The sequence below is a fragment of the Rhizomicrobium sp. genome (assembly GCA_037200985.1).
Taxonomy (GTDB): Bacteria; Pseudomonadota; Alphaproteobacteria; order Micropepsales; family Micropepsaceae; genus Rhizomicrobium.
Window position 1 is genome coordinate 4,382,902 of sequence record JBBCGJ010000001.1, and the last position, 57,023, is coordinate 4,439,924.

At 66.6% G+C, this 57,023-nt stretch carries 50 protein-coding genes (2 of these 50 only partly in view); 35 read left to right on the forward strand and 15 right to left on the reverse strand.

From position 1 onward, the window contains the following. The 5 genes from WDN01_21520 to WDN01_21540 all read left to right on the forward strand — a co-directional run. Window positions 1–173 carry the 3' end of an LLM class flavin-dependent oxidoreductase gene (locus tag WDN01_21520; GenBank protein MEJ0028612.1) on the forward strand. Its footprint begins 1,009 nt before the window's first position, so 173 of the gene's 1,182 nt are visible here — the last part of the coding sequence; its start codon lies beyond the left edge, outside the window; the stop codon is at window positions 171–173. 247 nt (window positions 174–420) lie between these two features. Then, entirely contained in the window at window positions 421–1,641 is a 1,221-nt protein-coding gene (locus tag WDN01_21525) for a thiolase family protein (GenBank protein ID MEJ0028613.1), read from the forward strand. Between the two features lie 21 nt (window positions 1,642–1,662). Next, window positions 1,663–3,081, forward strand: a complete 1,419-nt coding sequence (locus tag WDN01_21530) for an aldehyde dehydrogenase family protein (GenBank protein ID MEJ0028614.1) — start codon at window positions 1,663–1,665, stop codon at window positions 3,079–3,081. 302 nt (window positions 3,082–3,383) lie between these two features. Further along, a complete protein-coding gene (locus WDN01_21535) occupies window positions 3,384–3,845 on the forward strand; it encodes a MarR family transcriptional regulator (protein MEJ0028615.1) in 462 nt (153 codons plus the stop codon). A 26-nt stretch (window positions 3,846–3,871) separates the two neighbouring features. Continuing rightward, entirely contained in the window at window positions 3,872–4,273 is a 402-nt protein-coding gene (locus WDN01_21540; GenBank protein ID MEJ0028616.1) for a DUF1398 family protein, read from the forward strand. A 79-nt stretch (window positions 4,274–4,352) separates the two neighbouring features. On the opposite strand, the gene WDN01_21545 is transcribed toward WDN01_21540, so the two are convergent. Continuing rightward, window positions 4,353–6,827 (reverse strand): TonB-dependent receptor, encoded by a 2,475-nt coding sequence (locus WDN01_21545; GenBank protein ID MEJ0028617.1) that lies wholly within the window; start codon window positions 6,825–6,827, stop codon window positions 4,353–4,355. Window positions 6,828–7,099: 272 nt separating this feature from the next. On the opposite strand from WDN01_21545, the gene WDN01_21550 reads away from it, so the two are divergent. Then, entirely contained in the window at window positions 7,100–7,978 is an 879-nt protein-coding gene (locus tag WDN01_21550; GenBank protein ID MEJ0028618.1) for an alpha/beta hydrolase, read from the forward strand. Here the strand turns inward: WDN01_21550 and WDN01_21555 are convergent. From WDN01_21555 to WDN01_21565, 3 genes are read right to left on the reverse strand one after another with little or no spacing between them, the layout of a single operon-like run. After that, window positions 7,970–8,833 (reverse strand): HAD hydrolase-like protein, encoded by an 864-nt coding sequence (locus tag WDN01_21555; GenBank protein MEJ0028619.1) that lies wholly within the window; start codon window positions 8,831–8,833, stop codon window positions 7,970–7,972. The genes WDN01_21550 and WDN01_21555 overlap by 9 nt on opposite strands. Then, window positions 8,826–10,310 (reverse strand): hypothetical protein, encoded by a 1,485-nt coding sequence (locus WDN01_21560; protein ID MEJ0028620.1) that lies wholly within the window; start codon window positions 10,308–10,310, stop codon window positions 8,826–8,828. Before WDN01_21560 ends, WDN01_21555 begins: the two co-directional genes overlap by 8 nt. Window positions 10,311–10,314: 4 nt before the next feature. Next, the gene (locus WDN01_21565; protein MEJ0028621.1) at window positions 10,315–12,132 is read right to left on the reverse strand and encodes a PEP-utilizing enzyme; all 1,818 of its coding nucleotides are present in this window, start codon (window positions 12,130–12,132) and stop codon (window positions 10,315–10,317) included. A gap of 161 nt (window positions 12,133–12,293) precedes the next feature. On the opposite strand from WDN01_21565, the gene WDN01_21570 reads away from it, so the two are divergent. Together WDN01_21570 and WDN01_21575 are read left to right on the forward strand one after the other, a co-directional pair. Next, on the forward strand, window positions 12,294–13,184 hold the full coding sequence (locus tag WDN01_21570; protein ID MEJ0028622.1) for a helix-turn-helix transcriptional regulator: 891 nt from the start codon (window positions 12,294–12,296) through the stop codon (window positions 13,182–13,184). Then, window positions 13,185–14,102 (forward strand): CmcJ/NvfI family oxidoreductase, encoded by a 918-nt coding sequence (locus tag WDN01_21575; GenBank protein ID MEJ0028623.1) that lies wholly within the window; start codon window positions 13,185–13,187, stop codon window positions 14,100–14,102. A gap of 119 nt (window positions 14,103–14,221) precedes the next feature. On the opposite strand, the gene WDN01_21580 is transcribed toward WDN01_21575, so the two are convergent. Together WDN01_21580 and WDN01_21585 are read right to left on the reverse strand one after the other, a co-directional pair. Beyond that, window positions 14,222–14,581 (reverse strand): hypothetical protein, encoded by a 360-nt coding sequence (locus WDN01_21580; GenBank protein ID MEJ0028624.1) that lies wholly within the window; start codon window positions 14,579–14,581, stop codon window positions 14,222–14,224. Continuing rightward, on the reverse strand, window positions 14,578–15,420 hold the full coding sequence (locus WDN01_21585) for a gallate dioxygenase (GenBank protein MEJ0028625.1): 843 nt from the start codon (window positions 15,418–15,420) through the stop codon (window positions 14,578–14,580). Before WDN01_21585 ends, WDN01_21580 begins: the two co-directional genes overlap by 4 nt. Before the next feature lie 137 nt (window positions 15,421–15,557). Between WDN01_21585 and WDN01_21590 the strand changes: the two genes are divergently transcribed. Both WDN01_21590 and WDN01_21595 read left to right on the forward strand, forming a co-directional pair. Further along, window positions 15,558–16,253: an alpha/beta fold hydrolase gene (locus WDN01_21590; GenBank protein ID MEJ0028626.1), complete on the forward strand. Its 696-nt coding sequence runs from the start codon at window positions 15,558–15,560 to the stop codon at window positions 16,251–16,253. A gap of 4 nt (window positions 16,254–16,257) precedes the next feature. Next, window positions 16,258–16,716 (forward strand): nuclear transport factor 2 family protein, encoded by a 459-nt coding sequence (locus WDN01_21595; protein MEJ0028627.1) that lies wholly within the window; start codon window positions 16,258–16,260, stop codon window positions 16,714–16,716. Window positions 16,717–16,860: 144 nt separating this feature from the next. On the opposite strand, the gene WDN01_21600 is transcribed toward WDN01_21595, so the two are convergent. Beyond that, window positions 16,861–18,006, reverse strand: coding sequence for a cobalamin-independent methionine synthase II family protein (locus WDN01_21600; GenBank protein MEJ0028628.1), 1,146 nt, complete (start codon window positions 18,004–18,006; stop codon window positions 16,861–16,863). 183 nt (window positions 18,007–18,189) lie between these two features. Here WDN01_21600 and WDN01_21605 point away from each other — a divergent pair, with 183 nt between their 5' ends. The 4 genes from WDN01_21605 to WDN01_21620 all read left to right on the forward strand — a co-directional run bounded on the left by WDN01_21605 (window position 18,190) and on the right by WDN01_21620 (window position 23,107). Beyond that, a complete protein-coding gene (locus WDN01_21605; protein ID MEJ0028629.1) occupies window positions 18,190–19,062 on the forward strand; it encodes a 3-keto-5-aminohexanoate cleavage protein in 873 nt (290 codons plus the stop codon). 49 nt (window positions 19,063–19,111) lie between these two features. After that, entirely contained in the window at window positions 19,112–19,855 is a 744-nt protein-coding gene (locus tag WDN01_21610; GenBank protein MEJ0028630.1) for a beta-etherase, read from the forward strand. 25 nt (window positions 19,856–19,880) lie between these two features. Beyond that, on the forward strand, window positions 19,881–21,278 hold the full coding sequence (locus WDN01_21615) for a hypothetical protein (GenBank protein ID MEJ0028631.1): 1,398 nt from the start codon (window positions 19,881–19,883) through the stop codon (window positions 21,276–21,278). 170 nt (window positions 21,279–21,448) lie between these two features. After that, window positions 21,449–23,107: a GMC family oxidoreductase N-terminal domain-containing protein gene (locus WDN01_21620; protein ID MEJ0028632.1), complete on the forward strand. Its 1,659-nt coding sequence runs from the start codon at window positions 21,449–21,451 to the stop codon at window positions 23,105–23,107. Window positions 23,108–23,167: 60 nt separating this feature from the next. Here the strand turns inward: WDN01_21620 and WDN01_21625 are convergent, their stop codons facing one another. Then, window positions 23,168–24,523, reverse strand: coding sequence for an MFS transporter (locus tag WDN01_21625; protein MEJ0028633.1), 1,356 nt, complete (start codon window positions 24,521–24,523; stop codon window positions 23,168–23,170). A 215-nt stretch (window positions 24,524–24,738) separates the two neighbouring features. Here WDN01_21625 and WDN01_21630 point away from each other — a divergent pair, with 215 nt between their 5' ends. The 11 genes from WDN01_21630 (at window position 24,739) to WDN01_21680 (ending at window position 37,106) form a co-directional block, all read left to right on the forward strand. Continuing rightward, on the forward strand, window positions 24,739–26,130 hold the full coding sequence (locus WDN01_21630) for an MFS transporter (protein MEJ0028634.1): 1,392 nt from the start codon (window positions 24,739–24,741) through the stop codon (window positions 26,128–26,130). Window positions 26,131–26,206: 76 nt separating this feature from the next. Beyond that, the gene (locus WDN01_21635; protein ID MEJ0028635.1) at window positions 26,207–26,812 is read left to right on the forward strand and encodes an NAD(P)-dependent oxidoreductase; all 606 of its coding nucleotides are present in this window, start codon (window positions 26,207–26,209) and stop codon (window positions 26,810–26,812) included. A 312-nt stretch (window positions 26,813–27,124) separates the two neighbouring features. Next, window positions 27,125–28,021: a hypothetical protein gene (locus WDN01_21640; protein MEJ0028636.1), complete on the forward strand. Its 897-nt coding sequence runs from the start codon at window positions 27,125–27,127 to the stop codon at window positions 28,019–28,021. 125 nt (window positions 28,022–28,146) lie between these two features. After that, on the forward strand, window positions 28,147–29,118 hold the full coding sequence (locus WDN01_21645) for a lysylphosphatidylglycerol synthase domain-containing protein (GenBank protein ID MEJ0028637.1): 972 nt from the start codon (window positions 28,147–28,149) through the stop codon (window positions 29,116–29,118). Then, complete coding sequence (gene hpnA / locus WDN01_21650) at window positions 29,118–30,107, forward strand: hopanoid-associated sugar epimerase (GenBank protein ID MEJ0028638.1); 990 nt, start codon at window positions 29,118–29,120, stop codon at window positions 30,105–30,107. Before WDN01_21645 ends, hpnA begins: the two co-directional genes overlap by 1 nt. Further along, on the forward strand, window positions 30,104–31,249 hold the full coding sequence (locus tag WDN01_21655) for a glycosyltransferase (GenBank protein MEJ0028639.1): 1,146 nt from the start codon (window positions 30,104–30,106) through the stop codon (window positions 31,247–31,249). Before hpnA ends, WDN01_21655 begins: the two co-directional genes overlap by 4 nt. Further along, entirely contained in the window at window positions 31,246–32,121 is an 876-nt protein-coding gene (gene hpnC / locus WDN01_21660; protein MEJ0028640.1) for a squalene synthase HpnC, read from the forward strand. The genes WDN01_21655 and hpnC overlap by 4 nt, the downstream gene beginning before the upstream one ends. Continuing rightward, window positions 32,118–32,960: a presqualene diphosphate synthase HpnD gene (hpnD, locus tag WDN01_21665; protein ID MEJ0028641.1), complete on the forward strand. Its 843-nt coding sequence runs from the start codon at window positions 32,118–32,120 to the stop codon at window positions 32,958–32,960. Before hpnC ends, hpnD begins: the two co-directional genes overlap by 4 nt. Beyond that, a complete protein-coding gene (hpnE, locus tag WDN01_21670; GenBank protein MEJ0028642.1) occupies window positions 32,957–34,207 on the forward strand; it encodes a hydroxysqualene dehydroxylase HpnE in 1,251 nt (416 codons plus the stop codon). The genes hpnD and hpnE overlap by 4 nt, the downstream gene beginning before the upstream one ends. 133 nt (window positions 34,208–34,340) lie before the next feature. Next, window positions 34,341–36,296 (forward strand): squalene--hopene cyclase, encoded by a 1,956-nt coding sequence (gene shc, locus WDN01_21675; protein MEJ0028643.1) that lies wholly within the window; start codon window positions 34,341–34,343, stop codon window positions 36,294–36,296. Window positions 36,297–36,434: 138 nt separating this feature from the next. Next, the gene (locus tag WDN01_21680; protein MEJ0028644.1) at window positions 36,435–37,106 is read left to right on the forward strand and encodes a hypothetical protein; all 672 of its coding nucleotides are present in this window, start codon (window positions 36,435–36,437) and stop codon (window positions 37,104–37,106) included. Here the strand turns inward: WDN01_21680 and hpnH are convergent. Both hpnH and ispH read right to left on the reverse strand, forming a co-directional pair. Beyond that, entirely contained in the window at window positions 37,050–38,198 is a 1,149-nt protein-coding gene (gene hpnH / locus WDN01_21685; protein ID MEJ0028645.1) for an adenosyl-hopene transferase HpnH, read from the reverse strand. The genes WDN01_21680 and hpnH overlap by 57 nt on opposite strands. A gap of 45 nt (window positions 38,199–38,243) precedes the next feature. Next, complete coding sequence (gene ispH / locus WDN01_21690; GenBank protein MEJ0028646.1) at window positions 38,244–39,185, reverse strand: 4-hydroxy-3-methylbut-2-enyl diphosphate reductase; 942 nt, start codon at window positions 39,183–39,185, stop codon at window positions 38,244–38,246. Between the two features lie 198 nt (window positions 39,186–39,383). Between ispH and WDN01_21695 the strand changes: the two genes are divergently transcribed. The 3 genes from WDN01_21695 to WDN01_21705 all read left to right on the forward strand — a co-directional run bounded on the left by WDN01_21695 (window position 39,384) and on the right by WDN01_21705 (window position 42,974). Next, window positions 39,384–40,310: a polyprenyl synthetase family protein gene (locus WDN01_21695; protein MEJ0028647.1), complete on the forward strand. Its 927-nt coding sequence runs from the start codon at window positions 39,384–39,386 to the stop codon at window positions 40,308–40,310. After that, a complete protein-coding gene (dxs, locus tag WDN01_21700; GenBank protein MEJ0028648.1) occupies window positions 40,310–42,118 on the forward strand; it encodes a 1-deoxy-D-xylulose-5-phosphate synthase in 1,809 nt (602 codons plus the stop codon). Before WDN01_21695 ends, dxs begins: the two co-directional genes overlap by 1 nt. 238 nt (window positions 42,119–42,356) lie before the next feature. Continuing rightward, window positions 42,357–42,974 carry an ABC transporter substrate-binding protein gene (locus WDN01_21705; GenBank protein MEJ0028649.1) on the forward strand — a complete coding sequence of 206 codons (618 nt, stop codon included), beginning with the start codon at window positions 42,357–42,359 and terminating at the stop codon, window positions 42,972–42,974. Window positions 42,975–43,117: 143 nt separating this feature from the next. Here the strand turns inward: WDN01_21705 and WDN01_21710 are convergent, their stop codons facing one another. The 3 genes from WDN01_21710 to WDN01_21720 form a co-directional block, all read right to left on the reverse strand. Next, window positions 43,118–45,697: an MMPL family transporter gene (locus WDN01_21710; protein ID MEJ0028650.1), complete on the reverse strand. Its 2,580-nt coding sequence runs from the start codon at window positions 45,695–45,697 to the stop codon at window positions 43,118–43,120. A 22-nt stretch (window positions 45,698–45,719) separates the two neighbouring features. Beyond that, entirely contained in the window at window positions 45,720–46,418 is a 699-nt protein-coding gene (locus WDN01_21715) for a VacJ family lipoprotein (GenBank protein ID MEJ0028651.1), read from the reverse strand. A 140-nt stretch (window positions 46,419–46,558) separates the two neighbouring features. Beyond that, entirely contained in the window at window positions 46,559–48,085 is a 1,527-nt protein-coding gene (locus WDN01_21720) for an altronate dehydratase family protein (protein MEJ0028652.1), read from the reverse strand. A 105-nt stretch (window positions 48,086–48,190) separates the two neighbouring features. Between WDN01_21720 and WDN01_21725 the strand changes: the two genes are divergently transcribed. From WDN01_21725 to WDN01_21755, 7 genes are all read left to right on the forward strand, one after another. Further along, window positions 48,191–48,625 carry an RbsD/FucU domain-containing protein gene (locus tag WDN01_21725; protein ID MEJ0028653.1) on the forward strand — a complete coding sequence of 145 codons (435 nt, stop codon included), beginning with the start codon at window positions 48,191–48,193 and terminating at the stop codon, window positions 48,623–48,625. After that, window positions 48,622–49,446: an amidohydrolase family protein gene (locus WDN01_21730; GenBank protein MEJ0028654.1), complete on the forward strand. Its 825-nt coding sequence runs from the start codon at window positions 48,622–48,624 to the stop codon at window positions 49,444–49,446. The genes WDN01_21725 and WDN01_21730 overlap by 4 nt, the downstream gene beginning before the upstream one ends. Window positions 49,447–49,671: 225 nt before the next feature. Next, window positions 49,672–50,781, forward strand: a complete 1,110-nt coding sequence (locus WDN01_21735; protein MEJ0028655.1) for a glycoside hydrolase family 172 protein — start codon at window positions 49,672–49,674, stop codon at window positions 50,779–50,781. A 4-nt stretch (window positions 50,782–50,785) separates the two neighbouring features. After that, window positions 50,786–52,267: an MFS transporter gene (locus WDN01_21740; protein ID MEJ0028656.1), complete on the forward strand. Its 1,482-nt coding sequence runs from the start codon at window positions 50,786–50,788 to the stop codon at window positions 52,265–52,267. After that, complete coding sequence (locus tag WDN01_21745) at window positions 52,264–53,202, forward strand: nitronate monooxygenase (GenBank protein ID MEJ0028657.1); 939 nt, start codon at window positions 52,264–52,266, stop codon at window positions 53,200–53,202. Before WDN01_21740 ends, WDN01_21745 begins: the two co-directional genes overlap by 4 nt. 101 nt (window positions 53,203–53,303) lie before the next feature. Then, complete coding sequence (locus WDN01_21750; protein ID MEJ0028658.1) at window positions 53,304–53,543, forward strand: hypothetical protein; 240 nt, start codon at window positions 53,304–53,306, stop codon at window positions 53,541–53,543. A gap of 109 nt (window positions 53,544–53,652) precedes the next feature. After that, complete coding sequence (locus tag WDN01_21755) at window positions 53,653–54,537, forward strand: Ku protein (GenBank protein ID MEJ0028659.1); 885 nt, start codon at window positions 53,653–53,655, stop codon at window positions 54,535–54,537. Window positions 54,538–54,564: 27 nt separating this feature from the next. On the opposite strand, the gene ligD is transcribed toward WDN01_21755, so the two are convergent. Together ligD and WDN01_21765 are read right to left on the reverse strand one after the other, a co-directional pair. Continuing rightward, the gene (gene ligD / locus WDN01_21760) at window positions 54,565–56,445 is read right to left on the reverse strand and encodes a DNA ligase D (protein MEJ0028660.1); all 1,881 of its coding nucleotides are present in this window, start codon (window positions 56,443–56,445) and stop codon (window positions 54,565–54,567) included. Window positions 56,446–56,450: 5 nt separating this feature from the next. Further along, window positions 56,451–57,023: the 3' portion of a DNA polymerase ligase N-terminal domain-containing protein gene (locus WDN01_21765; GenBank protein MEJ0028661.1), read on the reverse strand. It continues 129 nt past the right edge of the window; 573 of the gene's 702 nt are visible here — the last part of the coding sequence; its start codon lies off the right edge, out of view — the gene reads right to left on this strand; its stop codon occupies window positions 56,451–56,453.

The following is a 57,023-nucleotide window of genomic DNA, read 5'->3' on the forward strand; positions in this document are numbered from 1 at the left end:
ATGTCATGCCGGCCTTCCAGCCGTCGCAGGGCCGCCTGCTGGCCTCGGAGCGCTATGCGATCAGCCGGCACACCGAGCTCGACGCCGCCAATGGCGCGGCCATCCAGGCCTGGACCGACCAGAACGCCGTCAGTCCGGCCAAGCCCGGCACCGGCCCTTTGGGCGAGCGCTGAGTCCAAAAAAAGCGCCGTCCGGAGTGCTCCGGACGGCGCGGGCCGCTACATGACCCAGGGGAAATCCGCCCCGTTCTTAAACCGCCGGCCTCGGGTTCGTGCTGTGCTCACGCTGAAGGGTGAGTGCGCTAAATCGGAAGATCGGACCGAAGTCCGCGACGCCCCGCCACGATAGTGTGCGAGACATACGAATTGCTCCCGGTATACTGTGTCCCGCCCGCCCGCGATCCGGCGCAAGGAGACCAGGATGAGTTTTGACCGTGTCGAAATCCCCTATGGCGCCTATTGGTCGTCGCCCTTCGCCAAATGGCAGGGTGCGCTGCAGCATCTGCATTCCATGAAATTCGCCGCCCATGTCGCGAAGGCCGAGCTCAAGAAGCGCGACATCGCGCCGGAGGTGTTCGACTTCGGCGTCCTCGGCATGACCCTGCCGCAGTTCCAGTCCTTCTACGGCGCGCCCTGGCCGCTTTACGAGATCGGGCTCAAGCATGTCGTCGGCCCGACCATGACCCAGGTGTGCTCGACCGGGGCGCGCGTCGTCCTGGCCGGCGCGTCCGAGGTCCAGGTCGGCCTTGCGTCGGTCGCGCTGGTGCTCGCCACCGACCGCACCTCGAACGGCGCCCATGTCTACTATCCCGCGCCCAAGGCGCCGGGCGGCACCGGCCAGACCGAAGACCCGATGCTCTACAATTTCTCCAACGACGCCATCGGCGGCCACTCCATGCTGGAGACGGCGGAGAACGTGGCGCAGAAATACCAGATCTCGACCGAGGAGCAGCACGACGTCGTGCTGCGCCGCTACGCGCAATACCAGGACGCGCTGGCCAACGACCGCGCCTTCCACAAGAGGTTCATGACGCTGCCCTTCGCCGTGCCGAAACCGAACTTCAAGGGCGAGGACGCGGTGATGGAAGGCGACGAGGGCATCTTCCCGACCTCGGCTGAAGGTCTTGCCAAGCTCAAGCCGTCGACGCCGGGCGGCACCGTGACCTTCGGCGGCCAGACCCATCCGGCCGACGGCACCTGCGCCATGATCGTCACCTCGGCCGACAAGGCGCAGGAGTTCAGCAAGGACCCCAATATCCGCATCCGCTTCGCCGGCTTCGGCCAGGGGCGGGTGGACATGACCTGGATGCCGCTGGCGCCGGTCGCCGCGACCAAGCAGGTACTCAAGAACGCCGATCTCAAGATCGCCGACATGAAGGCGGTGAAATCGCACAATCCCTTCGCGGTCAACGACATCGCCTTCGCGCGGGAGACGGGGTACGACCTCGCCAAGATGAACAATTACGGCTGCTCGCTGATCTGGGGCCATCCCCAGGGCGCCACCGCGATGCGGCTCATCATCGAGCTGATCGAGGAGCTGGTGGAGAAGGGCGGCGGCTATGGGCTGTTCCAAGGCTGCGCCGCGGGCGATTCCTCGCTCGCCACCATCATCGAAGTATCGGATCGCAAACGCGCCGCATAGGCGGACAAGGGAGGAACGGACATGGCGGACACGTACACGCACACCATCGACGGCAAGGCCGAGAGCAGCGAGCAGAGCTTCGACGTCATCAATCCGGCGACCGGCGAGCCTTTCGCCAAATGCCCCGATGCGTCGCGCGAACAGCTCGACCGCGCCGTCGCCTCCGCCCGCACGGCGTTCGGCCCGTGGGCAGCCAAAAGCTTCGCCGAGCGGCGCGAGGCGATCGCGGCTTTCGCGCACGGGCTCGCGGCGCGGATCGACGAGATCGGCCCCGTCCTGACGCGCGAGCAGGGCAAGCCGCTCGGCCAGGCAAAATGGGAGATCGGCGGCGCCGCCCATGAGCTCGAAGCGATGTGCAAGCTCGAGATCAAGCCCGAGATCATCCGCAACGACGGCAAGCACCGGGTCGAGCTGGTCTATCACCCGCTCGGCGTCGTCGCGGCGATCACGCCGTGGAATTTCCCGATCATCCTGGCGGCGCACAAGATCGCGCACGGCCTCTATGCCGGCAACACGATGGTCCTGAAGCCCTCGCCCTACACGCCGCTGGCGACCCTTCTGATGGGCGAGGTGGCGCGCACCACCCTGCCGCCCGGCGTGCTCAACACGGTGGCCGGCGGCAATGCGCTGGGCGGCTGGATGACGGAGCATCCCGGCGTCGACCGCGTCTCCTTCACCGGCTCGGTCGCGACCGGCAAGCGGGTGATGGCGAGCGCCTCCGGCACGCTGAAGCGCGTCACGCTGGAGCTCGGCGGCAACGATCCGGCGATCGTGCTGGACGACGCCAATATCGAGGAGATCACGCCCAACCTGTTCCGCGGCGCCTTCCTCAACGCCGGCCAGATCTGCATGGCGGTCAAGCGCATCTACGCGCCCGACCATCTGTACGAGCCGCTGGTCGAGGGCATCACAAGGCTCGCCCGCGCCCACCGGGTCGGCGACGGCATGGACCCGGAGTCCGAGATGGGCCCGCTGCAGAACAAGATGCAGTTCGACAAGGTGATGGACGTCATCGAGGACACGCGGCGCGACAAGCGCGCCCGCATCACCACCGGCGGCCATCAGCTCAACCGTCCCGGCTATTTCATCGCGCCGACCGTGGTCGCCGACGCGACCGACGACATGCGGATCGTGGCCGAGGAGCAGTTCGGCCCCGTCCTGCCGATCCTGAAATACAGCGACGTGGACGACGCGGTGCGCCGCGCCAACGACACGCGCTTCGGCCTGGCCGCCTCGGTCTGGACCAGCGACTATGAGCGCGGCGCGCAGATCGCCCGGCGCATCGAGGCCGGCACGGTCTGGATCAACCACCATGTCGGCAGCGAGGCGGACATGCCCTTCGGCGGCTTCAAGGAATCGGGCCTCGGCCGCGAGATCGGCACGCTGGGCCTCGCCTCCTACATGGAGCCGCAGGTCATCAAGGTCCCGCTGCGGGCCTGACCGTTCTTCGGCTTTGCGAAAGCCTCCGCCCGGTCGAAGGGCGGGGGCTTTTTCATGAATCGTTTGATTGTCATGCCCGCGCAGGCGGACATCCAGGGGACCGGGCGCGGTGCCGCTTGCCCTGGATTCCCGCTTGCGCGGAAATGACAGTCTGGAAGCCGGCGATTCAAACCCAGCCGATTTTGCCCAGCCGATTTTGTCCAACCGGTTTTGCTCCGGCCGCTCCAGGGTCAGCCGCGAGCGAAAATAGTTGACAAGGAAACTGATGCCCCTTACTTTCCTAGGAAACCAATGGAGCCGCCATGGCGCGCGGAACGCGGATCAGCCTGCTCGATACCCATCTGGGCTATTGGCTGCGGATGGTGTCCAACCATGTCTCCCACGCCTTCGGCCAGAAAGTGGCGGCGGCGGACGTCACGGTGGCCGAATGGGTCGTGCTGCGCACGCTCTATCCGGCGGACAGCGCCACGCCCAGCCGCGTCGCCGACGAGCTCAAGATGACGCGGGGCGCCATCTCCAAGCTGGTGGACCGCCTCGTCGCCAAGGATCTCGTCTCGCGGACCGTCGCCAGGCAGGACCGCCGCTGGCAGGACGTCGCGCTCACGCCGAAGGGGCGTGCCTTGGTCCCACGCCTCGCCGCGCTGGCGGACGAGAACGACGGCGAATTCTTCGGCGCGCTCTCGCCCGCGGAGCGCGCCACGCTCGAACGCATCCTCAGGAAGATCGTTCGGCAGCGCGAGATCGAAAGCGTGCCGGTCGACTGACCGGCCAAACATGGAAGGAGACTGCAATGGACGGCGAAATCGCACGGCTGGTCGAGGACTGCACCGAAATGTCTCGGGGCGCGACGGGCAAGTTTCCCGAGATCGTCGGACGCCTGACGGACGCCGGCATCGAGCGCTACCGTGCCGACCTCAGGCGGGGCGAAAAGACCTACTACCTGCCGAACGGCGATTCGCACGTCACGAAAGCGGAGGCGGTGGAAGGACCGTTCGCGGACGCGTTCGATCCGGCGGCGGTGGCCGCCGCGGTGCGGGCGAGCCAGGCCAACAGGATCGACTATGCGCAATTCCTTGCCCGCATCGCGGCCGCGGGGTGCGTCGAATATACCGTCTCCATCGCCGGACGGCGGGCGCTTTACAGCGGCCGCGCGGCCGACCACTACACGGAATACTTTCCGCCGCCGGCGTGACGGCGAAACGCCCGAACAAAAACGCCGGCGGTGCGAACCGCCGGCGTCTTCGTTTGTGCCCTCAAGGAAACGCCCGCTCTTACATCTTGATGTCGAGGCGCGCGTACCACTCCGCCGGCGGGCTGTAGGTGCCGTCCACGAAGCCGGCCGCGTAGTTCACGCTGCCCACCGTGATGTACCGCTTGTCGGTGAGGTTCGTGCCGCCCACCGCGACCGCGTACTTGCCGTCGGCGAAGCTGAACCGCACCGATGCGTCGAGCAGGTCCAGCGACGGACGCTTCAGCAGCGGGGTGTTCAAGCTGTCGTTGAACATCGACGAGGTGTGGGTATAGGAGAGCTGGACCTGGATCGACTGTCCGTTGCCCAGATCGTGATCCCATTCCGGATTGATGTTGATCTTCCACATCGGCGTCTTGGGCAGCTTCGATTGCAGCGTGATGTCGCTGAAGGGATCGGGCGTGGCGGGATGCACGCTCGGATCGAGGTGGTAGTAATAGGCGTCGATATAGCCGACGCCGGCATGGGCGGAGAAGCCGTAGTCGAAGATCGCCTGCGCCTCGAGTTCGCCGCCGAGGATGTTGGCGTCGCCGAGGTTCTTGAGCACCGGCGAGGCGCCGACCTGCTCATTGAGCTGGATGTTCTGATAGTCGGTGTAGAACAACGCGGCGTTGGTCTGCAGCGTCGAATCGAACCATTCCGCCTTGACGCCGAGCTCGTAGGTCTGGGCCTTTTCGGGCTTGAACCGGGCGAGCGCCGGATCGTCGATGGGATCCGACAGACGGGTCGTCCAGCCGCCGGACTTGAAGCCCTTCGACCAGGACGCATAGGCCATCACGTCTTCGTTCACGTGATACTGGATGCCCGCGGTCGGGGTGAACTCGTCGAATTCCTGCTGGTCGCCGCCGGCCGGGAAGTACTTGAACGGATGGGCCGGGTCCGGGAAGCCCAGCACCTGCTGGCAGGTCAGGAAGGCCGGCGCGCCCAGATTGTTGGGCATGTCCGGCGGATAGCAGCCCGACGCCTTGTAGGACAGGCCGTTCAGATCCTGCTGCCCGCCGACGAAATGCTTGTTCTCGATGGAGTAGCGGGCGCCGAAGGTGAGGCCGATCTCGTCGGTGAGCTTGTAGTCCAGGTGGCCGTAGATCGCCTCGCTCGACGTGCGCATGAGATTGAGGCCGCTGTCCTCGACCGCGAGCAGGCCGCCGTCGAACGGCACCCAATCGTGCACGAAGCCGTCCTCGTAGAAGTAATAGAGGCCGGCGACATAGCTCAGCCGCTGGTCGAACGCCGTGCCGACGAGCTGGAGCTCCTGGGTGAACTGCTGCTGCTGCTGCTTGTCGCTGACTTCGAGCAGGTCGCCATGGTCGGCCGAACCGTCGAGGTCTTCGCCGATGTTCCACGTGATGTGGCGATAGCCGGTGATCGACTTCAGCGTCATGTCGTTGCCGAGATCGTAGGCCAGGGTGATGCCGGCGCCCTCGGAATCATATTTCGCGTAGTTGATGCCGTTGGCGTAGGTCGTGTCGATGCTGCCGGTCGCGAGCTGCGCCATCGTCGTTTCCGGATTGATCGGCACCAGGTTCGGCACGGTGTTGAGCGCCGGCAGGCCCGGTCCGGGCGGGAAGCCGTTGGCGCGCGGCAGATTGCAGAGCTGGCCGATCGTGGCGCCGGCAAGGCAGGCCGTGTAGAGGCCGGCGATGCTGCCGGCCGCGTTCGGCGTGAAGGGGAAGACCTGGAGCACGGTGTTCGGGATCGACGACTGGTCCTGATGGGTCCAATCGGCGGTCATCGTCGCGGTGAAGTTCGAATTGATGTCCCATACCACCTTGCCGCGGATGGTCTGGTGGTTCTGGCCGCCGAGACGGTTGTTGAACTCGAAGGGCGTCGCGACGTCCGGCGAGATCGGATCGAAGATGTAATTGTGCACGTTGTTGTAGGGGACCACGCGCTGATAGCCGTCGCGCTGGACCGACTGGAAGGTGATCGAGGTGCGCACGCTGTCCGAGATCGGGATATCCGCCGTCAGCGCGATGTCGCGCCGGTTGAACGAGCCGGTGGTCGCCTGCGCCTGGATCGTGAACTTGTCGCCGGGATCGCGCGTCACGATGGAGATCGCGCCGCCGATCGTGTTTCGGCCGAACAGCGTGCCCTGCGGCCCCTTCAGCACCTCGATGCGCTCCACGTCGAGCAGGTCGACATTGGCGCCGATGGTGCGGGCGAGATAGACGCCGTCGACATAGACGCCGACGCCGGGATCGAGGTTGAACGCGAAATCGTCCTGGCCGATGCCGCGGATCGAGGCCGAGAGGACCGAACTGTCGCCGGAGAACGGCGCGCCCGAGTCGAGGTTGACGTTCGGGGTCAGGTTGGAAAGGCCGTGCAGGTCGCCGATGCCCTTTTCCTGGATGGCGGAGCCGCTGAACGCGGTGATCGCGATGGGCACGTTCTGGACGTTCTCGGACCGCTTCTCGGCGGTCACGATGACGGTTTCGATCTGCTGGGCTTGCGCGGCGTCGGCCCAAAGACCGATTCCGATGACGGCCGACGACAGCAATATGGCTTTCAAACGACGCGTATGACGAAGTGCATGGTGATCAGACATTCGCGAACCCTCCCGCTCGTGTCGCGCCTAAGGTGATGCTTGGCGCGATTTGTATGAATTGCTAACTAATTAGCAGAAATCGCCTGCCGCACACATGCTTTGCTGCGGTGGGCATGAAATGGGACAGGAAGTTTCGCGCCATTGTAGCATCCCTGCCACATCGACCGCCGGCGTTGACCGCTGGTGTTTCTCCTACCTGCCAATTCTGGAATGGCTCCGCTCGCATGACAACACCGACACGCCGGACTGTTCGCTTAAAGAATGGCGATATTTCCTTTTTAGAATGGCAAGCGTCGGCCGGCGCACCGGTTTTGGTTTTCGCACATGCGAACGGATTCAACGCGGCGACTTATATGAGTCTGCTCGAACCGCTCGCCGGCGAATTCCGGGTGATCGCCTTGGATATGCGCGGCCATGGCGAGACGACTCTGCCGAGCGATTCGCGGCTCGCGGCGGGCTGGCGCGTGTTTCGCGACGACCTTCTGGGCTTCCTGGACGCGGCATCGGTCCGGCCCGACGTCCTGGCCGGCCATTCGCTCGGCGCGAGCACGGCTTTGATGGCGGCGGCGGCGCGCAAGGACATCGCCAAGGCGCTCGTTCTTGCCGAACCGGTCATGGCGAGCGACCGGGTCGCGCTCCGCGCGGTGCTGGCGCGGCTTCGGGGCCGGCCCGAGAAGGCCAATCCGCTCTACGCCATGGCCCTCAAGCGCAGGGCGCAATTCAAGTCGCGCGCGGACGCGATCAAGAGTTTCACCGGCCGCGGCGCGTTCCGGACCTGGCCGGCGGAGATGGTGGCCGACTATGTGGCCGGCGGGCTGCTTGCCGAGGGCGATGCGTTCCGCCTTGCCTGCGATCCCAAATGGGAGGCGGCGAGCTACGCGACCTATCCCTTTCGCATCGCGGCGCTCGGAAGCCGGATCGAGAGTCCCGTCACCATCCTGTCGGGCACGGTGGGCTCCGCGACGACGCCATACGTCCTCGAGGAATTCGCGCGCCGCCAGGCCAAGACGCGGGCGGTCGCGATCGAGGGCGCCAGTCATTTCCTGCCGATGGAGCATCCGGACCGGCTGCGCGACGAGATCCGCCGCGCCGTCTCAGCGTGAATGCGCGCGCCACAGATCGAGCACGGCGCCGATATTCTCCGCCACGTGATGGGCGCGCCGGGGCTTCGGCATGGCGGCGTAGTCGGCTTCTTTGGCGACGCCGGTGGTGACGCCGATGGCGAGCGCGCCGTCGCGGGCCGCCATCAAGGTCTCCAGATGGGGATCGTCGCCGATCACGCAGATGTCCTTCGCCGCGGCGCCCAGGCGCTGCGCCGCGGCGCGCATCGCTTCCTTCGCCGGCTTGCCCAGAGCGCGCGTGCGCGAACCGGTGATCTTGTCGATGGCGCCGGCGATGGCGGCGGAGGTGCCGAGCGTGCGTCCCTCGGCCGAGGCGAAATAGGGCACCAGCGAGGCGGCGAACGGTTTGGCGCCGCGCCACACCGCCTCGCAGGCCGCTTCGATATCCGCCATGCCGAACTCGCGGAACCAGCCGGCATAGACCGCGTCGATGTTCTCGCGCTCCGGCGGACGGACGATCTCGAGGCCGGCGTCGGCGAGCGGGCCGCTCACGCCCTCGCCGCCCAGCACCAGGATCCGCTTGTAGCCCTTGGCGAGGAAATACCGCGCCGCCACGGTGGACGGCGTCATGATGCGCGCGGCCGCCACGTCGAAGCCGGCATGCTTCAATTCGCCGACATAGGCGGCGGGCGGCCGCACCGTGCCGTTGGTGAACAGCATATAGGGCGTGCCGCGTGCTTCCAGATGGGCGATGAAATCCACCGCGCCGGGCAGGGCGCGAAGGCCCTTGTTGCGCTTGTCGCCGAGCACCAGCGTGCCGTCCATGTCGAGCACGAAGCCCCTGGTGCGCGTCAGGCGCGCCGCGATCCGCGCGCCATTGCTCTTGCTCTCAGCCATGCGCCGCCACCGGTCTTTGCGCGCGCAGCGATATCTTGAGGCCGGGCTTCTCGACGTCGAGCTCGGAGACGTCGCTTCTGGCGGCGACGTCGCGCAGCAGCTCCATGAGCCCGCGCGTATCGGGATTGTAGCCCAGCTTCGCAGGTCCCCTGGCCAGCATCGCATCGACCTGGTCCTCGGGCATCACGGCGCGCAAGAGCAGCTCCTCGTCCGTCATGCGCGGGCCGAACCGCTTGCGCAACTCCTTCGGGTTGAGCGCCGGCGCCTCGGCCATCAATTCCTTCGCCCGCGGCTTGCTCAGGATCGCGTCGAGGACGTTGGCGTCCACCGGCGCGGTCGGCCGCCCGAACTTGCCGAGCACGTAGCGGATCACCTGGTCGGACACATTGGCATAGCGCCCGGCGCCGATGACGTTGAACAGCGCCTGGGTGCTGACGATCTGCGGGAAGGGCGTCACCATGATCGGATAGCCGAGCTCGGCGCGCACCCGCGGCACCTCTTCGATGACGGCCGCGAGACGGTCCTCCTGGCCCAGCTCCTGGAGCTGGCGCGCGAGCGTGGTGAGCGCCCCGCCCGGCATCTGGTGGCGCAGATAGGCCGCGTCGAATTCCTGCGGCGCGCCCTTGGGCAGGCCCTCGGCGTCCGCGAGGCGCGTGAAATAGCTCTCGACCAGCGCCAGCGAGCGGTCGTCGATGTCGACGCTGTGGCCCATCTCGCGCAGATTGCCCGCCATGCGCGACGCCGAGGGCAGCGAGGTGCCGTTCGCCAGCGCGCCGGCGCCGGTATGCACCGCGTCGACGCCCAGCTCGGCGGCCACCATGTAAGCGAGCGGCGCCAGCCCGATCGTGCAATGCGCGTGGATTTCGAGCGGCTTGTCGCCCATCACCGCCTTGACCGCCGGCACCAGCGTCCGCGCCCGGTCCGGCATCAGGATGCCCGCCGGGTCCTTGATATAGACGCGGTCGACATACGGACACTCCGCCGCCGCGCGCGCGATGCCGGCATAGAACGCGTCGTCATGCACCGCGCTCACCGTATAGGTCAGCGCCGCCATGACGTCGGCGACGCCTTCCTCCTTCGCCATCTGCGCCGAGGTGAGCAGCCCGCCCAGATCGTGCATCGGATCGAGCACGATGACGCGCCCGACCCCGGCCCTGGCGATGGAGCGGTAGACCAGCCGCATGAAATCCGGATCGGCGGTCTCCCAGGAGATGAAGCGGAAGCCCGTCGTGATGTATTGCAGCGGCGTGTTCGGCGCCGCGGCGTGGGTGAGGCGGATGAGGTCCCAGGGGTTCTCCTGCTTGTAGCGGACCGCCATCGCCATATGGGTGGACGAGTTGAAATCGAGGGCGCGGAAGCCGACCCGGTCCATCACCGGCGCGATCTGCACGATCTGCGCGGTGTTCAGCCCGGTGGCGCCCCACAGGCTCTGATTGCCGTCGCGGATCGAGATGTCGACGAGATCGATCTTCGCCATATGTCTAATCCAATATCGTCACGATGCCGCGGTTGCCGTCGACGCGCAGGCGCTGCCCGGTGACGATCCGCTTCGTCGCCCGGCCCGTCCCCACCACGGCGGGCATGCCGTATTCGCGCGCCACGATGGCGGCGTGGCTCATCGTGCCGCCGATATCGGAGACCGCCGCCTTGATCTTGCCGAACACCGGCCCCCAGCTCGGGCTGGTCACCGGACAGACCAGGATGTCGCCCTCGCGCACCTGGCCGATCTCGCCGGCGGTCTTCAGCACCCGCGCGATGCCCTCGACGACGCCCGGCGAGGCCGCGAAGCCGGCGATCTCGTTCTTGCGCTCCTCGTCCACCGGCGCGGACCAGCGTTCCAGGCTTTCGCTGGTGATGCCCCACAGCATCTGCACCGCCGGGTCCTCGACGGAGTCGGGCAGGGGCCCCAGCGCCATCGGCGCGTTCCAGTCCTTGAGCTTCTCGTGGATCGCGCGCCGCCGCTCCACCAGCGGCTTGAAGTGCCGGCCGCCCTGGCATTCGACGCCGGCCGCCCAGGCCAGCATGGCGTCGATCAGCGCCTGTTCCACTTCGGTGTGCTGCAGATGGAAGATGTCCTCGGCTTTCTCCAGCACGTTCGCGCGCACCAAGAGGTCCCCGAACTCGCGCACCTTGTTGTAGAAGGTGACGACGAACCAGTGCTCGCAGAAGAATTTGTGGTCCTCCACATAGGGGAACACGAGGTGGCAGAGCCCGAGCATCTGGTCGAACGTCGCCCGGTCGTCGTCGGTCGCCAGCAGGTCGCGGTAGTCGGCGACGAAACGCTCGCGCTCCTTCTTGAGCTTCTCGATCGGGCGGTCGAGCGATTCGCCTCGCTTGACCATGTCGATATAGCGCGGCAGCGCCGAGAACGGGATCGTCAGATCGTCGTTCCAGCTGCGCTGATGGTGATAGAAGCCGTCGCCGCTCGAGATGTTGAACCAGGGCTCGCGCGCCCGCGCGAAGGCATCGAGCCATTTTCGTCCCGGCTCGCCCATCTGCTCCAGCGACGCCAGGATGTCCTTGTGGTCGGCGTCCTCGACGAATTTTCCGTCGACGCCGAATTCGACCGCTGCCTTCGCGAGTCCCTTCAATTCGTCGTCGGGACGGAACATCAGCACGTCGATGCCGGCCACCATCCGCGCCACGGTCTGGTCGGCGATCTCCGGAAAGGCCTGCTTGCAGTACTGGAAGAACACCAGATAGGCGCCATAGCCGAGCATCAGGAATTCGAAATGGTAGTTCCACATCTTCGAATAGGCCTCGACGGTGCGATGCCAGGCCGCGCGCACATAATGGTTCTCGGCGACGCCGTGCGCCGTCATCACCGTCTCGCGCTTCTCCAGCTCGCCGAGCGCCGGCACCTCGATCGCCTTGCACTCCGCGATCAGGCCCTGAATGCGCGTCTTCCATTCCTCGAACAGCGTCGGCCAGTTCTGGTAGTAGTGCCCTGCGCGCTGCTGGAACTCCTCCAGCCGCGCCTGGATCCTGTCGGGATCGGTAACGGCGTGCGAGGTGATGTAAACCCGCCCGTTCAGGATGCGATATTCGATTCCCAGAACCGTCGGGAAGGCGAAGACCCGGCCGGTCATCGCGCCGAGCGCGGTATACGGTGCCTCCGCGCCGATGCCGTCGAAGGCGGAGATCGGTTCGGGGAAGTGCATGGAGTTGTAGAACCAGAAGAGCTTGTCGTCCTCCGGCCGGAAGCGGGTGTAGTAGGGATAGAGTTCCTGCCACGACCCGCCGAGGTCCGCGATCTGCGACGGCAAGGGGAACGGATTCTTCGCGCCGTTTTCGCCCATGCATCTTCCTCCCAGCCTGATGTTCGGATTAGCTGAGCACAGCCGGCGGCGCAGAAGAACGCAATTTTTCCGCAGGTTACGGCGACTTCCCGCTCGAGCCGGTCTAAATTCGCTGCCGGTGGAGTAGTTCGGCTTCAAGCGATTTCAGGATGGCGTCGACGATGACGAGTCCCACACAGCGTACCCAGTTGGCGGAGTTCCTGCGGAATTGCCGCGCGCGGCTCTCGCCGGGCGCCGTCGGCCTTCCCGCCGTCGGACGGCGGCGCACGCCCGGCCTGCGCCGCGAGGACGTGGCCGCCTTGGCCGGCCTTTCGGCCACCTGGTACACCTGGCTGGAGCAGGGCCGCGACGTACGCGCGTCGGACCGCGTGCTGGAGAATCTCAGCCGCTCGCTCCGGCTGTCGCCGGAGGAGCGCGACTATCTCTTCCTGCTGGCGCAGCACCGGCCGGCGCCGATCCGTCTGGCGGCGGACCAGCTCGTGCCCGACACGGTCAAGCGCACGCTGGACGCGCTGAACGTTCCCGCCCAGGTCATCACGCCGCGCTGGGACGTCCTCTACTGGAACGCGATGTATGCGCGCTGCATTCGCGACTATGCCCTCTTGCCGCCGGAGCGGCGCAACCTGATGCGCATCCTGATCACCGGTCCCGAATATCAGGAAGACCCGGAGGAGTACGAGGTGCTGGCGCGCCGCATCATCGCCAAGCTCAAGGTGGATTACAGCCAGGCGGACGGCGATCCGGCGTTCGACGCGCTGATCGAGGAGATGTCCGAAGCCTCGCCCGTGTTCCGCGAATTGTGGCACAGCGCCGAAGTGCGCGGCCGGTCGGAGGGCGTGCATCTGCTGAAGCATCCCCAGCTCGGCGGCATCACCTTCGAGCACACGTCCTATGTCGTGGAGGGAGAGCCGTCGCTCCGGGTCGTGATCTTCGCGCCGCACGACGCGGACAGCGCGCGCAAGATCGCGGAAATCGCAAAGGACGTCTGCGCGGTCGGGCGCCGCGAGCCGGGCGAAGCGCTGCCCGTGCCGGCGGCGGTGGACGGACGATAGATGTCGGATGGGGCCTCGAAGATTTCCGGCGACGCCATCGAGGACCAGGTCCGCAGCGTGGAGACGCAGATCACCTATGTCGCGCCCGGCTCCTTCGTGAACCGCCGCTTCGTGGCGCCGGGCGTGGAGCACAACACCGGCCGCTACGAGCCGCACGCGGTCAGGGTGCGCGACGGCCGGTCCATCGCGAGCCATTTCACGCTGGACAGGAACGGGTTCCAGCTCTTCGCGCACAAAAGCGCGGTGAAGGACTTTTTCGACAAGGACGCGGTCGACCGCCTCTATCCGGACGAGGTCGCCGATGCGGTGAAGGCGTTCACCGGCGCCAGTTGCGTCGCCACCATGGGCTGGATGGTCCGCACCTCCGGCGACATGTCCCGGTTCAAGCGCGAGGCCGTGGGCTATGCGCATCGCGGCGGGGTTCAGCCGCCGGCGGGCGAGGCGCATGTCGACACCGCGCCCGACCGCGCCGACCGCGTGGCCGCCACGAATTACGCGCGCTGTTTCCCGAACGGCAAGGGCTATTCGCGCTTTATATACGGCAGCTATTGGCGCGCCTTTTCGGAGCCGCCGCAGGACGTGCCGCTCGCGGTGTGCGATGCGCGCAGCGTGCGTCCCGACGAGGGGACGACCAACACGCTCTTCATCGTCGACAAGATTCCCGACGCGGCCGCGATGCTGGGACCGATGGCGAACGAGGACACCGTGCCGGGCGCGTCGATCTTCACCTACAATCCGGCGCATCGCTGGTGGTATTTCTCGAACATGACCCGCGACGAGGCATTGCTGATCAAGTTCCACGATTCCGACCGCAGCCGCGCCTGGCGTACGCCGCACACGGCGTTCCGCGATCCGAGCTTTCCCGACGCCAAGCCGCGCGCCAGCATCGAATTCCGCGTCGTGGCGTATTTCGAATAGGCACCCCAAACACTGTCATGCCCGCGCAAGCGTGCATCCAGTGACAGGGCGGATGGTGGGATGTGGATTCCCGCCTACGCGGGAATGACAATCTGGAATCGGTTCAACAACGCGAAGTATTACCGCGCGTCCGGCACGCGGCGGGTCTTCAGGAAATCCTCGAAGCTCTCGCCGCGCATGATCGCGTAGATCTCCAGATTGGTGATCTTGACCACGCGCGCGATCTTCTCGATCAGGAACAGCGGCACGCCGTATTTGATCATGCCCAGCCAGTCGCGGTTGCGCACCAGATCCCATTCGAAGGGCGACAGCCCGGCGTCCCGGCAGGCGCCGGCCTCGTCGGTCGTGAACCGCGCGCGGTGGTCGGCGAGCCGCAGATTCCACAGGAAGCGGTTCAGCTTGCGCGCCCGATAGCTGCCGCGCACGTCGAACGGATAGGTGCCTTCGAGTTTCTCGATGCCTTCCAGTTGCGGGTTCATGGGCGGATTTCCTCGTACAGGCCGACCGCCATCGCGGTGGAGGTCGCGAGATAATAGCTTTCGTGCAGGGTGCGCAGCCGACCCGGCAGGGCGCCGCGCATCGCCAGCCACATGATGATCTCGACGCTTTCGGCGCCGCCCAGCCGCACGAAATCGGCATGCGTCATGTCGAGCAGCTTTTCGGGCGCGCGCACGAACAGCTCCATGAACTCGCGGTCCCAGTTTTCGTTGTTGAAGCCGGCGCGCTCGCCATGCACCTGATGCGACAGCCCGCCCGTCCCCACGATCACGACCTTCAGGTCCTGCGGAAAGGATTCGACGGCGCGGCGCACCGCCTGGCCGAGCTTGTAGCAGCGCCGCGCCGTCGGCAGCGGATATTGCACGACGTTCACCGACACCGGCACCAGCGCCGCCGGCCAGGCCGGATCGTGCGGCATCAGCAGGGGCAGCGGCGAGAACACGCCGTGGTCCAGCGGCCGGTCGAAGAAGGTCGCGATGTCGAACTCGTCGTTGACCAGTTGCTCCGCCAGGTGGATCGAAAGCTCGAGATTGCCCCTGATCGCCGGCAGCGGCCGCTTGCCGCCGCCTTCGTCCGCCACCTCGAACGCATCGCCGATGCCGATCGCGAAGGTCGGGTAGAGATCGAAGAAGAAGCTGCTCGCATGGTCGTTGAAGAACGTCACCAGCACGTCGGGCTTTTTCTCCGCCAGCCAGTCGGCCACCGGCTTATAGCCCTCGAACATCGGCGCCCAGGCCGGCTCGTTCTGCTTCTTCCTGTCGTAGGCCATGGCGATCGTCGGTACGTGCGACGTCCCGATGCCTCCGATAATGCGTGCCATGCTGTGTTCTCCGGGCCCGTTCGCGGACAAACTATCAAGGCGAAAGTCGGAACGCACGCGGCAAAGAGCGCGCGCCGCGGGATGCATCGACGGCTCGCCATCGCCTATGATAAAGCCGCGGCTTTCGAGGAAGCGGGATGAGGCAGGTAGTATTTCTGCTACCAGGATTGCTGTGCGACAGCGCTGTCTGGCGTGCGCAGGCAACATGGCTGGCCGAACGCCACGACGTCCGCGTGCCGCATTTCTTCGGCTACGATTCCATTCCGGCGATGGCCCGGTCCGTCCTGGCCATGGCGCCGCCGCGCTTCGCCCTGGCCGGCCACTCCATGGGCGCCCGCGTCGCGATCGAGATCGCCCGCCAGGCGCCCGAACGCGTCGAGCGGCTCGCCCTGCTCGACACCGGCGTGCACGACGTGCGTCCCGGCGAGCGGGAAGGGCGGCAGGAACTCGTCGATCTCGCCCATGCGCAAGGGATGGAAGCGCTCGCCGCGCGCTGGATCCCGCCCATGCTGGCGCCCGCCGCCGACCCGGGCCTGATGGCGGAAATCTCCGCCATGGTCTGCCGCGCCACGCCGCTCATCTTCGCGCGCCAGATCCGCGCCCTGCTCACGCGTCCGTCGGCCCAGGCCGTGCTGCCCGGCATCGCCTGTCCCGTCGACGTCATCGTCGGCCGGCAGGATGGCTGGAGTCCGGTATCCCAGCACGAGGAGATCGTGGCGCTGGTGCCCGGCGCGCGGATGACGGTCATCGAGGATTGCGGCCATATGGCGCCGCTGGAACAACCGGCGGCGGTCGGCGATATCTTGGCCGCCTGGCTCAACAGGGAAGGATAGGCAGATGACGACGGGCGAACTCTCGGTGTCGGAGCGCGTGGCAATATCGCAGGACTGCGTCGCGCTTCTCTTTCGTTTCGCGAAATTGAACGACGACCGCGACGCGGACGGGCTGGCGGAGCTGTTCGTGGCCGACGGCGTGTTTCGCCGCCCCACGCTGCCCGACCAGCCTTATGAGGGTCGCGAAGCGATCCGCGCCGGCTTTCGCGCGAAGCCCGCGAACCTGCTCACCCGCCATGTCATCTGCAATCCGTTCGTCACCGTCTTGAGCGCGAACGAGGCGCGGGCCGACAGCTACATCCTGCTCTACACCGCGGCGATCGAGCCGGGCGCGAAACTTCCCGTGCCGGCGAACGCCAAGCAGCTTCTGGGCGCCTTCGAAGACGTGATCGTGCGGGACGGCGACGGGGTGTGGAAGTTCAAGGACCGCAAGGGCTCCCTGGCGATGACGATCGGCGGGTAGGGCGTTCGTCCGATCGAAGCTGCAACAAAAAGGCTGTCATGGCCCGCGACTGCGGGCCACCCAGGTGACGCCTTACGGTGCAGACGTCACCTGGGTCCGCCGCATTCGCGGCGGATGACAATTGATTTTTTTTGACTCGCGACCCTACGCCGCCTTGCGCAGCCGCTTCGACGCGATCTCGGCCCCCTCGCTCAGGGCGCCCAGCTTCTTGTACGCGATAGCGGGATCGAGCTTGCCGTAGCCGGCGAAGGTCCCGAAGCCGCAATCGGTGCCGGCGATCACGCGCTCGCGGCCCACGATGTCGACCCAGCGTTCGATGCGCTGCGCCACCAGCTCGGGATGCTCGACATAGTTGCTGCAGGTATCGATCATGCCGGGCACCAGGATCTTGTCATCCGGGATCGGCGCGTTCCGCCAGGCGGCCCATTCGTGCTCGTGCCGCACATTGGCGCCCTCGAACAGGATCGCCTGGGGCTTGGCCTTGGCGATGGCGCCGAACAGCTTGTCGACCGCGATGTCGTGGTCGTGCGGCCCCTCGTAATTGCCCCAGCAGATGTGCATGCGAACCCGCGACGCATCGATGCCGTCGAGCGCATGGTTCATCGCCTCGACATGCAGTTCGGCGCGCTTGAGGAAGTCCGCCTCGCTCAGGTCCTGGAAGGCGATATGCGCCGCCATCGCGAGATCGGGACAGTCGAGCTGCAGCAGCAGGCCCGAATCCACGATGGTGCGGTATTCCGCCTTCATCGCCTCCGCGATCGCCGCCAGATAGGCCTCGTGCGTCGGATAGAATTGGTTCGGCTGGAACGCGGTGACGAGGCCGGGCGAGGCGGAGTTCATGAACGCCTCGGCCACGCCGTTCTTCTGCGCCGCGGCCTTGAGGTTTTCGATGTCGGTGTGCAGCGGACCCAGGTCTTTCACCGCGACCGGCCCGATGCAGGACGAGCGGCGGAATTCCTGCGTGCCGGTCATCCGCGCCATCTTCTGGCGGAATTCCGGATAGTCCTTGAGGTCGAGCGCCACGCGCCGCTCATTGTCGCCGCCGAAGCCGGTCAGCCGGTCCATCATATAGGTCGAATAGCTGACCTTGCTCTGCTCGCCGTCGCTCGGCACATCGACGCCGGCCTGCTTCTGCCGCGCGACCGCGTCGAACACCGCGTCGCGCACCACGCCGTCGAACGCGGCGTCCGCCTCGCCGCGATCCTTGCGCAGGAGCGCGTCCACCAGCGTCTGCGAACGCGGCAGGCTGCCGACATGGGTGGTCAGGATTTTATCGCCGCTATGACGCATGCAGGTCTCCTCATGGCGCGGATTCACGGTCCTCGCGCGCTGTCAGCAATGGTTGAGTTCACAATTGGCGCATTCACCGGCCGGGGCAAAGTGGTAAGATTTATACCAGAATACATCTGCTTCTGGATGTGCTTGATCCTGCTGATCTAAAGCTATTCCAAGGCTATTCCAACGAGGCGTTTCGTGTCGAACAAGGTCATCATCACCTGCGCCGTCACGGGATCGTCTCCCGTACCCGATCATCCGGATTTCCCCAAGTCCAACGAGCAGGTCGCCAACGCGGCGCTCGAGGCGGGGGAGGCCGGCGCCTCGATCATCCACGTCCATGTCCGCAAGCCGGACGGCTCGCAGTCGGTGGATTTCGAGGACTATGAAGAGGTCTACAACCGCATCCGGCAGAAGAACAACGAGCTGATCATCAATCTCACGACCGGTCCCGGCTGCAACTGGATCCAGTCGGACGAGGACCCGATGATGCCCGGCCCCGGCGCCCAGGTGTTCACCGCCGAGAAGCGGCTGGAGCATATCGAGCGCCTGCGTCCGGAAATGTGCACGCTCGACATCTGCACCATGCAGATCTTCGGCACGGTGGCGATCAACACCAAGAAGATGATGACCAAGATGGGTCACATGATCCGCGACATGGGCGTCAAGCCGGAGATCGAGGTGTTCGACACCGGCGACCTGGTCTTCGCGGACGACCTCATCGCGGACGGCGTGCTCGACGGCCCCGGCGTCTTTTCCGTCGTGATGGGCACCAAATACGGCATCCCCGCCGATCCCGAAGCGATGATCTATTGCAAGAACCGCCTGCCCAAGGGCGCGATCTGGCAGGGCTTCGGCATCTCCAAGCACACCTGGGCGATGGCGGCGCAGTCGGTGATCCTGGGCGGCAATGTCCGCACCGGCTTCGAGGATTCGACCTATCTCGGACCGGGCCGGCAGGCGCGCTCCAACGGCACCATGGTGATGCAGGCCGCCGAGCTGGTGGAGCGCCTCGGCCGCGAGGTCGCGACGCCCCGCGAGGCGCGCAAGCAATTGGGACTGCCTCACTAGAAGGCGGCCCGGGCGGCGGCAGGCGCCGCGCGCCCAAGAGGGACGGAACATGGCCAAGGACAACACGATCACGCTCTTCGATCTTCAGCTCGCGAGCGGCTGCACCATCAGCCCCTTCGTCTGGGCGACGAAATACGCGCTGAAGCACAAGGGCTTCGACATCGACATCGTGCCCGGCGGCTTCACCGGCATCCAGGAGCGCACCAAGGGCTTCGCCGACCGCGTGCCGGTCATCGTCGACGACGGCCATTGGGTGAAGGACAGCTGGGACATCGCCGAATATCTCGACAAGACCTATCCCGACCGGCCGATGCTGATCGAAGGCGACAGCATGAAGGTGCTGACCAAATTCATCGACGCCTGGCTCTGGGCGACCGCCATCCGGCCGTGGTTCTCCTGCTACATCCTCGATTACCACGATCTGTCGCTGCCGCAGGACCATGCCTATGTCCGCGAAAGCCGCGAGACGATGTTCCTGCAGGGCCGCAAGCTGGAAGACGTCCAGGCGGGCCGGGAAGAGCGCCTGCCGCTGGTGCCGCCGGAGCTCGAACCCTTCCGCGTCCTCTTGAAGGACACCAAATGGCTCGGCGGCGACAAGCCGAACTACGCGGATTATCGCGCGCTCGCCGTGTTCCTGTGGACCGCGTCCGTCGCGAAAATCCCGCCGCTTTATGCCGACGATCCGCTCAAGGACTGGATCGACCGCGGCTTCGATCTCTATGGCGGCCTCGGCCGCCATCCCGGCATGCACACTCTTTTCGGCCTTCCCAAGCCAGAGGCCAAGGCCGCCTGAACGATTATCCGGAGAACAAGGACCTATGAGCGAGAAGACCCTCGAAGATCTGATTCAAGCATCGGGCAATGTCGTCGAGATGCTGCGCAATTCGCAGTCCGGCCCGAACGTCTATCCCGGCGTGAAGCCGGAATACACCAACTGGCGCGACGAGCAGAACGCCTGGCAGAAGACCGCCGTGCTGTTCAACCAGTCCTATCACATGGCCGATCTGGCGGTCGAAGGGCCGGACGCGTTCAAGCTGCTGAACTATCTGGCGCCGAACAGCTTCAAGGGCTTCGTGCCGGGCCGCGCCAAGCAGTTCGCGCCCGTCAGCCATGAAGGATACCTCATCGGCGACGTCATCATGTTCTATCTCGCCGAGAACAAGTTCAACCTCGTCGGCCGCGCGCCGGCGCTGGAATGGGTCCAGTTCCATGCCGCCAGCGGCAAGTGGGACGTCAAGGCAGAGCTCGACCAGCGCACCGCGCTGCGCGCCGACGGCAAGCGCAAGGTGTGGCGCTACCAGATCCAGGGCCCCAATGCGATGAAGGTGCTGGAGAAGGCGCTGGGCAAGACGCCGGAGGAGCTCAAGTTCTTCCACATGCGCGACATCGAGATTGCGGGCAAGCCGGTCACCGCGCTGCGCCACGGCATGTCGGGCCAGCCGGGCTGGGAATTGTTCGGACCCTGGGGCGACGCCGAAGCGGTGCACGCGGCGCTGGTCAAGGCCGGCGAGGAATTCGGCCTGCGCCTGGTCGGCGGCCGCGCCTATTCGACCAACGCGCTGGAATCGGGCTGGATTCCGTCGCCGCTGCCCGCCGTCTATTCCGGCGAGACGATGAAGCCCTACCGCCAATGGCTGACGGCCAAGAGCTATGAGGCCGCGGCCTCGCTGGGCGGCAGCCTGATCTCCAACCGGATCGAGGACTATTACCTGACGCCGTGGGACATCGGCTATGGCGGCTTCGTCAAGTTCGACCACGACTTCATCGGCCGCGAGGCGCTGGAGAAGATCGCGCCTGGGCCGCACCGCAAGAAGGTGACGCTGGCGCTGAACAATGACGACGTGACCCGCACGTTCAACACGATGTTCAACAAGGCGGTGCGCGCGAAATATTTCGACTCGCCGTCGGCGGTCTATTGCATGCATCTCTACGACCGCGTGCTGTCGGGCTCGAAGGCCGCGGGCCTGTCGACATGGATCGGCTACAGCAGCAACGAAGGCAAGATGCTGACGCTCGCGATCCTCGACGCCGAATTCGCCGAGCCTGGCAACGAGGTGACGCTGATCTGGGGCGAGCCGAACGGCGGCACGACCAAGCCGACCGTCGAGCCGCATGTGCAGACCGAAATCCGCGCCGTGGTCAGCCCGTCGCCCTATACGGAGGTGGTCCGCCAGGGCTACGCCCCCGGCGGCTGGCGCGGGACGGCGCAGGGCTGAGCGGCCTGCCGATTTAAGTACCTTGTCATGCCCGCGCAGGCGGGCATCCGGGGGACTGGGAAGGTGGCCAAGACTGGATTCCCGCTTTCGCGGGAATGACATCTTGGAAGGGATTCGGTCCGAAGCCATCTTGCCCTAACATAAGAAAAAACCGCTGGGAGGCGATGCACATGGCTGCGGATAATTTCGATTTCATCGTCGTCGGCGCGGGCAGCGCGGGCTGCGTGCTCGCCAACCGGCTGTCGGCCGATCCGAAGAACACGGTCCTGCTTCTGGAGGCGGGCGGCGACGACCGGCCGCTGCACAATCTCAAGCAGTTCTGGTCGAACGTGATGATCCACACGCCCATCGGCTTCGGCAAGACGCTGAACGATCCGAAGGTGAACTGGCTCTACGAGACCGAGATCGACGAGGGCTCGGGCGGGCGCCGGCACAAATGGCCCAAGGGCAAGGTGCTGGGCGGCTCGTCCTCGATCAACGGCCTGCTCTATATCCGCGGCCAGTCGGCGGATTACGACGGCTGGCGCCAGATGGGCTGCGAAGGCTGGTCCTACCAGGACGTGCTGCCCTATTTCCGCCGCGCCGAGCACCAGGAACGCGGCGACGACGATTTCCACGGCACGGGAGGGCCGCTCAACGTCTCCGACATCACCGAGAAGAACGAGATTTCCCGGGCGCTGCTCGACGCGGCCATCGAGGCCGGCATCCCGCGCAACGACGACATCAATGGCGGCGACCAGGAAGGCGCCACCTGGTTCCAGCTCACGGTGAAGAACGGCCGGCGCCATTCCACCGCGGTCGGCTATCTGCATCCCGTGATGGTCCGCAAGAACCTGCGCGTCGAGACCGAGGCGCAGACCACGCGGGTCCTGTTCGAAGGCAAGCGCGCCGTCGGCGTCGAATACGTCCAGCACGGCGAGAAGAAGATCGCCAAATGCCGGCGCGAGGTGATCCTCGCCGCCGGTGCCGTCGCCTCGCCGCAGCTCCTCGAAGTCTCCGGCATCGGCCGCGGCGAGGTGCTGCAGAAGGCGGGCGTGCCGGTGCTGCACGAGCTTCCCGGGGTCGGCGAGAACCTCCAGGATCATTACATGATCGGCTGCCAGTGGCGGCTGAAGCCCGAATGCGCCACGGTCAACGAGCTGTCGCGCGGTCTGCCGCTCTTGAAGGAGATCCTGAAATACGGTTTCCAGCGCAAGGGCCTGCTGACCTTCGCCGTCGCCCATGTCGTGGCGTTCCTGAAATCGCGCGCCGAGCTGGCGCACCCCGACCTGCAATTCCACATGATGGCGGCGTCGATGGATCTGGAGATCCTCGGCAAGACCCAGGCGCTGGTCCTGGAGAAGGAGCCCGGTCTCACCTGCACGCCGTGCCAGGTGCGCCCGGAATCGCGCGGCAGCGTGCACATCAAGTCGGCGGACGCGACGGTCTATCCCGCCATCGTGCCGAACTATCTCGCCGATCCGGCCGACAAGCAGGCGGCGATAGCCGGCCTCGATTGGGCGCGCAAGATCATGGGCCAGCCGGCCATAGCCAAATATCTCGCCGCGCCGGGCGATCCCTTCGGCGACACCGACGAGAGCAAGATCGCCTATGCCAAGCTCGCCGGCGCCACGCTCTATCACGCCGTCGGCACGGCGAAGATGGGGCATGATTCGATGGCGGTGGTCGATCCGCAATTGCGCGTCCACGGGATCGAGGGCCTGCGCGTGGTCGACGCCTCGATCATGCCGCGCATCGCGTCGGGCAACACCAACGCGCCGACCATCATGATCGCGGAGAAGGCGGCGGACATGATCCTGGGCAAGAGCGTGGCCGCGGCGGCGGCTTAAGCGGCCTGCAACATCCAAGGTGTCATGGCCCGCATTCGCGGACCATGACAGTGTTTTGTCCTATGCCCTCTTCACCGGCGCCGCCGCTTGGCCGATGTTCGCGGCGTAGCGGTATTTCGGCATTACCAGCCAGATCAGCGCCACCACAAGATTCAGCACCGTCGTGATCAGGAACACGGTGTTGTAGGAATGCGTGGTGTCGAAGATCCAGCCGAACAGGGGCGCGCTGAACCCGGCGAAGAGGTTGGTCACCATGAACTGCACCGCCACGATCTCGGTGAGCGAGCCCAGCCCGAAGAACCGCGTCGCGAAGTAGTTGCCCATCGGGAACAGCGCGTTGAACGACAGCGAGCCCAGGATCAGGATCGCCGCCAGGAGCGGCACGCCGCCCACGCTCGGCGACACGATTATCGTGAGGAAGGCGCCCAGCGACGCGACCAGGCAGATCGGCACGGCGATCTTGGGCGTCTGGAAGCGGTCCACCGCCCAGCCACCGACGAGGGCGCCGGCGAAGGCGATCACCGTCGAGCTCGACTGCAGCTCCACCACCGTGGTCTGCGAGAAGCCCTTGCCGACCAGCGCCGGCACGATATGCGGGAACATGCCGTTGAAGATGAAGAGGCCGATGAACGCGGCCAGCGTCGACAGCCAGAACACCGGATCGCGCAGCGCCTGCTTGATGGTCATGCCCGGCAGGTCGGGCTTCGGCATCGGCGGCGCGTCCGACGCGGCCGTCTTGGACTTGCGCCAGGAGAATTTGCCGGCCGTGCCGTGCTCGCCCGGCTCCTCGATGGTGAAGAACAGCACCGGCACGCAGAGAAGGATCGCCGCGCCGAACACGATGTACATGGTCTGCCAGCCCTCGTTCAGCAGGAGCCAGTTCACCACGAGCGGGATGCCGGCGCGCGCCAGCGTGGTCTCCGCGGTCAATATCGCCATCGCCTTGCCGCGATGCTGCGTGAACAGCGCCGCGACGACTTTCGTGTAGGTCACGCCCGTCGAGCCGAAGACGCCGAGCAGCGCGTAATAGGCATAGAACTGCCACAGGCTCGCGGTCTGGAACGCCATGCCGAGCGTCACCAGGCCCACCATCAGCGTGCCGCCGAGCAGCACCGGCCTTATGCCGAACTTGTCCGCCAGCCGCCCGATCGGCCACAGGCTTACCGCACCGGCCATGAACAGGAACGTCACCGCCACGGAGAACTGCGCCGCGGTCCAGCCGAACTGGCGCGTCAGCGGCATCAGCATCAGCATCAGCGCGCTATAGGGCAGGATGGAGGTGCCGAAGCTCTGCCCGACGATGATGCCGGCGACGATCTTCAGCTTGCGCGGCGAGAAATCGCCTTCCATCTCCGGCGGCGCGGTGTCGATCTCCTGCGGTCCCTCGATGAGCTCCGCATTGGCGACGTTGACCATGGCTCTGCTCCTCCTCGCGCGCTTCGGACTCTCGGGCGATCCGATGGCGTCGCGCAGTGTTACCCCTATCCGTCCCGTCCGACGAGAGGGATTCTTCAATGAAACGAGGGGTTTCTCCGACTCTCGCCTCCTTGTTCCCCGACAGTGGAGTAGTCGTGCCGCGCGCAATTCCAAGATGGATAAAAATTAGAACCAAACAGGGCAGGGACGCGACGATGACACTCGAGCCGATCGCCGAAGCCTCGCTTCAACTGGTGCCGGAGGCCCCCGCGTCGAGCCTGCCCTGGCCGAGCCCGCGCATCGCGTGGTACGCGGTGTTCGTCTTCTCGCTCACGCTGATGATCAACTTCCTCGACCGGGGAATCATCACGCTCCTGGTGCCGAGCATAAAGGCCGACCTGCAGCTCACCGATTTCCAGATGAGCCTGCTCATGGGCTTCGCGTTCATCCTGTTCTACGTGTTCCTCGGGCTGCCGGTGGCGCGCTATGCCGATGTCGGCATCCGCCGCACGATCATCGGCGTCGGCATCGGGCTGTGGAGCCTGGCCACGGCGCTGTGCGGCCTCACGCATACCTTCTGGCAGTTCTTCGCGGCGCGCGTCGGCACCGGCGTCGGCGAATCGTGCAGCGGGCCGGCGACCTATTCGATGCTGTCGGACCTGTTTCCCCCCGCCAAGCTGCCGCGCGCCATCGCCGTGATGAGCTTCGGCTTCATGGCCGGCACGGGCCTGTCGCTCATCATCGGCGGCGCGATCGTGCATTTCCTCCAGAGCATGCCGCCGGTCACGCTGCCCGTCGTCGGAACGCTGAAGAGCTGGCAGATGGCGTTCCTGCTGGTGGGGATACCCGGCCTGGTCGTCTCGGCGCTTCTGTGGACCATTCCCGAGCCGGTGCGCCGCGGCCGCGCGATCAGCGTCGGCAAGCAGGGCCGCCCCGCCTCCGTGCCGCTGTCGACGGTGGCGAAGTTTCTCTACGACAATCGCTCCGTCTACGGAACGATGCTGCTGGGCCTCGCCTTCTCGACCACGCTTTCGATCGGCACGCTCTCCTGGGGGCCGGCCTTCTACGGCCGCACCTATGGCTGGTCGATGGGGCAGGTCGGTCTCGTCACCGGCTTCGTGATCCTCCTGGTGTGGCCGCCGGGCGCGATGTTCGGAAGCTGGCTGGCCGAGCGCTGGGCGCGGCAGGGCCGGCACGACGCCAATCTGCGCGTCGCGCTCCTGACCATCTGCCTGCTCATTCCCGGACAGATCGCCTTTCCGCTCATGCCGCGGCCGGAATACGCCATCGCGATCAGCGCCGTGAACGGCTTCATCGCGGCCTGGCTGCTCGGGCCGCAAAACGCCGCCATCCAGATCGTGACGCCCAACGAGATGCGCAGCCAGTTCAGCGCGCTCGGCATCTTCATCATCAACGTGCTGGGCTATGGGCTCGGCCCGACCCTGATCGCCGTCCTGACCGAGCATGTCTTCGGCCGCGAAGCCGACCTGCGCTATGCCATGTCGCTGGCGGCCGTGGTCCTGGGTCCGGCGGCCGCCTTCACGATCTGGCGCGGCCTGAGGCCCTACGGCGCGATGGTGGAGCGCGTGAGCAAGCAGTGGAGCTGACGATGGGACGGCGTTCCCTTTCCGCGGCCCGATCCGATAGTCTCCCGGAACCGCAACCCCTGAAGGAAGATCGCACATGAAAGTCGCGCTCATCGGCGCCACCGGCAATATCGGCAGCAAGATCGCCGCCGAACTGCTCTCGCGTGGCCATTCCGTCACCGCCATCGCGCGCAACACCGACAAGGCGCCGGCCGGCACGCAGGCGGTCAGCGCAGACGCCTCCGATCCGGCCGCCCTGGCCGCCGTGCTCAAGGGTCACGATGCCGTGGTCAGTTCCGCGCCCTTCGCGCCCGGCCTGTCGCCGGCGATCATCGAGGGCGTCAAGCGCTCCGGCGTGAAGCGCTACATCATGGTGGGCGGCGCCGGCTCGCTCGAAGTCGCGCCCGGCAAGATGCTGAAGGACACGCTGACGCTGCCTGACGCGGTGCGCGCGATCCTCGACGAGGCGGCCCTGAACCTGAAGCGGCTGCGCGGCGAAACCGGCCTCGACTGGACGTTCTTCTCCCCGGCGGCCGAGATCGGCCCGGGCGAGCGGACGGGCAAGTTCCGCCTCGGCGGCGACCAGCTCATCTCCGACGCGGCGGGCAAGAGCCGGATTTCCTACGACGACTACGCCATCGCCCTGGTCGACGAGCTGGAAAACCCGCGCCACATCCAGAAGCGGTTCACGATCGGCTACTAAATCGTCATTGCCCGGCTCGTCCGGGCAACCCATTTTGGCCGCAAGGGATAAAGATGGGTCGCCCGCATAAAGCGGGCGATGACGATTTTTTTGTTCGGTCCGATTCCGACGGTCCGGTCCCGGCTGCCGACGCCTGCGTGGCTTTGCCCCTGCGGACCAACGCCCGCTGCGCTGCGGCGGGGTTTTGCGAATTCCGCGCTTTTCTGCTATCGCCTCGCCGTTCAACCCCCTCTTATTGCTCGACATTTTTCCGGGGTCTTGGCGGGAGGATCGCCCGCCTTCAAGATCGCCGGCTTCTGACGGATTGCGACGATGACGGCACTCACATTCCCCGAGATCACGCCCACCGGCCCGGCCCTGGGCGCGGGCCCGATCCGCTACGGCTCGGACGAGCACAAGAGGCTGTTCTGCAAGACGCTGCTCGACACCTTCAATCCCTACCGCCCCGCCGTGATCGACTGGCCGAAGCTCGACGACGCCACCAAGGGCCGCATCACCGCCCTGCCGATCTGGGACATCGCGGTGCAGACCGAGAACCGCGCCGGCCTCAATGTCTGCACCTATGCGGAAGGCATCGCCGATCCCCTGCTGCGCAAGGCCGTGGAGCTGAACGGCTTCGAGGAGCGCCGCCACCGCTACGTCCTGTCGAACCTGGTCGAGGCCTATGGCATCAAGCTGGCGCCGGAGCCGGCCTATCCGCGCCCCAAGGACCCGGAATGGGCCTTCCTCGTCACCGGCTACAGCGAGTGCATCGACAGCTTCTTCGCCTTCGGGCTGTTCGAGACCGCCAAATCCTCCGGCTTCTTCCCCGCCGAGCTGGTCGACACCTTCGAGCCGGTGGTCCAGGAGGAAGGCCGCCACATCCTCTTCTTCGTGAACTGGGTCGCCTGGCACCGCCGCAACATGCCGCTGTGGCGCCGCCCCTGGTTCGAGCTCAAGGTCCTCGCGGTTTGGATCTTCCTCGTCTATGAGCGCATCGGCATCGCGTCGGACGTCTCCAACGGCCAGCAGGACAACAACTTCACGGTCAACGGCGCCAGCCAGCTCGGCGGCGACGACATCGACGTGTTCAAGCTGATGGACACCTGCCTCGTCGAGAACGACCGCCGGCTCGGCGGCTACGATCCGCGCCTCAAGCGCCCGCGCTTCGTGCCCTTCATGATCCGCGCCTTCCGCCGTTTCATCGGGCCCAACCGGGCCGCGGCTTGATTCATGCCCGATAATTGTCATGCCCGCGAAGGCGGGCATCCAGAGCCGCCAAGACCGGATTCCCGCTTACGCGGGAATGACAAGCGGTGCAGGGTTGAGGTCTGCGCGGATCGCGGTCCGGCGCCATGAAGATCGGTGTCATCGTCGCCGCGCTGGTCGGGCTCGCGCTGTTCGCCTGGCTCCTGTTCCACATCGGCGTGGTGGAGGTGTTCGACACCGTTATTGCCATCGGCCTCGGCGGCTTCGTGCTCTATTGCGCCGCCGGAACGGCGGTGGTGGCGCTCCTCGGCACCGCCTGGGCCGCGCTGATCCCGCAGGCCCGTCCGCGCGACGCGCTCACCTTCTTCCTCGGCCGCCAGACGCGCGACAGCGCCGGCGACATCCTGCCCTTCAGCCAGCTCGGCGGCATCGTGATCGGCGCCCGCGCGGTGATCCTGCGCGGCGTCTCGCCGCCGCTCGCCTTCGCCTCCGCCATCACCGACGTGACGACCGAGCTGATGGCGCAGATCGTGTTCGTCCTGATCGGTATCGCGCTCTGCATCGCACAATTGCGCGCCTCGGAAGCGACCGCGCCTTACGTCGACGGCCTCATCCTCGGCACGCTGCTGCTGGTGCCCGGCATCGCCGCCTTCGTCTTCCTGCAACAGCGCGGCAGCGCCTTCGCCGAGACGCTGGCCGGCCGCTTCCTGCCGGCCGCGCTCAAGCACACCACCGCCTTCTCCGACCAGATGCGCGCGATGTACGAATCCAAGACGCGGCTCGCCGCCTCCTCCACCATCCATCTGCTCTCCTGGGTCGCGAGCGCCGGCCTGATCTGGCTGAGCGTGCGGCTGATCGGCGCCCGCATCGATTTCTTCTCGTGCATCGCCATCGAGGCGCTGCTGGCGGCGCTGCGCAGCGCCACCGTCTTCATCCCCGCCGCCATCGGCGTGCAGGAGGCGGGCTATGCCGCGCTGATGCCGCTGTTCGGCCTCGGCCCAGAGATCGGCCTCGCCGTCTCGCTCCTGAAACGCGCCCGCGACATCGTGATCGGCGTGCCGGTGCTGCTCGCCTGGCAGGCCTTCGAAGGCCGCCGCGCGCTGGTGAGCGAGAGCTGATGGGCGACAAGGTTCTCGTCACCGGCGCTTCCGGTTTCGTCGGCTCGGCCATCGCCCGCGCGCTGGGGCGCCGCGGCGACGAGGTGCGCGTGCTGATGCGTTCGACCTCGGTCCGCACCAACATCGAAGGCGAGGAATTCGAAGTCGCCGAGGGCGACATGCTCGACCGCCATTCGATGATCGAGGCGATGGACGGCGTGCGTTACGTCTTCCACGTCGCGGCCGATTACCGCCTGTGGGCGCCCGATCCGGACGAGATCGTGCGCAACAACCTGGAAGGCACCCGCGTGGTGATGGACGCGGCCCGCGCCACCGGCGTGGAGCGCATCGTCTACACCTCGTCGGTCGCGGCGCTGAAGCCGGTCGCCGGCATGGCGGTGGACGAGACCTCGCGCCACAGCGAGCAGACCGTCATCGGCGCCTACAAGAAATCCAAGCTCGTCGCCGAGCGGCTGGTGGAGCGCATGGCGGGCGATGGCCTTCCCGCCGTGATCGTCAGCCCCTCGACGCCCATCGGCCCGCGCGACGTCAAGCCGACGCCGACGGGGCGCATCATCGTGCAGGCGGCAAGCGGCGGCATGCCGGCTTTCGTCGACACCGGCCTCAACCTCGTGCATGTCGACGACGTGGCTGAGGGCCATCTGCTCGCGCTGGAAAAAGGCCGCATCGGCGAGAACTACATCCTGGGCGGGGAGGATGTGCGCCTGAAGGACATGCTGGTGGTGATCTGCGAGGCCGTCGGCCGCAAGCCGCCGCGCGTAAGACTGCCCCGCGCACCGCTTTATCCGCTCGCCTGGTGTTCGGAAGCCGTCGCGCGCTACACCGGCAAGGAGCCGATGCTCACCGTCGATGCGCTGAACATGTCGAAGTATCATATGTTCTTCTCCTCGAAGAAGGCGCGCGACGAATTCGGTTTCACCGCGCGGCCCTATCGCGAGGCCATCGCGGATGCCGTCGCCTGGTTTCGGCAAGCCGGCTACATCAAATGATCGCGTTGCTCGCTCTCATACCGGTGGCGATCTGGCTCTACCTGCTCGCGGGGCGCGGCATGTTCTGGGTGATGGCGGCGCGCGACGACATTGACGAAGATAAGGAAGGGGGCGATCCGCCGCCCGCGTCCTGGCCCTCGGTCGTCGCGGTCGTCCCGGCGCGCAACGAGGCCGATGTGATCGCGCGCAGCATCGGCAGCCTGCTGGCGCAGGACTATCCCGGTTCGTTCCGTATCGTACTGATCGACGACCAGAGCGGCGACGGCACCGCCGATGTCGCACGCAGGCTCGATACAACCGGCCGGCTCGAAATTCTCACGGGTTCGCCGCGCCCGGCCGGCTGGGCCGGCAAGGTCTGGGCGATGAAACAGGGCGTCGAGCGCGCCGGCGCGCCGGATTACATCTGGTTCACCGATGCCGATATCGATCATCGTCCGGAAAACCTGCGCAAGCTCGTGGCGCGCGCCGAGGCCGGCAGGCTCGTCCTCACCTCGCTGATGGTGAAGCTGCACTGCAAGAGCTGGGCGGAGGCTTACCTGATCCCCGCCTTCGTGTTCTTCTTCGACATGCTCTATCCGTTCGCTTACGTGAACGATCCCAAACGCAAGACCGCCGCCGCTGCCGGCGGCTGCATGCTCGCGCGCCGCGACGCGCTGGAGCGCGCCGGCGGCATCGCCGCCATCCGGGGAGAAATCATCGACGATTGCGCGCTCGGCCGCGCGATGAAGGCGCAAGGTCCCATCTGGCTCGGCCTCACCGAGCGCGCCGCCTCGATCCGCCCCTATGCCGGCCTGCCCGAGATCCGCCGCATGGTGGCGCGCTCGGCCTATGCCCAGCTCGGCTATTCGCCGCTCGCGCTCGCGGGCACCTTCATCGGCATGATTGCCGTCTACGCCGCCGCCCCGCTGCTGGCCGTCTTCGCGGACCGATCCGCGCAAGCCTCCGGCATCCTTGCCTGGGCCGCGATGACGCTCGCCTTCCAGCCGATCGCGAAATTCTACCGCGTCTCGCCGCTCTGGGGCCTCGCCCTGCCGCTGATCGGCTTCGTCTACGCGCTCTTCACGCTCGATTCGGCGGTCCAGCACTGGCGGGGGCGCGGCGGCATGTGGAAGGGCAGGGCGCAAGCCCTGGGGCAGTCATGACGGCAGCCGACCTCGCCTCCGGCAAGGGCCACACGGACGAGAATTTTCCCGTCGCCTCGGTCCTGATCGCCAAGCGTCACCGCCCCGCGATCCTCGCCTTCTACCGCTTCGCCCGCGCCGCGGACGACGTGGCCGATCACGCGACCACCAAGCCGGCCGACAAGCTCGCCCTGCTCGAAACCATGCGGGCCAGCCTGACCGGCGAAAGCGACGCCTCGCCGGAAGGAACCGAACTTCGCCGGGTGCTCGCGGAGCGCCGGCTTACCGACCGGCACGCCCTCGATCTGCTCGAAGCCTTCCGCCGCGACGTCAGCAAATCGCGCACCGCGAACTGGGACGATCTCTTGGATTATTGCCGCTACTCGGCGATGCCGGTCGGGCGCTTCGTGCTCGACGTGCATGGCGAGAGCCGCGCCACCTGGCCGGCCAATGACGCGCTCTGCGCCGCGCTGCAGGTGATCAACCATCTCCAGGATTGCGGCAAGGACTATCGCGAGATCGGCCGCGTCTACTTGCCCCTCGACCTGCTCGAACAGCAGAGCCTGTCGGTCTCCGTCCTGGCCGAGCCCAAGGCGCCGCCGCAATTGCGCATCGTCCTCGCCGAGCTGGCGCGCCGCACCCAGCGCCTGCTGGCCGCTTCGCGCCCCTTCGCCGGCCAGATCGCCGACCGCCGCCTCGCTCTCGAAGTCAGCGTCATCCAGACCCTGGCCGAAGACCTCGCCGCCCGGCTTCTCGTCCGCGATCCCTTGAGCGAGCGCGTCCACCACCGCCGGGGCGAAATGCCCGGCCTCCTGCTCCGCGCGGTTGCACGGTTTGCCTCGGGCCGGCTTCGTCCTAAAAGGGGCGGCGTCGAAGCCAAGTCCGTTCCATGAGCACCGCCGAACCCATCATCGCCGCCGCGCAGCAGAAGGCGTCGAACAGCTCGTTCTATTCCGCCATGCGGCTGATGCCCAAGGCGGAGCGCGAGGCGATGTTCGCGATCTACGGCTTCTGCCGCATGGTCGACGACATCGCCGACGACGGCATCGGCACCCGCGCCGAACGCGCGGTGCGGCTCACCCAATGGCGGGTCGATCTCGACGATCTCTACGCCGGCCATGCGCCCGAGCGCGCCCAGTTTCTCGCCGAGCCCGTCGCCCGCTACGGCCTGCGCAAGGCCGATTTCCTCACCGTGATCGACGGCATGGACATGGACGTGGCGCAGGACATCGTCGCGCCCGACCTCAAGACGCTCGACCTCTATTGCGAGCGCGTCGCCAGCGCGGTGGGCCGGCTGTCGATCAAGGTGTTCGGCATGGAGGAGGGGCCGGGCGACGAACTCGCCCACCATCTCGGCCGCGCGCTGCAGCTCACCAATATCCTGCGCGACATCGACGAGGACGCCGGCATCAACCGGCTCTACCTGCCGCGCGAATATCTGACGGAGGCCGGCATCGCCGCGACCGATCCGAAAGCCATCGTCGCCGATCCGCGCATCGACAAGGTCTGCAAGCAGGTCGCCCGCGACGCGCACAAATTCTACGACGGCGCCGCCGCCGTCCTGGCGAAAAGGCCGAAGGGCCGTCTCGGCACGCCGCGCCTGATGGGTGCGGTCTATGAGGAAATCCTGCGCCAGACCGAAGCGGTCGGCTGGGCGCCGCCGCGCACCCGCGTGTCGCTGTCCAAAGCCAGGCTGCTCGCCATCGTGCTGCGCCACGGGCTGTTCGGATGAGCACCGCTTATATCGTCGGCGGCGGCCTCGCCGGCCTCGCCGCCGCCGTTGCGCTGGCGGAGAAGGGCCGCAAGGTGGTGCTGTTCGAAGGCGCGCCGCAGGCGGGCGGGCGCTGCCGCTCCTATTTCGACGCGACGCTGGGCTGCGTCATCGACAACGGCAACCATCTCGTCCTCTCGGGCAACACCTCGGTTCAGTCTTATCTCAAGGTCATCGGCGCGCAGGACGGGCTCGCCGGTCCCGACCGCGCGGTGTTCGATTTCGCCGATGTCCGCACCGACCGGCGTTGGACGCTGCGGCCGAACGACAGCGCGCTCGCCTGGTGGATTTTCTCCGAAGACCGCCGCGTGCCCGGCACGCAGCCGCAGGATTATCTCGCGCTCGTGCGGCTGCTCGCCGCCGGCGCGACCGACCGCATCGAAGACGTCATCGATTGCAGCGGACCCCTGTGGGAGCGCCTGCTGCATCCCTTCCTGCTGGCCGTGCTGAACAGCGAGCCGCGCACCGCCTCCGCCAAGCTGGCCGGCGCGGTGATTTCCGAATCGCTCGCGCGCGGCGGCCTCGCCTATCGCCCGCGCATCGCGCACCCGACGCTGGCGTCGGCGTTCGTCGACCCGGCGCTGAAATACCTGGCCGCCCACGGTGCCGATGTCCGCATCGGCCAGCGCGTCCGCGCCGTAGCGATGGACGATTGGCGCGTCACCGGCCTCGATCTCGCCGGCACGCCCGTGGCGGTCGGCAAGGACGACCGCGTCATCCTCGCCGTGCCGCCCTGGGTCGCGACCGAGCTGCTGCCCGGACTGACCGCGCCGACCGAATTCCGATCCATCGTCAACGCGCACTTCAAGGTGGTGCCGCCGGCCGGCGCGCCGCGCATCACCGGCGTGATCGGCGGCGCGGCGGAATGGGTCTTCGCCTTCGAGGACCGGGTCTCGATCACCGTCTCCGGCGCCGACGCTATCGTCGACGACGACCGCGAGGCGCTGGCGCGCCGATTCTGGGCCGATGTGGCGAAAGTGCTGCACCTATCGGGCGACCTGCCGCCCTGGCAGGTTGTGAAGGAGCGCCGTGCCACCTTCGCCGCGACGCCGGAGCAGGCCGCCCGCCGCCCCGGCACGCAGACGCGCTGGCCGAACCTGCTGCTGGCCGGCGACTGGACCGCCACGGGCCTGCCCGCCACCATCGAAGGCGCCATCCGCTCGGGACAGAAGGCGGCGGGTTTGGCCCTAAGGCTACCCTCCCCTTGAGGGAGGGTCGAAATTCGCGAAGCGAATTTCGGGGAGGGGTCGTCCACTGCCGCCGGACCCCTCTCCGAAAAATCTCCGCTGCGCTCCGATTTTTCGACCCTCCCTCAAGGGGAGGGTGGGCTATAAGTTTCTCATGAACCAGATGATCCTCGACCGCGAGACCGAAGGCACCATCGCCGTCGACAAGATGCTCGGCGACGCGACGCAGGCGCTGCTGAAGTCCCAGCGGCCCGATGGCCATTGGGTGTTCGAGCTCGAGGCCGACGCGACCATCCCGTCCGAATACGTCCTTCTGGTCCATTATCTGGCGGAAGCGCCGAACCTCGATCTCGAGCGCAAGATCGGCAGTTACCTGCGCCGCATCCAGTCGAAGGACCATGGCGGCTGGCCGCTCTATCACGGCGGCGCCTTCGACATTTCCGCGACCGTGAAGGCCTATTTCGCGCTCAAGATGATCGGCGACGATATCGGCGCGCCGCACATGGTGCGCGCCCGCGAGGCGATCCGCGCGCGGGGCGGCGCCATCAAGGCGAACGTCTTCACCCGCATCCTGCTTGCGCTCTATGGCGAGACATCGTGGCAGAACGTGCCGACCGTGCCGGTCGAGCTGATCCTGCTGCCGCGCTGGTTCCCGATCCATCTGTCCAAGATGAGCTATTGGGCCCGCACCGTGATCGTGCCGCTGCTGGTGCTGGCCGCCAGACAGCCCGTCGCGCGCAATCCGCGCGGCATCCATGTGCCCGAGTTGTTCGTCGCAGGCGTGCCGGTCGCATCGCCCCGCGCGCCGCACCAGTCCGCCGGATGGTCCTTCTTCTTCAACACGCTCGACAAGGTGCTGAAGATCGTGCCGTGGCCAGGGCGCCTGCGGCGGCGCGCCATCGACGCTTGCGTGGCATGGACGACCGAGCGTCTCAACGGCGAGGACGGCCTCGGCGCGATCTACCCGGCCATGGCCAATTCCGTGATGATGTACGACGCGATGGGCGTGCCGGAGAGCGATCCGCGCCGTGCCATCGCCCGCAAATCGGTCGAACTGCTGCTCGTGGTCAAGGACGACGAGGCCTATTGCCAGCCCTGCGTCTCGCCGGTGTGGGACACGGCGCTGGCCGCGCACGCGCTGATGGAGGCGAAGTCGGACGTCGCGGATGCCGCCGTGGCGAAGAGCCTCGAATGGCTGAAGCGCCGCCAGGTGCTCGACGTCAAAGGCGACTGGGCGGAGGAACGGCCGGACGTCCGTCCCGGCGGCTGGGCCTTCCAGTACAACAACGCGCATTATCCCGATCTCGACGACACCGCCGTGGTGGTGATGGCGCTCGACCGCGCCCGCGAACGCGCCGCGCCGTCCGCCGACGACGCGCAAGCCATCGCGCGGGGCCGCGAATGGGTCGAGGGCCTGCAATCGAAGAACGGCGGCTGGGGCGCCTTCGACGCCGACAACGCGTATTACTACCTCAACAACATCCCCTTCGCCGATCACGGCGCGCTGCTCGATCCGCCTACGGACGATGTCACCGGCCGCTGCATCGGCATGCTGGCCCAGCTCGGTGCCGGTCCGGACAATCGGTTCATCGAAGGCGGTATCCAGTTCCTGAAAGATTCGCAGCTCAAGGACGGCAGCTGGTTCGGCCGCTGGGGCGTCAATTATATCTACGGCACATGGTCCGCGCTCGCCGGCCTCAACGCAGCGTACATGCTGCCCGACGATCCGGTGATGCTGCGCGCCGCCGATTGGCTCAAGAAAATCCAGAACGCAGACGGCGGCTGGGGCGAGGATTGCGACTCCTACAAGCTCGATTACAAGGGCTATGAACCCGCGCCCTCGACCGCGTCGCAGACCGCCTGGGCGCTGCTCGGCCTGATGGCCGCCGGCGAGGTCGACAGTGCCGCCGTCGCGCGCGGCATCCGCTATCTCGAGGCGACGCAGGGCAAAGACGGCCTTTGGCCGCAGGAGCACTACACGGGCGGCGGTTTCCCGCGCGTGTTCTACCTGCGCTACCACGGCTATCCGAAATTCTTCCCGCTCTGGGCTGTGGCGCGCTACCGCAATCTGAAAGCGGGGAATTCAAGACACGTTGCGTATGGATTGTGACATCTGCTTTCCTCCCCCGCCGTTGCGGGGGAGGTGCCGAGCGCAGCGAGGCGGAGGGGGCTTGCACTGGCCCCCTCCGTCACGCCTTCGCTGCGCTTTGGCGTGCCACCTCCCCAGCAACGGCGGGGGAGGAAAGACATGACCACCGTCCTCGCCGCCGTCGGCCTCGCGCGCGAGGCCAGGATCGCCGCCCGCGCCAAGCTCACGCCCGTGATCGGCGCCGGCAAGGGCGCGCTGCTGGAACAGCGCCTTTCCTGGGCCATCGCCAAGGGGGCCAAGGGCATCGTCAGCTTCGGCATCGCGGGCGCGCTGGCGCCGCTGCTCAAGATCGGCGATGTCGTGATCGCCACCCATGTCGTGCACGACGACGAGCATTACGCGACCGACCCGCAATGGAGCGGCATCCTGCGCGAGCGCCTTCCCGCCGCCCATTCCGTCGTGCTCGCCGGCCACGATCTGATCGTCAACCATGTCGACGGCAAGCGCCGTCTCTTCGCGCTGACCGGCGCGCATGCGGTGGACATGGAATCCCACATCGCCGCCCGCCTCGCGGCGCGCCACGGCATTCCCTTCGTCGCGCTGCGCGCGATCTCGGATGCCTGGACCAAAGGCCTGCCGCCGGCCGCGCTGGAGCCGCTCAGCGACAGCGGCAAGCCGCGCCTCGCGCGCATCCTCGCCTCGGTCGCCGCCGATCCGTCTCAGATTCCCGATCTGCTCGCCACTGGCCGCGAGGCCGGCAAGGCGTTCCGCGCGCTACTCCGCAGCCGCGACGCTCTCGGGCTTTTTCTTGGCTGCCCGTACCTCGGCTAGCTTGTTCTCGACATGGGCGGAGAACACGAACTCCGCCGGGCGCTGGTGCGAGGTGTCGATGTCCGGCTTGAACGGCCCGCTCGTCTTCACGCCGCGCACCGCCAGCGGGATCAGCTTGTAGGGATGCTGGATCGAATCGATCACCGCCGTGCCCTCGAAGCCGCAATGGACCATGCAGTCCTGGCATTTCTCGTATTTGCCGACGCCATACTTGTCCCAGTCGGTGCCTTCGATCAGCTCCTTGAAGGTCTTCACATAGCCTTCGCCGAGCAGGTAGCAGGGCTTCTGCCAGCCGAACACGCAGCGCAGCGGCATCGACCAGGGCGTGCACTCATAGGTCTGGTTGCCGGCGAGGAAGTCGAGGAACAGCGGGCTCTGGGTGAACTCCCAAGCCTTGCCGCCATTGCCGCGCGAAAGGATATCGCGGAACAGCTTCTTGGTGCGCTCGCGGTTGAGGAAACTGTCCTGGTCCGGCGCCCGCTCATAGGCATAGCCGGGCGAGATCGTGATCCCGTCCAGCCCCATCTCCATCATCGTGTCGAAGAACTTCGCCACCCGCTCGGGGATCGCGTTGGAGAACAGCGTGCAGTTGATCTGGGTGCGGAAGCCCTTGGACTTGGCGAGCTTGATCGCGGCGATCGCCTTGTCGTAGACGCCGTCGAGGCAGACGGAGTGATCGTGCATCGCCTTGTCGCCGTCCAGATGGATCGACCAGGTGAAGTTCGGGTGCGGCTTGTACTGGTCGATCTTCTTGGAGAGCAGGATCGCGTTGGTGCACAGGATCACGAATTTGTTGCGGTCCAGATAGCCCTGCACGATCTGCGGCATCTCGCGATGGAGCAGCGGCTCGCCGCCCGCGATCGAGACGGCGGGCGCGCCGCATTCGTCGATCGCCTCCATGCACTCCTGATAGGACAGGCGCTGGTTCAGGATGTCGTCGGGATAATCGATCTTGCCGCAGCCGGCGCAGGCGAGGTTGCAGCGAAACAACGGCTCCAGCATGAGCACCAGCGGATAGCGCTTCTTGCCCGTCAGATGCTGCTTCATCACATAGGCGCCGATGCGCGCCGCCTGCTGAACCGGAAGACCCATGTTCTATTCTCCTCGTCCCGCCGGAGGCGGGCAAAACAAAAGACTCTAGGCCGCCGGTGCGCGGTCGTTGCGCAACTCCGCCGGCAGGCGGAATTCGATATGCTCTTTCTTGCCGTCCATGGTCTCGACGCTGACCGGCGCGATGCGGCCGAGCGCGGCGATCACGTCCTCGACCAGCCGCTCGGGCGCCGACGCGCCGGCGGTCAGCCCGACCCGCGCCTTGCCCCGCACCCATTCGGGCTTGAGCTCGCTGCCGTCGGCCAGAAGATAGCTCGGCACGCCGACCTCGCGGCCGATCTCGACCAGCCGGTTGGAGTTCGAGCTGTTCTTGGCGCCGACCACCAGGATCACATCGGCCACTTCGGCCAGTTGGCGCACCGCCGTCTGACGGTTCTGCGTGGCATAGCAGATGTCGGTCGTCTCGGGTCCGACGATGTCGCTGAAGCGCTTCTTCAGCGCCAGGATGATGCTCTTGGTGTCGTCGATGGAAAGCGTGGTCTGGGTGATATAGGCGACCGGCATCTCGGTCGGCAGCGTCAGCGCCGCGACATCCGACTCGGACTGCACCAGGGTCACCGGCGCGCCGACCTGGCCCATCGTGCCTTCGACTTCGGGATGCCCGGCATGGCCGATCAGGATCAGGTGCCGGCCATGGGCGACATAGCGCTTGCCCTGGTTGTGCACCTTGGAGACCAGCGGGCAGGTGGCATCGAGCACGGGCAGCTTCCGCGACTGCGCGGTGTCGACCACGCTGCGCGGCACGCCATGGGCGCTGAACACGGTGACGGCGCCATCCGGAACTTCGGTCAGCTCCTCGACGAAGACCGCGCCCTTGTTCTTCAGCGTGTCGACGACGTGTTTGTTGTGGACGATTTCGTGGCGCACATAGACCGGCTCGCCGTATTTCTCCAGCGCGCGCTCGACGATGTCGATGGCGCGCACCACACCGGCGCAGAACCCACGGGGCTGGGCGAGAATGACTCGCATCGGAACTCCTGTACCGGGCCTGATGGTGACCTGAATTCGAGCCTATAGCTACCGGAATGATGCAGTGCAACCACAGGGGCTGGCATTTACCACGAGCCGCATGTAGGTCTGCCTTTTGCGTCGTTCAATTGTGCTAGGCTGTCTTGTTATGTCCCTGCCCTTTTTGGGGAAATTAGCGGCAGGTCGCACGGGGTGTTCATGGAGAGTTCGTCACGCGGCGCGCCGGCCCGGCCGTTCACCACAGGATTGCCGCAAGCCTTGGCGGCCGCGGCCCGCACGGTGGACGAGACGCTGGAGCGCGTCCTGCCCAAGCCGCATGGCCTGCACGCCCGCGTGCATGAAGCCATGCGCTACGCCACATTCGCCGGCGGCAAGCGGCTGCGCCCTTTCCTGGTACTGAATTCCGCCAGGCTGTTCGGCGTCGATCCGGCGCGTGCCGCGCGGGTCGGCGCCGCCATCGAAGTTCTCCACACCTATTCGCTGGTGCATGACGATCTGCCCTGCATGGACGACGACGATCTGCGCCGCGGCCGTCCGACGACTCATATCGCCTATGACGAGATGACGGCGGTTCTGGCGGGTGATGCGCTTTTGACACTCGCGTTCGAAATCCTCGCTCATCCCGACACGCACGACTCGGGCGAGGTGCGCAGCGCCCTGGTCCTCAGGCTGGCCGAGGCCTCCGGCTCCAACGGGATGATCGGCGGCCAGATGATCGACATGCAGGCGGCGCAGAGCGCCTTCGGCGCCGACGAAGTGGTCCTGCTGCAGCGGCTGAAGACCGGCCAGCTCTTCGAATTCTCCTGCGAGGCCGGCCCGATCCTCGGCCAGGCCGGAACGGAGCATCGCGACCGTCTGAAGTCATACGCCCGCGACATGGGCCTGGTGTTCCAGATCACCGACGACCTGCTCGACGTGACCTCCACCGCGGAGAAGACCGGCAAGGCCGTCGGCAAGGACAACGACCAGGGCAAGGCCACGCTGGTTTCCCTGATGGGCGTCGACGGCGCCCGCACCGAGGCCGAAAGGCTCGCCCGCCGCGCCGCCGCCACCTTGGCGCCCTACGGCAACGCCGCGCCCGAGCTCGTGGAACTTCCCATCTTCCTCTTGGACCGAGAGTCCTGATGTCAGACCAATCCCGGACTCCCCTGCTCGACACCGTCACGATCCCCGCCGACCTGCGCCGTCTCGACAAGGCGCAATTGCGCCAGCTCGCCGACGAGCTGCGGCTCGAGCTGATCGACGCGGTGTCGGTCAGCGGCGGCCATTTCGGCGCCGGCCTCGGCGTCGTCGAGCTGACCGTCGCGCTGCATTACGTGTTCGACACGCCGGACGACCGCATCGTGTGGGATGTCGGCCACCAGGCCTATCCGCACAAGATCCTCACCGGCCGCCGCGACCGCATCCGCACCATCCGCACGGGCGGCGGGCTCTCCGGCTTCACGCGCCGGAGCGAGAGCGAATACGATCCGTTCGGCGCGGCGCATTCTTCGACCTCGGTCAGCGCCGGCCTCGGCATGGCGGTCGCCCGCGACCTGCTCGGCAAGGACAATCACGTGATCGCCGTGATCGGCGACGGCGCGATGAGCGCCGGCATGGCCTATGAGGCGATCAACAATGCCGGCCATCTGAAGAGCCGTCTTCTCGTCGTGCTCAACGACAACAACATGTCCATCGCGCCGGCCACCGGCGCGCTCAACGCGCATCTGAACGCACTGGCCGCGACGGGCTCGGGCGACGATACGCTGTTCGAGAAGCTCGGCATGCGCCATATCGGTCCTGTCGACGGCCATGACGTGGTCGCGCTGGTGGACGCCCTCGAGAACATCCGCGACGGCGCGCCCGAGCCGGTGCTGCTCCACATCGTCACCGCCAAGGGCAAGGGCTACCCGCCGGCCGAGAATTCGCCGGATCGCGGCCACGCCAATACCGGCTTCGACGTGGCGACCGGGGCGCTGAAGAAGAGCGCGTCGAAAGCGCCGAGCTACACCTCCGTCTTCGCCAAGGCGCTGATCGCGGAGGCCGAGGCCGATCCCAGGATCGTCGCCATCACCGCCGCGATGCCGTCCGGCACCGGGCTCGACGTCTTCGGCAAGGCGTTCCCCGCGCGCTCCTTCGATGTCGGCATCGCCGAGCAGCACGCCGTGACCTTCGCCGCCGGTCTCGCCACGGAAGGGCTCAAGCCCTTCGCGGTGATCTATTCGACCTTCCTGCAGCGCGCCTATGACCAGGTGGTGCACGACGTGGCGATCCAGAACCTGCCCGTGCGCTTTGCGATGGACCGCGCCGGCCTGGTCGGCGCCGACGGCGCGACCCATGCCGGCTCTTTCGATCTGGCCTATCTCTGCTGCCTGCCGAATTTCACCGTGATGGCGGCGGCGGACGAGGCCGAGCTGATGCACATGGTGGCGACCGCCGCGGCGCACGACTCCGGCCCGATCGCGCTGCGCTATCCGCGCGGCGAAGGCACGGGCGTGGCGCTGCCGGCGCGCGGCGAAATCCTGCCCATCGGCAAGGGCCGCATCGTGCGCGAAGGCAAGGAGGTCGCGATCCTGACGCTCGGCACGCGTCTCGGGGCCGCGCTCGACGCCGCCGACAGCCTGAAGGCGAAGGGCATCTCCTGCACCGTCGCGGACGCGCGCTTCGCCAAGCCGCTGGACGAGGATCTCGTCCGCCGCCTCGTGCGCCATCACGGCATGCTGGTGACGGTGGAGGAAGGCTCGACCGGCGGCTTCGGCGCCCAGGTCCTGCACTTCATCGCCAATGAGGGCCTGTTGCGCCCCGGCTTCGACATCCGCACCATGACCCTGCCCGATCTCTTCCAGGAGCATGACAGCCCCGAGAAGCAATACGAGACCGCGGGTCTTGCCGCCGGCGACATCGCCCGCGTGGTTTCCACGCATTTCGTGGCGAAGGCCCAGGCGCGGGGGTAGGGCGCGTCGTCCCGGCCGAGCGTCACGCCGTGCCGCATGGAAACGACCAGGCGCCGCACCGCGGCCGGTCTTGACCGGCGGGCGCGAATTCATTTCCCATTCAGGCCCGAACTTGTAGGCACGGCTTGGATCCCCGCGACGCCCGGCCGGGCGGGGATGACAATCGTGTTTCAGGGAACCAATCTAGGCGCATCCGGTTGAAAGATCACTTCTCCCGCCTGCGTTCATGGAGATCGTCATGAGATTCGCACTTCTCCGCCTGTCCGCCGCTTTCGCGTTCCTGTTCGCCCTCGCGCTGCCGCTGGCGGCGGCGCGCGCCGCCGACGATCCGGCGATCGCGACCGTGCAGAATTTCTACGACACGCTGCTGGATTCGATGAAGGGCGGCGCCGGTCTCGGCGCGCAGGGCCGCTACAACAAGCTGAAGCCCGTCATCGAGCAGACCTTCGAGCTCGGCACCATGATCAAATACGCGGTCGGCCCCGGCTGGGACACCGCCTCGCCGGCCGACCAGAAGGCGCTGACCGAAGCGTTCGAGCGCATGACGATCGCGCAATATGCCGGCAATTTCGACAGCTATAACGGCGAGAAATTCGTCGTCGATCCGAACGTGACGGTGCGCGGCACCGACCGCTATGTCTCGAGCAAGCTCGTGACCAAGGACCAGACGGTGGTCTTCATCTACCGCGTGCGGCAATTCGGTTCGAGCTGGAAGATCATCGATGTGCTGCTGGAGGGTTCGATCAGCCAGCTCTCGGTCTACCGCTCCGACTACGCCGCGACGATCAAGGCCGGCGGCGCCGCCGCCCTGGTCAAGAAGATCGACGCCATCGCCGACAAGGCGTTGAAGGGCTGACGCGTATTTTCCTCCCCCGCAAAGCGGGGGAGGTGGCACGCCGAAGCGCAGCGCAGGCATGACGGAGGGGGCCTGCCGTCCCGCACAGGCCCCCTCCGCCTCGCTTCGCTTGGCACCTCCCCCGCAACAGCGGGGGAGGAAAGTTATTTGATCGGCGGTCTTCCCATCAGCGCGGGCTGGAAGAACAGCATCGTCGCCAGCGTCCAGAACAGCGAGATCATCAGAAGCTCGCCCATGCTCGCGGTGCCCGGATGGCTCGACAGCCACAGGCTGCCGAAGCCGCTCGCCGTCGTCGCCGCGCTGAAGATCACCGCCCGGGTCAGGCTCGATTGCAGAAGGTTGGTCTGGCCGTTGCGCCACGCCATGACGAAATAGATGTTGAACGCCACCCCGATCCCGAACAGCAGCGGCAGCGCGATGACGTTGGCGAAATTGAGCTGAAGCCCGATCGCCACCGCCGTCCCGATCGTCAGGAGGCCCGTCAGGACGAGCGGGATGATGGTCAGGAGCACGTCGCGCACCCGCCGGAGCACCAGGAGCAGGAGCGCGGTGATCGCCGCGAAGGACAGAAGGCCCGCCTCGATGAAGGCGTTCACGATCGTCGTTCCGGACTGACGGATCGAGATCGGCGCGCCGGTCGCGTCTGGCGCCACCTTCATCACCGCCTTGGAGAAGGCGTTGAGCGACTGGTTGCTGCCGCTGGTGTCCGCCGGGAACACCTGGATGCGCGCCGTGCCGTCCTTCGCCACCCAGTCGCGCACCATGTCCGGCGGCATCGTATCCAGCGCGATCGGCGAGGCCTGCAGCGACGCGCTCATCTGCGTCAGCAAGGTCTTCAACCCCGGCACCAGCGCCTCCGCCGCGCGCGCCCGCAAAGCCGGCGTGCCGTCCGCCAGCCTGTCCAGCGTCGCGGCCAGCGCCTCGGCATCCTTGGCGGCCGGCGTGCCGTCTTTTTCCGCAGCCTCGCGCAGGGCATTCGCGGTGTCCCGCAGGCTCGCCACCACCTCCTCATCGGTCGGCTCGGGCTTCACGGCGAACGGGTTGATGGTCGCATCGAGCAGGAGATTCGCATCGCCGATCAGCTTGAGCTTGGCCGGCTGGTCGTCCGGCACGAAGTCGGCGAGCGTGATCGCCTGGTCGACCGCCTTCAGGCCGGCGATCTTGCGCGCCAGGACCTTCGCGGCGTCGAGGCTGGGCGCCAGCACGTCGATCGTGTTGGGCGAGGTCTGCGGGTCCTTGGTCAGGTCCAGGATCGTCGACACCGATTCGGTCTTGGCGCTGCGCAGGTCGAGCGGATTGAAATCGAATTTGACGAAGGAGGTGAGGACCAGCCCGACGATTCCGGCCAGCAGCCCCCAGCCCAGCACCTGGCGGCGCCGCGCGATCATGAGCCGGTCGACCGGCGCGAAGAAGCGGTAGCCGACGTCCTCGCTCTCGCCCACCGGCTGGGTCAGCATCAGGAGCGCCGGCAGGAAGCTCACCGTCAGCGAGAAGGCGACGACCATGCCGATGCCAGCCACCATGCCGAGCTGCGCGACGCCGGCATATTCCGTCGGCACGAAGGAGAAGAAACCCGCCGCCGTCGCGGCCGCGGCGAGCGCCAGGGGCTTTCCGACGCTGCGTCCGGCGCAGGTCAGCGACTGGCGCAGGTCGTGCACCACGAAGCGCTCATGGCGGTAGCGCACGCAGAACTGGATGCCGAAATCGACGCCGAGCCCGACGAACAAGGCCACGAAGGCGATCGAGATGATGTTGAAGACATGGGCGAAATAGAGCCCCGCCGCCATGGTGACGCAGAGCCCCACCACGATCGTCAAAAGGATGCAGAAGATGATCTTGAACGAGCGCACCGCCAGCCACAGCGTCGCGATCACCGCCGCCATCATGGCGATGCCCATCAGCAGGGCGCGGTCGGCCAGCGTCGCGAATTCCTCGTCCGACAGCGGCACCGGCCCGGTCAGGCGCACCCGCACGCCGTTCTCGGGCGTCAGCCCCAGCTTGCGCGCCGTGGCGCGGATGGCGTCGGTCGCCGCCTCGCCCGGCTCCAGCGAGCCGAAATCGAGCTTGGGCTGCACCTCGATGAAGCGCCGCGTCTCGCGCGTCGCCGCCGGCGCGCCCGTCACCAGCGCGCGCCAGGAGAGCCAGGTCTTCCGGCCGTCCGCGACCTTGGCCAGCGTCGCGCCGAAGCCGTGGATCGGGCGCTGCAGGTCGGAAAGCTTCGCCTGGCCGCGCGCCACGCCTTCGAGCGCGGTCTGAAGGCTGGTCATGATCCCGCGCAGGGACGGATCGGCCGCCATGGGGCCCAGGAACGGCGCGGCCGCGATGATCTGCTCGGTGTTCGCCTTGACCTCCGGGAGCGGCAGGAAGAGCAGGCCGTTCTTGTCGAAGAAGTCGCCGCCGTCGGGCCGGCGCACGCTGTCGAACTGTTTGGTCTGCGCCGCCAGCGCATCGGACAGCGCCTTGGTCCCGGCCTCGGCCAGTTCCGGCGTCTGTCCGTCCACCACCACCGCGATGAGGTTGACCTGCTGGGGAAACAGCGAGTCGAAATGCATTTCGCGCTGCCGCCAGTCGACATTGGGCGATATCAGCTTGGTCGAGTCGGTGTCCATGTTGAAATTGACGGCCGTATAGGCCGCGGCCGCCGCACCGAGCGCCAGGAACAGGGCGACGACGAATCTGGGGGCGCGGCAGCATGCTGCCACGAGGCGCTCGGTAACCGACATGGGGATGGCTTGTAGCGGAGGCCTAGAAGTCCGGCAAACCCTGGACGTCGGGCACGCCATTGTGGATTTCGGCGTTGCGCGACTGGCGGTACAGGCTGCGGGTCGTGGCGTAGAGGTCGATGGAGTTGCGCTGGATCTCGCGCAACTCGTCGATGCCGATCGAGCGCGAATCCATCAGCGAAACGACCCGGATCGGCCAGGACCAGTAATAGTTCTTGTGCCGCCACTGGATATAGCCGAGCGGGTTGATATAGCCGTCGATATAGGCCCCGGCCAGGTCGCGCGGATCGGCCGGCCCGGCCAGCGGAATCACCATATAGGGACCCTCTCCGACGCCGTACCAGCCCATGGTCTGGCCGAAATCCTCCTGGTGATAGGGCAGGCCCCACCCCGTCGCGACGTCGAACACGCCGGCGAAGCCGAGCGTGGAATTGACCGCGAAGCGCTCGATGGCCTCGCCGCCGCGGCTCACATTGCCCTGCAGCACGTCGTTGGCGACGGTGACCGGCAGGCGCAGATTGGTCAGGAAATAATGGAGGTGCTCGCGCACCGGCGCCGGCGCCGCGCTCCGGTAGAAGGTCGCGACCGGCAGGGCGACGCGATTGTCCAGGCTATGGTTGAAATCGAATACCTGGCGGTTCACCGGCTCGAACGGATCGTTCTGCTCGACGGATTCCTGGCTCGTCGAACACGCACCCAGACCGGCGCACAGAGCGAGCACGCCTGCAAAAACCCGATATCGCACACATCCCCCCGAATGCCTTCGGCCTTCCGCCGCCGGGGCAGGTTAACGCGAATATTCGCGGACCGTCTACGCCCCCGAGCGGCCCAATTCCTTTGGCCGCACTGCAAGAGAGCCGTCTACATCACCGCGCCGATCTGCCAGGGAACGAACTCCGTTCCGCCGTAACCAAGTTCCTCGCTCTTGCTCTTGGTTCCCGACGCGACCGCCAGCAGCAGGTCGAGCACCTCCGCGCCCTTCTCCTCCACCGTCGCGGCGCCCGACGCGATCGGACCGCAATCGATGTCGATGTCTTCCTTCATCCGCTCGTAGATCGCGCTGTTGGAGGCGAGCTTGATCGACGGCGAAGGCTTGCAGCCATAGGCCGAGCCGCGCCCGGTGGTAAACGCGATCAGCGTGGCGCCCGAGGCGACCTGGCCGGTCGCGCTGCACGGATCGAAGCCCGGCGAGTCCATGAACACCAGGCCGCGCTCGGGGATCGGCGCGGCGTATTCCACGACCGCGTTCAGCGGCGAGGTTCCGGCCTTCGCCACCGCGCCCAGCGATTTCTCCAGGATGGTCGTCAGCCCGCCCGCCTTGTTGCCCGGCGAGGGATTGTTGTTCATCTCCATGTCGTGGATTTTCGTGTAGTGCTCCCACCAGTCGAGCCGCGCGCGCAGCTTCGCCGACACCTCCGGTGCTTTGGCGCGGGCATAGAGCAGATGCTCGGCGCCGTAGATTTCCGGCGTCTCCGAAAGAATGACGGTGGCGCCCAGCGCCGCCAGCCGGTCGCTGGCATTACCCAGCGCCGGGTTGGAGGTCACGCCCGACCACGCATCCGATCCGCCGCATTGCAGGCCCAGCACCAGTTCGCTGGCGGGCACCTCGGTGCGCCGCGCCTTGTCGAGCCTGGGCAGGATCGCCTTCAGCCGCTCCAACCCCTCCTCGATGGCGCGCCTTGTGCCGCCGACGTCCTGGATCGTGTAAGCGTGGAAGGCATCGCTCTCGGCCAGGCCGTAATCGGCCTTCAGCCGGTCGATCTGGATCACCTCGCAGCCGAGCCCGACCAAGAGGATCGCGCCGAAATTCGGATTGGCCGCGGTGCCCCACAGGGTGCGGCGCAGGATGTCGAAGCCTTCGCCCGATCCCGCCATGCCGCAGCCGCTGGCATGGGTGATCGGCACGATGCCGTCGACATGGTCGAAGCCCTGCAGCAGGCCGCTGCGCTCGGCCGCTTCGGCGATGTGCCGCGCCACGGTCGCCGAGCAGTTCACGCTCGTCAGGATGCCGATATAGTTCCGCACGCCGGCGCGCCCGTCATGGCGGCGATAGCCCAGGAAGCTGCGCGCCGGCTCGTCGCGATGCCAGGGCGGCGCCGGCGCGACCGCGTTGCGCAAATCGGAGACGGCGAGATTGTGGACATGGACATGCGCGCCCGGCGCGATCTCCATCGTCGCCGCGCCGATCACCTGGCCGTATTTGCGCACCGCCTCGCCGGCCGCGATCGCGCGCGTCGCGATCTTGTGGCCGGAGGGGACGGACTCGCGTGCCGTGACGGTCTCCGAAGCGACCCGCGTGCCCGGCGCGATGCGGCCGACCGCGACGACGACATTGTCGCCCCTGTGCAGGCGTACCGTTACGGCATCCTTGGTGAGAACATCGGACACATCGGTTCCTTCGCGCTTGCGGGCCGCGGCGTCCGATACTTACTATCCCCGCAAGCGTCAGGCCAGACGGCCGCAAAAGCGGCGGCATTCAGGGAACGAAGCGGCATGTTGAAGGGTATCGATCCCCTCTTAGGGCCGGGCCTGCTCGCCATCCTGCGCGGCATGGGCCATGGCGATGAGATCGTGATCGCGGACGCGAACTTCCCGGCCGAGTCCACCGCGACCGGCGGCCGCCTGATCCGCGCCGACGGCGTGGACGCGCCGCGCATGGTCGCCGCCATCGTGTCCGTCCTGCCGCTGGACGGTTTCGTGCCCGCCGCCGCCTTCCGCATGGCCGTGGTCGAGAAGCCGGATGACGTTCCGGCCATCACCCGTCAATTCATGTCGGCGCTCGCGCGCGAAGGGTATGAAGGCCCCATCGAAGCCATCGAGCGCTTCGCCTTCTATGAGCGCGCGAAGAAAGCCTTCGCCGTCGTCGCCACGGGCGAGACGCGGCTCTACGGCAATCTGATCCTCAAGAAGGGCGTGGTCCGCGGATGAGGATCGACGCGCACCAGCATTTCTGGCGCATCGACCGCGGCGACTATGGCTGGCTCACGCCCAAGGACCATCCGAAGATCGCGCGCGACTTTCTGCCCGCCGACCTGGCGCCGCTGCTGAACGCGGCGAAGATCGACAGGACCGTCCTCGTCCAGGCCGCGCCGAGCGAGGAGGAGACGCATTATCTTCTCGAACTGGCCCGCGCGGCGCCCTTCGTCGCCGCCGTGGTCGGCTGGATCGATTTCGAGGCGCCCGACGCGCCCACCCGCATCGCGCGGCTTTGCGCCAACCCCAAGCTCATGGGCCTGCGCCCCATGCTCCAGGACATCGCGGACGGCGAGTGGATTCTGCGGCCCGCCTTCGCGCGGGTGTTCGACGCCATGCAGCGCGGCAAGCTGCGCTTCGACGCGCTGGTGCGGCCGCGCCATCTGCCCGCGCTGGCGGAGCTGATCGACCGCTATCCCGATCTCGCCGTCGTCATCGACCACGGCGCCAAGCCCGACATCGCCAAGGGCGGGCTCGAGGTCTGGAAGCCCTATATCCGCCACATCGCGGCGGAGACCAACGCCTATTGCAAGCTCTCGGGCCTCGCGAGCGAGGCCGGACCCGGCTGGACGGCGCAGACGTTGAAGCCTTACGTCGACGTGCTTCTGGAGTCCTTCGGCCCCGAACGGCTGATGTGGGGCAGCGACTGGCCGGTGCTGAACGAAACCGGCGACTATGCGTCCTGGCTGGGCGCCTGCGTCGCGCTGACGTCGCCGTCCGACCGCGAAGCCATCTTCGGCACCACGGCGGCGCGATTTTATGGAGTGGCCGAGTGATTGCTCTCTTTTTTCCTCCCCCGCTGTTGCGGGGGAGGGGGACCGCGAAGCGGTGGAGGGGGCACGACGGGGCGGGCCCCCTCCGTCACGCCTCCGCTGCGCTTCGGCGTGCCACCCTGCCAGGTTCGCTGTCGCTCACCTGGCCTTCGTACGCTGTCGCTACGAAGCCCCCGCAACAGCGGGGGAGGAAATACGCTCGCGAACGCCACCGGGTTTGAGGAACATATGACGCGCCCCTTCAACGGCCTCGGCCTGCATCTTGGCAATCTCTCGCGGCTTAGCGCCGCCAAGACACGATCGATCTCTCCGGAAAATTTCTCCGGCGAAAAAGGCCGGGGCGGCATGGCCGTCGATGGCCCCGCCGCCCATGCGGCGCGCGGCCTCGGCCAGGGCTGGAAGATCTCGCCCTATATCGTCATCGAACCCGGCGAGACGCGCGAACTGGCGAATATCGAAGAGGCGGGCGCCATCCAGCAGATCTGGATGACCATGGCCGGCGGCAAATGGCGCCACGCCATCCTGCGCGCCTTCTGGGACGACCAGGAGCAGCCCTCCATCGAATGCCCGACCGGCGATTTCTTCTGCGTCGGCTGGGAGCGTTTCGCGCAGGTGAGCGCGCTGCCCGTCTGCGTCAATCCCGGCCGCGCCTTCAACTGCTACTGGGAGATGCCGTTCCGCAGGCGCGCGCGCTTCGCGATGACGAACCTCTCCGACGAAAAGCTGATCCTCTACTACCAGATCAACTACACGCTGACCGACGTGCCCGACGACTGCGCCTATTTCCACGCCCAGTTCCGCCGCGCCAATCCGCTGCCGTACAAGGAGGTCTACACCATCCTCGACGGCGTGACCGGCCGGGGCCACTACGCCGGTACCTACATGGCCTGGGGCGTCAACAACGCCGGCTGGTGGGGCGAGGGCGAGATCAAGTTCTATCTCGACGGCGACCGTGATTTCCCCACCATCTGCGGCACCGGCACCGAGGATTATTTCTGCGGCGCCTTCGACTTCGACCCCGGCATCGTCGAACGCGACAGGGGCTCGGCCTATGTCGAGTTCACCACCCCCTATGCCGGCCTGCCGCAGGTAATCCGCCCCGACGGCGTCTACAAATCACAGACCCGCTTCGGGATGTACCGTTTCCATGTGATGGACCCGGTGCGCTTCGAAAGCGACCTGCGCATCACCATCCAGGCGCTCGGCTGGCGCACGCATAAGGACCGCCAATACCTGCCGCTGCAGGACGACATCGCCTCCGTCGCCTATTGGTACCAGACGCTCCCCACCGCGCCGTTCCCCGCGCTTCCCGACCGCGACTATCTGGAAGTGATCTGAGCGCATGTCCGACCGGGATTCCTCGAAGCTTCCGCTCGCCACCAAGGCCGTCTACGGCATCGGCCAGTTCGTCGACAGCATCAGCAACACCGCCCTTGCCACCTTCCTGCTGTTCTATCTGACCGCGGTCTGCGGCCTGTCCGGCTCGCTGACCGGCGCCTCGCTGTTCGCCGCGCTCGCGGTCGACGCCTTCGTCGACCCCTTCATCGGCTCGCTGTCGGACAATACAAGTTCGCGCTGGGGCCGCCGCCACCTCTACATGTTCGCGAGCTTTCCCGCGATGCTGGTCGGCCTCGGCATGCTCTTCACCGTGCCCTCGGGTCTCGGCGGCATCGCGCTCTTCGTCTACGTCACGGCGATGGCGCTCCTGCTGCGCTTCGGCCTCTCCGCCTATGTCGTGCCCTACATCGCGCTCGGCGCCGAGTTGAGCGACGACTATATCGAGCGCTCGCGGATCATCGCCTGGCGCTCCTTTTTCAGCGTGCCGGCGACCATCGTTCCCATCGTGCTCGGCTATGGCGTGTTCCTGGCGGGCAAGAACGGCCTGTTCGACCGTGCCGCCTATATCCCCTTCGGCTGGACCTGCGCCGTCATCCTCTGCGCGTTCGGCGCGCTGGCGGCGTTCGGCACGCTCGGCTCCATCGGCCGCCTGCACAAGACCGTGCCCAGCGACGACCATCCGCTGCGCCGCCTGGCGCGCGAGCTGCCCGAGGTCTTCCGCAACCGCTCTTTCCTGATCCTCTTCGTCACCGTGCTGATCTTCTTCGTGGCGCAAGGCACCGCCGCGGCGCTCAACCTGCACGGCAACAAGTTCTTCTGGAAGCTGAGCGTCGATTCCATCCAGCTCCTGTCGATCCTCGCCGCGCTCGGCCTTCTGGTCGGCATACCCATCGTCGCCCTTCTGGGCCCGCATGTCGAAAAGCGCACCATGACGCTGTGGAGCCTCGCCTATATCTGCCTCGCCCAGGCCGGCATGCCGCTCTTGCGCATCTGGGGCGTCTTGCCCGAGGGCGGGCCGCTGCTCGTCACGCTGCTCGCGATCAACAACGTGCTGGTCTATGGCGCGGTCACGGTGCTGGCGATCAGCTTCCAGTCGATGATGGCCGATGCCGCCGACGAGCACGAACTCCTGTTCGGGGCGCGGCGCGAGGGCCTCTACTTCTCCGGCACGACGTTCTCGGCCAAGGCCGCCACCGGCATCGGCAGTTTCCTCGCGGGCGTCGCCCTCGATCTCATCCACTTTCCCGTCGATATCGCGACCAAGGGCGGCGACGCCGTCCATCTGAGCCCGGCGACGGTGACCGATCTCGGCCTCGTCTTCGGCGTCGCGCCCGCCGCGATGACGCTCGTCTGCATCGGCGTGAACTGGTTCTATCGCATCGACCGCCACGAGCACGCCCGCATCCAGCGCGAACTCGTCGCGCGCCGCGCCGGCGTGATCGAAGTCGTCGCCGACAAATTTCCAGTACCGGGGAACCTGCCATGAAGATACGGAACCGCATCACCGAACTGCTCGGCGTCGAGTACCCCATCGTGCAGGCGCCGATGGGGTGGATCGCGCGCTCCCAGCTCGCCTCCGCCGTCTCCAACGCCGGCGGCATGGGCATCATCGAGACCTCGTCGGGCGAGCTCGACGCGGTCAGGGGCGAGATCGCCAAGATGCGCGCGCTCACCACGAAGCCCTTCGGCGTGAACGTCGCGCTCGCCTTCGTGCGCGATCCGGGCATCGTGAACTTCATCATCGACCAGGGCGTGAAATTCGTCACCACCTCGGCCGGCGATCCGCGGAAGATCGTCGCGCCCCTGAAGGCCGCCGGCCTCACCGTCTTCCATGTCGTGCCGTCGCTGAAGGCCGCGCTGCGCGCCGTGGATTGCGGCGTCGACGGACTGGTGGTGGAGGGCGGCGAGGGCGGCGGCTTCAAGAATCCCAACGAGGTCGCGTCGATGGTCCTGCTCCCGCTGGTTTGCGAGAGCGTCGACGTCCCGGTCATCGCCGCCGGCGGCATGGTCGACGGCCGCACCATGGCGGCGGCTTTCCTGCTGGGCGCCGAGGGCATCCAGATGGGCACCCGCATGGTCTCGTCGGCGGAATCGCCGGTGCATGCGAACTGGAAGAATGCGATCCTGGCGGCGGCGGAGACCGACACGCTGTTCCTCAACCGCTTCGGCCCCGGCCCGGCGCTGCGCGCGCTGCGCACCGAGAAGACCGCCCGCATCGAGAAGGAACCGCCGCCCAACATCATGGCGGAGTTCGGCAAGGCCACCGACCTCTATTTCGGCGGCGACATGGAGGCCTCCATCGCGCTCTCCGGCCAGGTCGCCGGCCGCATCCACGACATCAAGCCGGTCAAACAGGTGATCGACGAGACGATCGCCGAATTCCACGCCACGATTGTGAGGGCTGCGAAGGCTTACGGTTGAGGATAAGACAAATAATAGCCCTTCGCTTAAAAATATGCACAAAGCACGTTGCACGATTAATTGTGCTTTGATATCATTCTCTGTCAAAAGGGAGATTCATCATGAGCTTTTCGCACGCAATTAAGAACATCAAAGCAGCCATCGTGTCCGCGCCACGGAATGACTACGTCGCAGAATTGCATCTGCAAGTGATCAAGTACGCCGATGAGTTTCAAAATGTGACTGGTAAGGAATTTTGTACCGCAATGGATATTGGTCCAGCCTTCGGCACAGAGTTTACAAAGATGCGTAAGATTGCTCCCCGACTGATCAAGGCGGGGCTCAATCCAAACAAGATTTAGGGTTCCGACAATGGACACACCGTCGCCGCTGTGGCGTGGGCGCGAGGATTACTTCCGGATACAATCGCCGCCGCCGACGTTTCCGATTCCGGCGGCGAAAGGAACTTCCATGACGACGCGCAAGAAGACCAGGGCGAAGGCACACGAGGCGCCGGCGCACGCCGCCCATGCCCGCCGCGGCGGCGGGCGCCCGGCCTGGCAGGGGCATCTGCGGCTGTCGCTGGTCTCCTGCCCCGTAGCCCTGTTCGGCGCCACCACGCGCACCAACGACATCTCCTTCCACATGCTGAATCCCAAGACCAACAACCGCATCCGCATGATCCCGACCGACCCCGACACCGGCCCGGTCGAGCGCAAGGATCTGGTCAAGGGCTATGAGATCGAGAAGAACAAATACGTCATCGTCAGCAACGAGGAGCTTCAGGACGTCCGCCTCGAAACCACCAAGACCATCGACATCGAGCGCTTCGTCGACGCCGGCGAGATCGACCGGCTCTATTGGAACGATCCCTATTACCTGGTGCCCGACGGCAAGACGGGGACCGAGGCCTACACCGTGATCCGCGACGCGCTGGAGCAGGCCGGCCGCATCGCCATCGGCCGCGTCGTGATGCACACGCGCGAGCGCATGGTGGCGCTGGAGCCGCGCGACAAGGGCATCGTGGCCTATACGCTGCGCAACGCCGACGAGGTGATCGATCCCAAATCCGTCTTCGGCGACATCCCCGCCACGCGCTCCGACAAGAAGATGGTGGAGATCGCGGAGAAGATCATAGAGCAGCAGGAGGGCGATTTCGATCCCTCGATGTTCGAGGACCGCTACGAGAAGGCGCTGCGCGAGCTGATCCGCCGCAAGGAGAAGGGCCAGAAGCCGGTCAAGTCAGAGCCGGTGGAAGACACCAACGTGATCGACCTGATGGAAGCCTTGCGCAAGAGCCTGAAGCACAAGGGCGCCCCGGCGAACACGAATACGAAGAAGCGGGCGCGCTCCTGAAGCACCCCCCGCTTGCGGGGCGGTGAATCAGATTCCCAACTTCTTCATCGCCGGACCCAGCGCCTTGGCGCTCTTCGCCAATTCCGCCCAGGGATCGGCCTTCTTCAGCAGCGGCGCGATGGTGCGGATGTTGAACGCCTTGGGATCGAGCCCCTTCTTCACCTGGGCCCAGGCGATCGGCACCGCGATGGGGCAGCCCTCGCGCGCCCGCGTGCTCCACGGCGCCACGCCGGTCGAGGTGCGGTCGTTGCGCAGATAGTCGACGAAGATCTTCCCCGTCCGCGCCTTCTTGGCGATAGTCGTGGTGTAGCGCTCCGGCATGTCCTCTTCGAGCCCGGTCGCCATCGCCTTGGCGAAGGCCTTCGCCTCGGGCCAGGTCGCGTTCCGGATCGCGATCACGACATGCAGCCCCTTGCCGCCCGTCGTCTTCACGAACGGCTCGAAGCCGAGTGCGCCGAGCCGCTTCCTCAATTCCTGCGCGCCCTCGACGACGCGGTCGAAGCCGATATCCGGCGCCGGATCGAGATCGAGGATGATCCGCTCCGGCGTCTCCGGATCGCCCGCCTTCGAGCCCCAGGGATGGATCTCCGTCACCGCCTGCTGCGCCAGTGCCACCAGCGCCGCGGCGCTGTCGACGCCGAGATAGGGGTCCTTCTCCCCTTCGACCCTGATCGCCAGCATCGGCACCTGCGTGCCTTTGAGCGCATGGCGCTGGTAGAACGTCTCGCCCGCGATCCCCTCCGGCGTGCGCACGATGGAGATCGGCCGGTCCCGGATATGCGGCAGCATGCGCTCCGCCGCTGCCGCGATGTAGTTCGCCAGGTCGAGCTTGGTCACCGCCGGCCCCGCCTTCGATTTCGGCCACAGCGCCTTTTCGGGATGGCTGATCGTCACGCCAAGCACGACATTGTCTTTTGCAGGGTCCTTCGCGGGCTTCGCCGCCGCGCGCGCAACCTTCGCCGCCATCGCCTTTTTCTCCTTTGCCGGCGCGTCCGCCGGGATTTCGATCGTCACCGCATCCGCCGGCTTGTCGGCGCGCAGGCCCTTGAACGCCGCCTGGCGGAACAGCCCGTCCGACGTCACGTTCTCGTACTCGATCTCGGCCACGAGTTTCGGCTCGACCCAGTTCAAATCCGGCGCGCGCGGCGCGGCGGCGAAGGCCGGCTTGTCGCGCCGGAGCGGCTTCAGCTTCTTCAAGAGGTCGGCGGCGACCGCCGCGGTGTAGCCGGTGCCGACGCGCCCGCGATAGACCAGCTTGCCGTCCTGATGCGTGCCGACCATGAGCGAGCGCAGCGTGCCGGCGTCGCCGCGCCAGCCGCCGATCACCACTTCCTGTCCGCCGCGGCATTTCGATTTCGTCCACGACCCGGCGCGGCCCGACACATAGGGCGCGTCCAGCCGCTTGGATATGATGCCCTCCATGTCCATCTTGCACGCCGCTTCCAGCATCGCGTCGCCATGGCTCGTGAAATGCGGCACGAAGCGCAGCCGCCTGCTGTTCCTGGCGTGCTTCAGGACCTCCTGGAGCGCTTCCTTGCGCGCCGACAGCGGCAGCTTGCGCAGGTCGCGCCCGGCCGCGAACAGGCAGTCGAACAGGAAGAACACCAGATCGCCGGTTTTACCTTCCGACAGCGCAAGCTGCAGCGCGCCGAAATCCGCCGCGCCTTCCGCATTGAGGGCGCAGATCTCGCCGTCGATCAGGCAATCGGGAAGCCTGGCCCCGTCCGCCGCGATCTCGGGAAACCGGTCGGTCCAGTCGAGCCCCTTGCGGGTGCGCAGCACCGCGCGGCCCTTCTCGACCCGCATCTGCAGGCGATAACCGTCGAACTTGACCTCATGCACCCAGTTCTCGGCCGAGGGCGGCGCCTCGACCAGTTGCGCCAGTTGCGGCGCCACGAAATCGGGCATCCGCGTCACGCGCGGCGCTTCGTCGGCCGACTCTTTTTTTTAGCGGGGGGCTTCTTCGCCGTCTTCTTCAGCGCCTTCACGTTCTCGTCGACCGAGCGGTTGGAATTCCACACCTTGGTCGATTTCGCCGCGATCTCGTCCAGCGTGCGGCCGGTCGCCACCGAGGTCACGTCCTTGGCGAGCGCATCGCCCGCCCTGCCGCGCTTGGCCTCGTCGTCGATCTCCTTGATGAGCAGCCAGTTGTGGCGGACCTTGGCGCCCGGCCGGCGCGGATCGTCGCGCATGCGGACCAGCGCCCATTTGCCCTTCATCCGCTCGCCGTCCATGACGAATTTCAGGTGCCCGGCTTTCAGCTCGCCTTCCGGATCGTCGCCCTGCGGGCTCCACGTCCCGCGGTCCCAGAGCTGCACCGTGCCGCCGCCATACTGGCCTTCCGGGATCGTGCCCTCGAAGGTGCCGTATTCGATGGGATGATCCTCGACCTCGACCGCCAGCCGCTTCACCGCCGGATCGAGCGACGGCGTCTTGGTCACCGCCCAGGATTTGTAGACCCCGTCCAGTTCGAGGCGCAGGTCGTA

Bases quoted from the DNA above. Each gene is read 5' to 3' on its own strand.
- WDN01_21525 (MEJ0028613.1), top strand. From the start codon at position 421: ATGAGTTTTGACCGTGTCGAAATCCCCTATGGCGCCTATTGGTCGTCG.
- WDN01_21530 (MEJ0028614.1), top strand. From the start codon at position 1,663: ATGGCGGACACGTACACGCACACCATCGACGGCAAGGCCGAGAGCAGC.
- WDN01_21535 (MEJ0028615.1), top strand. From the start codon at position 3,384: ATGGCGCGCGGAACGCGGATCAGCCTGCTCGATACCCATCTGGGCTAT.
- WDN01_21540 (MEJ0028616.1), top strand. From the start codon at position 3,872: ATGGACGGCGAAATCGCACGGCTGGTCGAGGACTGCACCGAAATGTCT.
- WDN01_21550 (MEJ0028618.1), top strand. From the start codon at position 7,100: ATGACAACACCGACACGCCGGACTGTTCGCTTAAAGAATGGCGATATT.
- WDN01_21555 (MEJ0028619.1), bottom strand. From the start codon at position 8,833: ATGGCTGAGAGCAAGAGCAATGGCGCGCGGATCGCGGCGCGCCTGACG.
- WDN01_21560 (MEJ0028620.1), bottom strand. From the start codon at position 10,310: ATGGCGAAGATCGATCTCGTCGACATCTCGATCCGCGACGGCAATCAG.
- WDN01_21565 (MEJ0028621.1), bottom strand. From the start codon at position 12,132: ATGGGCGAAAACGGCGCGAAGAATCCGTTCCCCTTGCCGTCGCAGATC.
- WDN01_21570 (MEJ0028622.1), top strand. From the start codon at position 12,294: ATGACGAGTCCCACACAGCGTACCCAGTTGGCGGAGTTCCTGCGGAAT.
- WDN01_21575 (MEJ0028623.1), top strand. From the start codon at position 13,185: ATGTCGGATGGGGCCTCGAAGATTTCCGGCGACGCCATCGAGGACCAG.
- WDN01_21580 (MEJ0028624.1), bottom strand. From the start codon at position 14,581: ATGAACCCGCAACTGGAAGGCATCGAGAAACTCGAAGGCACCTATCCG.
- WDN01_21585 (MEJ0028625.1), bottom strand. From the start codon at position 15,420: ATGGCACGCATTATCGGAGGCATCGGGACGTCGCACGTACCGACGATC.
- WDN01_21590 (MEJ0028626.1), top strand. From the start codon at position 15,558: ATGAGGCAGGTAGTATTTCTGCTACCAGGATTGCTGTGCGACAGCGCT.
- WDN01_21595 (MEJ0028627.1), top strand. From the start codon at position 16,258: ATGACGACGGGCGAACTCTCGGTGTCGGAGCGCGTGGCAATATCGCAG.
- WDN01_21600 (MEJ0028628.1), bottom strand. From the start codon at position 18,006: ATGCGTCATAGCGGCGATAAAATCCTGACCACCCATGTCGGCAGCCTG.
- WDN01_21610 (MEJ0028630.1), top strand. From the start codon at position 19,112: ATGGCCAAGGACAACACGATCACGCTCTTCGATCTTCAGCTCGCGAGC.
- WDN01_21615 (MEJ0028631.1), top strand. From the start codon at position 19,881: ATGAGCGAGAAGACCCTCGAAGATCTGATTCAAGCATCGGGCAATGTC.
- WDN01_21620 (MEJ0028632.1), top strand. From the start codon at position 21,449: ATGGCTGCGGATAATTTCGATTTCATCGTCGTCGGCGCGGGCAGCGCG.
- WDN01_21625 (MEJ0028633.1), bottom strand. From the start codon at position 24,523: ATGGTCAACGTCGCCAATGCGGAGCTCATCGAGGGACCGCAGGAGATC.
- WDN01_21630 (MEJ0028634.1), top strand. From the start codon at position 24,739: ATGACACTCGAGCCGATCGCCGAAGCCTCGCTTCAACTGGTGCCGGAG.
- WDN01_21635 (MEJ0028635.1), top strand. From the start codon at position 26,207: ATGAAAGTCGCGCTCATCGGCGCCACCGGCAATATCGGCAGCAAGATC.
- WDN01_21640 (MEJ0028636.1), top strand. From the start codon at position 27,125: ATGACGGCACTCACATTCCCCGAGATCACGCCCACCGGCCCGGCCCTG.
- WDN01_21645 (MEJ0028637.1), top strand. From the start codon at position 28,147: ATGAAGATCGGTGTCATCGTCGCCGCGCTGGTCGGGCTCGCGCTGTTC.
- hpnA (MEJ0028638.1), top strand. From the start codon at position 29,118: ATGGGCGACAAGGTTCTCGTCACCGGCGCTTCCGGTTTCGTCGGCTCG.
- WDN01_21655 (MEJ0028639.1), top strand. From the start codon at position 30,104: ATGATCGCGTTGCTCGCTCTCATACCGGTGGCGATCTGGCTCTACCTG.
- hpnC (MEJ0028640.1), top strand. From the start codon at position 31,246: ATGACGGCAGCCGACCTCGCCTCCGGCAAGGGCCACACGGACGAGAAT.
- hpnD (MEJ0028641.1), top strand. From the start codon at position 32,118: ATGAGCACCGCCGAACCCATCATCGCCGCCGCGCAGCAGAAGGCGTCG.
- hpnE (MEJ0028642.1), top strand. From the start codon at position 32,957: ATGAGCACCGCTTATATCGTCGGCGGCGGCCTCGCCGGCCTCGCCGCC.
- shc (MEJ0028643.1), top strand. From the start codon at position 34,341: ATGAACCAGATGATCCTCGACCGCGAGACCGAAGGCACCATCGCCGTC.
- WDN01_21680 (MEJ0028644.1), top strand. From the start codon at position 36,435: ATGACCACCGTCCTCGCCGCCGTCGGCCTCGCGCGCGAGGCCAGGATC.
- hpnH (MEJ0028645.1), bottom strand. From the start codon at position 38,198: ATGGGTCTTCCGGTTCAGCAGGCGGCGCGCATCGGCGCCTATGTGATG.
- ispH (MEJ0028646.1), bottom strand. From the start codon at position 39,185: ATGCGAGTCATTCTCGCCCAGCCCCGTGGGTTCTGCGCCGGTGTGGTG.
- WDN01_21695 (MEJ0028647.1), top strand. From the start codon at position 39,384: ATGGAGAGTTCGTCACGCGGCGCGCCGGCCCGGCCGTTCACCACAGGA.
- dxs (MEJ0028648.1), top strand. From the start codon at position 40,310: ATGTCAGACCAATCCCGGACTCCCCTGCTCGACACCGTCACGATCCCC.
- WDN01_21705 (MEJ0028649.1), top strand. From the start codon at position 42,357: ATGAGATTCGCACTTCTCCGCCTGTCCGCCGCTTTCGCGTTCCTGTTC.
- WDN01_21710 (MEJ0028650.1), bottom strand. From the start codon at position 45,697: ATGTCGGTTACCGAGCGCCTCGTGGCAGCATGCTGCCGCGCCCCCAGA.
- WDN01_21725 (MEJ0028653.1), top strand. From the start codon at position 48,191: ATGTTGAAGGGTATCGATCCCCTCTTAGGGCCGGGCCTGCTCGCCATC.
- WDN01_21730 (MEJ0028654.1), top strand. From the start codon at position 48,622: ATGAGGATCGACGCGCACCAGCATTTCTGGCGCATCGACCGCGGCGAC.
- WDN01_21735 (MEJ0028655.1), top strand. From the start codon at position 49,672: ATGACGCGCCCCTTCAACGGCCTCGGCCTGCATCTTGGCAATCTCTCG.
- WDN01_21740 (MEJ0028656.1), top strand. From the start codon at position 50,786: ATGTCCGACCGGGATTCCTCGAAGCTTCCGCTCGCCACCAAGGCCGTC.
- WDN01_21745 (MEJ0028657.1), top strand. From the start codon at position 52,264: ATGAAGATACGGAACCGCATCACCGAACTGCTCGGCGTCGAGTACCCC.
- WDN01_21750 (MEJ0028658.1), top strand. From the start codon at position 53,304: ATGAGCTTTTCGCACGCAATTAAGAACATCAAAGCAGCCATCGTGTCC.
- WDN01_21755 (MEJ0028659.1), top strand. From the start codon at position 53,653: ATGACGACGCGCAAGAAGACCAGGGCGAAGGCACACGAGGCGCCGGCG.
- ligD (MEJ0028660.1), bottom strand. From the start codon at position 56,445: ATGCCCGATTTCGTGGCGCCGCAACTGGCGCAACTGGTCGAGGCGCCG.